Source organism: Massilia sp. DWR3-1-1 (assembly GCF_049898325.1).
Lineage (GTDB): Bacteria > Pseudomonadota > Gammaproteobacteria > Burkholderiales > Burkholderiaceae_D > JAFCUW01.
Genome location: NZ_JAFCXL010000015.1, coordinates 1 through 56876 on the forward strand (window position 1 = coordinate 1; position 56876 = coordinate 56876).

The following is a 56876-nucleotide window of genomic DNA, read 5'->3' on the forward strand; positions in this document are numbered from 1 at the left end:
TGGCGCGATGCGCAGCGGGGACACGCGCTGCGCGCGCGGGCGATCTGGTCGATCAGCGCGGCGATGCGCTCGCCGTTGACGAGCGCCGACATAAAGCAGCAGACGGCCAGCCTCTGGTGCGTATTAAAGGCGCGCAGCCGGGAGAACAGACGGGTGAAATTCGGACGGACCTGCTTGCCTTGTGCCACGCTGCTCTCCCATCACGTTGGTGGAGCAGGTTTGACCTCAGCAATTCAAATCGGTTCGGGGTCGACCCACAGCAAACGGTGAAAGCGCCATAAAAAAGGCGCTTTCACCGTTAGCTGTTGAGTTTCTTTCGAGCTCAACCGCCGAAGTGACCGAGCGCCGCTGCGAGGAAGCGCTCGGCGTTGCCGATGCGGCGCAGGTCGATGGCCCAGCACCAGCCCAGGTAATTGTCCAGAAAGCGCGTGGCCACGCCGTTGAAGTGATGGAGCCACCGTTTAAAGCGGCTGTGATAAGCGTTGACGTTTTGAATGTGAATGGCTTCACGTACACGAACGCCCTGGCGCAGGTTGATGCTTTGATGGTCGATGCCCGCCTCGCGCGCGAATTTTTTATAGGCCGCATTGGCGTCGCTCACGAGCAGCACATCGCGCTGTAACTTCGGTAGCAGGTGGGTGTGCAAGGCGTCGGCCTTGAGGGCGCCGCGCCCGGCAATAAAATCGATGGTGGCGCCGCCCCGGTCGCGCGCCACCACGATGTTGACCAGTTGCCTGGATATGCCCCGTTTCGACGCGACGCCGCCGCGCTTGCGGGGCGCTCTGCCCAACGGTGTATTTTCCTGCTGACTTTCCTGCCCGCTTTCCTGATCCTTTTTCGGCCCCTTGTCCTGATCAGTTTCCTGCTTATTACTCTGCTGCTTGCTCTGCTTCTTACCCTGCCGGTTCCCCTTCTCCGATTCGAGCAAAAACGTCTTGTCGGCCTCGGTGATGCCTTGCAGTGTGGCGGGTCGGTCGAACTTGACCCAGTGCAGGAAGCGGTGGCGCCATCTAAAACTGGTATTGGCGTGCACCTGCACTTTCTCGGCGGCGCTTTTGACGGTGCAGGCCGGGTCGCGCAGGCAATCGCAATACGCGAGCCACTTGCCCTTGAGGCGCAGGCGCGCCAGTGGCGTGCCCGTTAAACCCTTAAAAGTTTTTCCACAGGCGCTGCAGCGATAGCGCTGCAGGCCGTTGGCGAAGCCGTGGCGGCCGAACTGGCGCGATGCGCAGCGGGGACACGCGCTGCGCGCGCGGGCGATCTGGTCGATCAGCGCGGCGATGCGCTCGCCGTTGACGAGCGCCGACATAAAGCAGCAGACGGCCAGCCTCTGGTGCGTATTAAAGGCGCGCAGCCGGGAGAACAGACGGGTGAAATTCGGACGGACCTGCTTGCCTTGTGCCACGCTGCTCTCCCATCACGTTGGTGGAGCAGGTTTGACCTCAGCAATTCAAATCGGTTCGGGGTCGACCCACAGCAAACGGTGAAAGCGCCATAAAAAACGGCACCGGGCTCTCTGCCGGGTGCCGTTGATATCTGCATGACGAGGCAGTCACGCGTCGTCGTCCTGGTGGCTTGCTGCTGTACCGTGGGGGCAAGGGCATCAGCCTCGTAAAAGTCGGCAAGCGATGCCGTCAAGTCGCATTCTGGCCGTAGCGATCAGCGCATGTCCGCGTACCAGAATCGCTTGCTAGCGGATCCGCGACAGCAGCCGCGGATCGACGACGATATTGCGCGCCGGATGCGGGTGGTCTTCCTTGAAGACATTGGCCTGGCACCATTGGCCGACCGATTCGGCGTTCACCTTTAACACCTTGGGGCGCACGCTCCACGATACTTGCAGGGGCGAGCCCTTCTCGTTGTAGGTCGGCCCGGTGGTGGAGCCGGCATAACGGATCGGCGTTCCCGTGTTTTTGGGGATATGCAGCGCCTGCGCGTAGCCGCCCACATCGCCTGTTTTGACGTAGGCCTTGAAGTCGGCCGCCCGGGCATCGTTGACCAGCACGAACACCTGGGCCTCCACGCGCAACTGTGGGTTGCTGTCCGATTCGCTCAGACAGGCGCCCAGGGTGGGGCCGGGCACCACATCTGCCGAACTGTGCACATAGTGCAGTTCGATGGTGTCGCCTGCCTGCAAACCGCCGTGTTCACCCTTGCACACGTCATCGGCGAGCGGCCGGGCCTCGGCCGTGGTGAGCGGCCTGGCGTAACGAAAGCCCGCTTGCGCCTCGTGGCCGTCCGCATCGTGGCCGCCTGCCGCATGGCCGCCTGCCTCGGCGGGCGCAGTGAATTCGCCGCCCTTGTGCTCGGCGTTCTTGTGGAGGTGGATATTACACAGATTCATTTCCTGGTAAGCCGGCGCAAAGGCAAACACCCGCTTGTTCAAGCCGGCCTTCGACGCCAGGTCGCGCGGTGCTTGCGGGCCGAAACCCTTGCCCTCTGTATTCTTGCTCAGTGTGGCGTTCTGGACAGCGAGCGCATGCGCGCCGTTCACGGGCGGGTCGTTCGCCAGCGCATGCCCGCTGACAAGGGCGGTCGCCGCCAGCCATGCCAATTTATGGTTCTTCATCGAGCATCTCTCGCTGTTATGGATGCACCGAGGGTAACTGAATGTTGCCCCGCGCACAGATTCCAAACGAGCTAGTGCGTGACTAGACGGTCAGCCGCTGCGATGGGTGTCTTGGCGGATGTCGCCCGGATTGCTGCGAAAAATCATTGATCGGAGTCGTTCGTGCAATGACGGTGCTGGTGCCACGTGGTCTTTCTGCCTGGGGCGGCGCTATCGACCATCCGGGGGGGAAACGGACGCGGCCGAGCTGCTGCTATGTGCCAGACCTGTTCCCCGGCCTTAGTCGGATTGCATTGGCAAACGAAAATGCCATTACCAACCGGCCGATTCCCATCTTCAGTAGACGAAAAGTTGATAGTTGAATAGTCTTCGAATCGGACAATAAAAAACGGCGCCCTCAGGCGCCGTTTTTGGTGAGTTGACTAAAGGATTACTCCTCGTCACCCTGGTGAATCGCAGCAGCATTGCTGTCTTCCATCGCCTGCAACTCCGAAGCCATATTGGCCTTCTCTTGTTGCAGCAACGCAGCGCGCTCTTCCACTTCCCACGCTTCTTTCTCTTTCTTGGCGCGGTGGAATGCCAGACCGGTACCGCCAGGAATCAGACGACCGACGATGACGTTCTCTTTCAGACCGCGCAGACCATCGCGCTTGCCCATGATCGCAGCTTCGGTCAGGACACGCGTGGTCTCCTGGAACGATGCAGCCGAGATAAACGAGTCGGTCGACAGCGAGGCCTTGGTAATACCCAGCAACACGTTTTCATACGTTGCAGGGATCTTGCCGGCAGCAGTGACGCGGTCGTTTTCGTCCAGCAGTTCCGAACGCTCGACCTGTTCGCCGACGATGTAATTCGCATCGCCCGCTTCCACGATCTGCACGCGGCGCAGCATCTGACGCACGATCACTTCGATGTGCTTGTCGTTGATCTTCACGCCTTGCAGACGGTACACGTCCTGCACTTCGTCGACGATGTAACGGGCCAGCGCTTCGATACCCAGCAAACGCAGGATGTCCTGTGGATCGGCCGGGCCGTCCACGATCATCTCGCCCTTGTTGACCACTTGACCATCGTGGACCAGCACTTGCTTGTCCTTGGTGATCAGGAACTCGTGCTTGTTGCCGTCCATGTCCGTGATTTCCAGACGTTGCTTGCCCTTGGTCTCTTTACCGAAGGCGACGGTACCCGTGACTTCGGCCAGCATGCCGGCGTCTTTCGGCGAACGCGCTTCGAACAGCTCGGCAACCCGTGGCAGACCACCGGTAATGTCGCGCGTTTTTTGCGATTCGGTTGGGATACGTGCCAGCACTTCGCCGACCGATACCGACTGACCATCTTTGACCATGATCAGCGCGCCGACCTGGAAGCCGATCGCCACACTGTGTTCCGTGCCGGCGATCTTGACTTCTTCGTTCTGCTCGTTGAGCAGTTTGACCTGTGGACGCAGGGTCTTGGTCAGGCTACCGCGACGTTTCGCATCGATCGCGACCAGGGTCGACAGACCGGTGACTTCGTCGACCTGGCGAGCAACGGTGACGCCCTCTTCCACGTTCTCGAAGCGCACGGTACCGGCGTACTCGGTAATGATCGGACGGGTCAGCGGATCCCAGGTTGCCAGCGCCGTGCCGGCCTTGATGACCAGGCCATCGCGGACGATCAGGGTGGCGCCGTACGGCACCTTGTGACGCTCACGCTCACGGCCATGGTCGTCCGTGATCAGCACTTCGCCGGAACGGGAAATGACGATCTGCGAACCCTTGCCATTGGTAACGTAACGCATGGTCGCGGTGAAACGGATGGTACCGTTCGACTTCGCTTCCACCGACGATGCCACTGCCGCACGCGATGCCGCACCACCAATGTGGAACGTACGCATGGTCAGCTGGGTACCCGGCTCACCAATCGACTGCGCTGCCACCACACCGACGGCTTCGCCAGTGTTGACCAGCATGCCGCGGCCCAGGTCGCGGCCATAGCACTTGGCGCACAGGCCGAAGCGCGTGTCGCAAGTGAGTGGCGTGCGAACCTTGACTTCGTCGATCGACAGGCGTTCGACTTCTTCGACCATGTCTTCGTCGAGCAGGGTGCCCGCTTCGTACAGCGTTTCCTGGGTTTCAGGATTGACGATGTCATGCACGTTGACACGGCCGAGGATACGGTCGCGCAGCGCTTCGATAACTTCACCACCTTCGACCAGCGCCTTCATGACGGTGCCGTTGCTGGTGCCGCAATCATCTTCGATGACCACGAGATCCTGCGTCACGTCGACCAGACGACGGGTCAGGTAACCCGAGTTAGCCGTCTTCAGCGCGGTATCGGCCAGACCCTTACGGGCGCCGTGCGTCGAGATGAAGTACTGCAACACGTTCAGACCTTCGCGGAAGTTCGCGGTGATCGGCGTTTCGATAATCGAACCGTCAGGCTTGGCCATCAGACCCCGCATACCGGCCAACTGGCGAATCTGGGCGGCAGAACCACGCGCACCCGAGTCGGCCATCATATAAATGGCGTTGAACGATTCCTGGGTCGACTTGGTACCGTCGCGGCGGATCACGTCTTCCACTTTGAGCTGGTCCATCATGGCCTTGCCCACTTCATCGGAGGTCTTGCCCCAGATGTCGACAACCTTGTTGTAACGCTCGCCGGAAGTGACCAGGCCGGACGAATACTGCTGTTCGATCTGTTTGACTTCCTGTTCGGCGGCAGCGATCAAGGTGGCCTTTTGTGGCGGCACCAGCATGTCGTCCACGGCAATCGAGATACCAGCGCGCGTTGCCAGGCGGAAGCCCGACTGCATCAACTTGTCGGCGAACACGACGGTTGCACGCAGACCGCACTTGCGGAAGGACGTGTTGATCAGCTTGGAAATTTCTTTCTTTTTCAGGGCGCGGTTGAGCACGCTGAAAGGCAGACCCTTCGGCAGAATTTCCGACAGGATCGCGCGGCCGACGGTGGTTTCGTAACGCGTGACGGTGCGCACGAATTCTTCGGTCTCGAGATCTTTCGGGTTTTCCACGATCCGCACGGTGATGCGGGTGGTCAGCTCGACTTCCTTGTTGTCGTAGGCGCGGATCACTTCCGACACGTCCGTGAACAACATGCCTTCGTTCTTGGCATTGATTGCTTCGCGGGTGGCGTAGTACAGACCCAGCACGATATCCTGCGACGGCACGATCGACGGCTCGCCGTTCGACGGGAACAGGATGTTGTTCGACGCCAGCATCAGCGTGCGCGCTTCCATCTGTGCTTCGATCGACAGGGGGACGTGGACCGCCATCTGGTCACCGTCGAAGTCGGCATTGAAGGCCGCGCAAACGAGTGGGTGCAGCTGGATGGCCTTGCCTTCAATCAGGACCGGCTCAAACGCCTGAATACCAAGGCGGTGCAGCGTAGGCGCACGGTTGAGCATGATCGGGTGTTCACGGATCACGTCTTCCAGGATGTCCCAGACGACCGGCTCTTGAATCTCGACCAGCTTTTTGGCGGCCTTGATCGTCGTCGCCAGGCCCATCAGTTCGAGCTTGTTGAAGATGAATGGCTTGAACAGTTCCAGCGCCATCAGTTTCGGCAGACCGCACTGGTGCAGTTTGAGCTGAGGACCGACGACGATGACGGAACGACCCGAGTAATCGACGCGCTTACCGAGCAAGTTCTGACGGAAACGGCCGCCTTTACCCTTGATCATTTCAGCGAGCGACTTAAGCGGACGCTTGTTGGCGCCGGTCATCGCTTTACCGCGACGGCCGTTGTCCAGCAGCGAATCGACCGCTTCTTGCAACATCCGCTTTTCGTTACGCGTGATGATTTCCGGAGCGCGCAGCTCCATCAGGCGTTTCAGGCGATTGTTACGGTTGATGACGCGGCGATACAGGTCGTTCAGGTCGGAGGTCGCAAAGCGGCCGCCGTCCAGCGGGACCAGTGGGCGCAGTTCCGGCGGCAAGACCGGCAGCACTTCCATGATCATCCAGTCCGGCTTGATGCCCGAACGCTGGAATGCCTCGAGCACTTTCAGGCGCTTGGCGTATTTCTTGATTTTTGCTTCCGACTTCGACTCTTTGAGCTCCACGCGCAGGGCTTCGGCATCGCGGTGGATGTCGATCGAGCGCAGCAGTTCACGGATGCCTTCGGCGCCCATGAATGCGGTGAAGTCGTCGCCGTACTCTTCGTACTTGGCGGCGTAGTCGTCTTCCGACATGATCTGGCACTTTTTCAGTGGCGTCATGCCAGGATCGGTGACCACGTACGCTTCGAAGTACAGCACGCGTTCGATGTCCCGCAGCGTCATGTCCAGGACCATGCCCAGGCGCGACGGCAGCGACTTCAGAAACCAGATGTGCGCGGTTGGCGACGCCAGTTCGATGTGACCCATGCGCTCACGACGCACCTTGGCCAGCGTGACTTCAACGCCGCACTTTTCGCAGATCACGCCGCGGTGCTTGAGGCGCTTGTATTTGCCGCACAGGCACTCGTAATCCTTGATCGGGCCAAAGATCTTGGCGCAGAACAAGCCGTCGCGCTCAGGTTTGAAGGTGCGGTAATTGATGGTTTCCGGCTTTTTGACTTCGCCGTAGGACCACGAACGGATTTTTTCAGGCGACGCCAGGCCAATCTTGATGGCGTCGAAGGTTTCATTCGTTTGAACTTGCTTGAATAGATCGAGCAGTGCTTTCATGTATCACTCCAGAGGTGATTAAACTTCTAATGCATTTCAACGTCGACAGCAACTTGGGACGGGCACCCTGCGGCGCCCGCCGCGGCCGTCTTAGTTGCGCTCGAGGTCGATGTCGATACCCAGCGAGCGGATTTCTTTCACCAGCACGTTGAACGATTCCGGCATACCGGCTTCGATCACGTGATCGCCCTTGACCAGGTTCTCGTACACCTTGGTGCGGCCGTTCACGTCGTCCGACTTCACAGTCAGCATTTCCTGCAGGACATACGATGCGCCGTATGCCTCGAGTGCCCACACCTCCATCTCACCGAAGCGCTGGCCGCCGAACTGGGCTTTACCGCCCAGTGGCTGCTGCGTCACGAGCGAGTACGGACCGGTGGAACGGGCGTGCATCTTGTCGTCGACCAGGTGATGCAGCTTGAGCATGTGCATGTAGCCAACGGTGACCTTGCGCTCGAATGCTTCGCCGGTGCGGCCGTCATACATCGTCACCTGGTTCTTCGATGGCGTCATGCCCAGCTTGGCGGCGATGGCGTCAGGGTAAGCCAGGTCGAGCATGCGGTGAATCTCGGACTCGTGCGCGCCGTCGAACACAGGCGTTGCAAATGGCACGCCGTTCTTCAGGTTGCCCGCCAGCGACATGATTTCGTCGTCGCTGAAGCTGTCCAGATCTTCCGTCTTGCCCGTCTCGTTGTAGATGGTATTGAGGAACTTGCGCACCTCGATGACCTTCTGCTGCGATTTGAGCATCTCGCCGATGCGCAGGCCCAGGCCCTTGGCAGCCCAGCCCAAGTGGGTTTCCAGGATCTGACCGACGTTCATCCGCGATGGCACGCCCAGCGGGTTGAGCACCACGTCAGCGGGGGTACCGTCGGCCATGAATGGCATGTCTTCAACAGGAACAATGCGTGACACCACACCTTTGTTACCGTGACGACCTGCCATCTTGTCGCCCGACTGCAGGCGGCGCTTGACGGCCAGGTAGACCTTGACCATCTTCTGCACGCCAGGTTGCAGTTCATCGCCTTGCGTCAATTTCTTGCGCTTTTCTTCGAAGGCCAGATCGAACTGGTGACGCTTCTCGGCGATCGATTCCTTGATCGCTTCGAGGGCGGTGGCAGCGTCGTCTTCGCTAGGACGGATGTCGAACCAGTGGTATTTGTCCAGATCGTCGAGGTATTCCTTGTCGATCTTGGCACCCTTGGCCAGCTTTTTCGGGCCGCCATTGACGACTTTACCGATCAGCATTTTTTCCAGACGCTGGAAGGCATCGCCTTCGACGATACGCATCTGGTCGTTCAGGTCCAGGCGGAAGCGCTTGAGCTCATCATCGATGATCTGCTGGGCGCGCTTGTCGCGGACGATGCCTTCGCGGGTGAACACTTGCACATCGATGACGGTGCCGATCATGCCCGATGGCACGCGCAGCGAAGTGTCCTTGACGTCCGATGCCTTCTCGCCAAAGATGGCGCGCAGCAGCTTTTCCTCAGGGGTCAGCTGGGTCTCGCCTTTTGGCGTGACTTTACCGACCAGGGTGTCGCCCGCTTGCACTTCAGCACCGATGTAGACGATGCCCGATTCATCCAGACGCGCCAGCTGATTTTCCGCCAGGTTCGAGATGTCGCGGGTGATTTCTTCCGCGCCCAGCTTGGTGTCACGTGCGACCACCGACAACTCTTCGATGTGAATCGAGGTGTAGCGGTCGTCCTTGACGACGTTTTCCGAGATCAGGATCGAATCTTCGAAGTTCAGACCATTCCATGGCATAAACGCCACGAGCATGTTCTGACCCAGGGCCAGTTCGCCCAGGTCGGTCGAGGCGCCGTCAGCGATGACGTCGCGCTTGGCCACGCGATCGCCCACTTGCACGATCGGACGCTGGTTGATGTTGGTGTTCTGGTTCGAACGGGTGTACTTGATCAGGTTGTAGATATCGACACCGACTTCGCCCGCTTGCGCTTCGTCGTCGTTGACGCGAATGACCACGCGGCCTGCATCGATGTAATCGACGACACCGCCACGCAAGGCTTGCACGGTGGTGCCCGAGTCGACGGCCACGGTGCGTTCGATACCGGTACCGACAAACGCCTTTTCAGGGCGCAGGCAAGGAACGGCCTGGCGCTGCATGTTGGCACCCATCAATGCGCGGTTCGCATCATCGTGTTCGAGGAACGGGATCAGGGAGGCGGCGACCGAGACGATCTGGCCAGGCGCGACGTCCATGTACTGGATGCGCTCTGGCGAGACGAGAATCGTTTCACCGGCTTCACGGGCCGACACCAGTTCATCGGAGAGCGTGCCCTCGGAGGAAATCGTGGCATTGGCCTGGGCGATGATGTAACGGCCCTCTTCGATGGCCGACAGGTAATCGATCTTGTCGGTGACCATGCTGTTCTCGACCTTGCGGTACGGCGTTTCCAGGAAGCCGTATTCGTTCAGACGGGCAAACAGTGCCAGCGAGTTGATCAGACCAATGTTCGGTCCCTCAGGCGTTTCGATCGGGCACACGCGGCCGTAGTGGGTCGGGTGCACGTCGCGCACTTCGAAGCCGGCGCGCTCGCGGGTCAAACCGCCAGGGCCCAGCGCCGAAACACGGCGTTTGTGGGTGATTTCCGACAGCGGATTGGTCTGATCCATAAACTGCGACAGCTGCGAGGAGCCGAAGAATTCGCGGATCGCGGCCGAAATCGGCTTGCTGTTGATCAGGTCGTGCGGCATCAGGTTGTCCGCTTCGGCCTGGCCGAGGCGTTCCTTGACGGCGCGCTCAACGCGCACCAGGCCGGCGCGGAATTGGTTCTCCGCCAGCTCGCCCACGCAACGCACGCGACGGTTACCCAGGTGATCGATATCGTCGACTTCGCCGCGGCCATTGCGCAGTTCCACCAAGATCTTGATCACGGCCAGGACGTCGTCGTTCGACAAGGTCATCGCGCCCGTCAGTTCGTCACGGCCGATACGGCGGTTGAACTTCATGCGGCCCACGGCCGACAGGTCGTAGCGTTCTGGGCTGTAGAACAGGCCGTTGAACAGCGCTTCGACGGAGTCTTCCGTTGGTGGCTCGCCAGGACGCATCATGCGATAGATGGCGACCTTGGCGGCCATCTGGTCGGCGGTGTCGTCGATGCGCAGGGTTTGCGAGATGTAGCCACCCTGGTCGAGATCGTTGGTGTACAGGGTCTGGATGTCGCTGATGTCAGCGTCCCGCAGTTTGCCCAGCACTTCTTCGGTCAGCTCATCGTTGGCGGACGCTACGATCTCGCCGGTCTCCGGATCGACGATGTTTTTCGCCAGCACGCGGCCGAGCAGGTAGTCTTCAGGCACGGAGATGTGCTTGATGCCAGCCGCTTCGATATCGCGCACGTGCTTGCTGTTGATACGCTTGTCCTTCAGGACGAGCGCCTTGCCTTCTTTGTCGACGATGTCGAAACGGGCCACTTCGCCGCGCAGGCGCTCGGCGACGAATTCCATTTCCGCGCCTTCCGAGCGCAGCTTGAAATTGTCGAAGACGAAGAAATTGGCCAGGATCTGCTCGTGCGACATGCCGATTGCTTTGAGCAGGATCGTCACGGGCATTTTGCGGCGGCGGTCGACGCGGAAGAACAGGATGTCTTTCGGGTCAAACTCGAAGTCCAGCCACGAGCCACGGTAAGGGATGATACGCGCCGAGAACAGCAGTTTGCCCGACGAGTGGGTCTTGCCGCGGTCGTGTTCAAAGAACACACCAGGCGAACGGTGCAACTGAGACACGATAACGCGCTCGGTGCCGTTGATGACGAACGAACCGGTGGTCGTCATGAGCGGCAATTCGCCCATGTAAACTTCCTGTTCCTTCATTTCCTTGACGACCGGTTTGGTCGGCGATTCCTTGTCCAGGATCACCAGGCGCACTTTCGCACGCAAGGGCGACGCGAACGTCAGACCACGCTGTTGGCATTCCTTGACGTCAAAGGCAGGATCGCCCAGGACATACGACAGGAACTCGAGACGCGCAAAACCATTGTGCGACACGATCGGGAAAATCGAGGTGAAAGCCGACTGCAGGCCATCATTCTTGCGGGTCGACGGGATGGTGTCGGCTTGCAAGAAGTTCTCGTAGGATTCAAGCTGGGTAGCCAGAAGGAAGGGAACGTTGTGAACGTTGGCGCGCTTCGCGAATGATTTGCGAATGCGTTTCTTCTCAGTAAATGAGTAGTGCATGGACACTCCGTGAGTGACTAAAGGATGAGAATTCAGGATTTTCCAGCGGCGCGGGGCGTTGGAAAGGCCTCAAGTCTCGAACTTTCGTCAGATGAAAAGAAGGTAGATCATTGCTGGCACATGCCGGACTGCCCGCGGGCGGCCCAAAAACGTGCTGTTTACTTATGAAACAGGGACGACAAAAGAGCCAAAGCCCGTTTTCCCCTCTCTCGAGGGGAATCCGCTAGCTTTGACTCCGGCGCTACCAAGCGCCCAGTACGACAGTTTACACCAATTACTTGATTTCGGCTTTGGCGCCTGCATCTTCCAGCTTTTTCTTGCCGGCTTCTGCGTCTGCTTTCGAAATTGCTTCTTTGACCGTCTTCGGTGCGCCGTCGACCAGATCTTTGGCTTCTTTCAAGCCCAGACCGGTGATTTCGCGGACAGCTTTAATGACGCTGACTTTGTTCGCGCCGAAATCCGACAGGATCAGGTTGAATTCGGTCTGCTCTTCGACTGCTGCTGCAGCGGCGCCGCCGGCTGCTGGAGCCGACATTGCTGCGGCGGAGACGCCGAATTTTTCTTCGAAAGCTTTGACCAGTTCGTTCAGGTCCATTACGGACATTTCGCTCACTGCTGCCAGGATGTCGTCTTTGCTGATTGCCATTTGAAACTCCTAATTGTTTTGAATAGATTGATTACTTGAGAAAAAAGACAGCAACTGCTTATGCAGCTGCCGGGGCTTCTTCCACTGCTGCTTCTTCTGCAGGAGCGGCGCCTTCGCCTTTTTTCGCTGCCAGGGCAGCCAGACCACGTGCAAAGCCCGACACCGGAGCCAGCATTACGCCCAACAACTGCGCAATGAGAACTTCACGGCTAGGAATGCTTGCCAGCGCGGTAACAGCGTCTTTATCGAGCGCTTTACCGGCATAGTTACCCGCTTTGATGACCAGCTTGTCATTGCCTTTGGCAAATTCAGCGATCACCTTCGCAGCTGCGACGGCATCTTCCGAGATCGAGTAGATCAACGGACCAACCATTGCATCGGCGAGCGAGGCAAACTGCGTACCCTCAACGGATTTGCGAGCCAGCGTGTTCTTCAGAACACGCAGGTACACACCCTGGGCACGCGCTTTGGCACGAAGTTGCGTCAAGTGACCAACCTGGATGCCACGATATTCGGCCACGACGATCGTTTGCGCAGATGCTACTTTTGCGGAAACTTCAGCGACGACGGCCTTTTTGTCATTCAGATTGAGACCCACGGTCAACCTCCTTAAATGATGCGCGGCAAATGCCTTGCATCGGTTCGAACACGGCGTCCGAAGTTAAGAAGACCAAAGAGTAAATGAATTCACGCAGCGGACTACTAAACTTGCTCGGGTGCACCATCTGCGTTGGGTCAGCTCTTTTAACCTCCACCTGACTGCGGCTTCGGCCCAACGGTCTTTGATTGTCTGGCCGGCAGAGCAGGCTCCACCGACCATCCCAAAGATATGCCCACGGCTTGCGCCACGGGACTTGATTCTTTACAGCGCGGCAATTACGCCGACAGCGAACCCTGGTCGACGCGAACGCCGGCGCCCATCGTCGACGACAGTGCGACCTTGCGCAGGTACACGCCTTTCGAGGTCGCTGGCTTGGCTTTGTTCAGCGCTTCGATCAGGGCAACCAGGTTGCTCTTCAGATCGGCATCGCTGAACGACTTGCGGCCAATGGTGGCGTGGATGATACCGGCTTTGTCGGTACGGTACTGGACCTGACCGGCTTTGGCGTTTTTCACCGCGGTGGCGACGTCAGGGGTGACGGTGCCGACCTTCGGGTTAGGCATCAGGCCGCGTGGGCCCAGGATCTGACCGAGGGTACCGACGATACGCATGGTGTCTGGCGAGGCGATGACGATGTCGAAAGGCATGTTACCAGCCTTGACCATCTCGGCCAGATCTTCCATACCGACGATGTCGGCGCCGGCCGCTTTGGCCTGCTCGGCTTTTTCGCCGGTGGCGAAGACAGCCACGCGCACGGTCTTGCCGGTGCCAGCTGGCAGCACGACGGAACCGCGGACGACCTGGTCCGATTTCTTCGGATCCACACCGAGCTGCACCGAGACGTCGATCGACTCGTTGAACTTGGCGGTGGCGAATTCCTTGATCAGGGAAACGGCATTGTCAAAGGCGTACGACTTGTTACGGTCGACTTTGGCTTTGATTGCTTTAACGCGCTTGGAAATTTTAGCCATGATTAGATGCCCTCTACCGTGATACCCATCGAACGGGCCGAACCGGCGATGATGCGCACTGCGGCATCCATGTCGGCGGCGGTCAGATCGGGCTGTTTCGTTTTTGCGATTTCTTCAGCTTGGGCGCGGGTCAGCGAACCGACTTTGTCGGTATGTGGCTTCGGCGAACCTTTGGTGATGCCGGCGGCTTTCTTGATCAGATAGGTCGCAGGAGGCGTCTTCATGACGAACGTGAACGACTTGTCGGCGAACGCAGTGATCACGACGGGGATTGGCATGCCTGGCTCGACACCCTGGGTCTGGGCGTTGAACGCCTTGCAGAATTCCATGATGTTCAGACCGCGCTGACCCAGTGCTGGGCCAATCGGTGGGGATGGGTTTGCTTTACCAGCTGGCACTTGCAGCTTGATAAAACCAATGATTTTCTTTGCCATGATGGCTCCTATCAGTATGAGTAGTAGCGCCCCGCCGGACAATCATTGGCAGGGCTCCTCTGTACCAGCTTTTGCGGACCTTGCGGTCCGCACCGTGCCGGCTGAAACGGTCGTAATTGGTCGGTCTTAGACCTTCTCGACCTGGCCGAACTCGAGTTCGACCGGGGTGGCACGCCCGAAAATGGTGACCGAGACACGCACCTTGGATTTCTCGTAATTGACTTCTTCGACATTGCCGTTGAAATCGGTGAACGGACCATCCTTGATACGCACTTGCTCGCCCACTTCGTAGAGCACCTTCGGCCGCGGCTTCTCGACACCCTCTTGCATCTGCTGCATGATCTTGTCGATCTCGCGGGCAGGAATCGGGGTCGGCTTGTTCGACTTGCCGCCGATGAAACCGGTGACCTTGCTGGTGTTTTTCACCAGGTGCCAGGTTTCGTCCGTCATTTCCATTTCGACCAGCACGTAGCCGGGGAAGAAGCGACGCTCGCTGACGGATTTGACACCGTTTTTGACTTCGACGACTTCTTCGACCGGCACCAGGATCTGGCCGAACTGGTCTTGCATGCCAGCGCGCTCGACGCGCTCGGTCAGGGCGCGCATGACGCTCTTTTCCATGCCGGAGTACGCGTGGACGACATACCAACGCTTGTTGTTGACTGGAACGCTCAGCGGTGCAGCTGCCTCCTGTGCCGACTCGCCCTCGGGGAGGCCGCTCACATCATCTTGCACATTTTCGCTCATTATTGTTTCCAACCCAGGATCACGTCGTACAACAGAAATTCCAAAATCTTATCCGTGCCCCACAGGAACATCGCCATCACCAGCACAAAGGCAAACACGATGCCGGTGATTTGCATGGCTTCCTTGCGGGTCGGCCACACTACTTTTTTCGTCTCGCGAACGGCTTCCTTGGCAAAATTCAGGAAATCGCGGCCGGTTGTCGAAGCCCACAAAAGCGCTATCGCAACGACCAAACCAGCCACGAGTGCGGCAGCGCACATCAAAGCTGGTTTATTTTGGCCCTTCAGGTAAAAGAACCCGACGACGCCTGCAATCATGGCAACTACTGCCAGCGCTACCTTGAACTTGTCGTTCGACGTGCTGACGGTTTGCACGGATTGATTAGACATTTTTAACTTTCGGTGCCTGGCACCAGATCGGTGGCAGGGACGGAGGGCATCGAACCCCCAACCTTCGGTTTTGGAGACCGACGCTCTGCCAATTGAGCTACGTCCCTACGGTAAAGCTACAGTGGAATCTGCGATTGTACCATCACGCGAACGTGCTGGCAAATCACCGACTTCCCTTTCGACCGGCCAATGCCGACCGAAAAGGTACCGGGCGTGCGCCCGGTACCGATTCTTGCGAATTACTTGCTGGCTTCGCTCAGAATTTTTGCAACGACGCCGGCGCCGACGGTACGACCGCCTTCACGGATAGCGAAGCGCAGGCCTTCTTCCATGGCGATCGGGTTGATCAGCTTGACGGTGATCGACACGTTATCGCCTGGCATGACCATTTCTTTGTCCGCTGGCAACTCGATCGAACCGGTCACGTCCGTGGTACGGAAGTAGAACTGAGGACGATAGTTGTTGAAGAACGGGGTGTGACGGCCGCCTTCGTCTTTCGACAGGACGTAGATCTCACCGGTGAAATGGTTGTGCGGCTTGATCGAGTTTGGCTTGGCCAACACTTGACCGCGCTCGACGTCTTCACGCTTGGTGCCGCGCAGCAGCAGACCGACGTTGTCGCCAGCCATGCCCTGGTCCAGCAGCTTGCGGAACATTTCCACGCCGGTGCAGGTGGTTTTGACGGTATCTTTGATGCCGACGATTTCGATCTCTTCGCCGACCTTGATGATGCCGCGCTCGATACGACCGGTAACAACGGTGCCGCGACCGGAGATCGAGAACACGTCTTCCACAGGCATCAGGAAGGCGCCATCGACTGCGCGCTCTGGCTCAGGGATGTAGGTGTCGAGGGCATCAGCCAATTGCATGATGGCCTGTTCGCCCATCGGGCCGGTGTCGCCTTCGAGGGCCATACGTGCCGAACCCTTGATGATTGGCAGGTCGTCGCCTGGGAATTCATACTTCGACAGCAACTCACGCACTTCCATTTCAACCAGTTCCAGCAGCTCTTCGTCATCGACGAGGTCGCACTTGTTCAGGAACACGATGATGTAAGGAACGCCAACTTGACGGGCCAGCAGGATGTGCTCGCGGGTCTGTGGCATCGGGCCGTCAGCGGCCGAGCATACCAGGATCGCGCCGTCCATCTGGGCAGCACCGGTGATCATGTTTTTGATGTAATCGGCGTGGCCTGGGCAGTCGACGTGCGCATAGTGACGTGCGGCGGTCTCGTACTCGACGTGGGCGGTGTTGATGGTGATGCCGCGCGCTTTTTCTTCTGGTGCTGCATCGATCTGGTCGTATGCTTTTGCTTCGCCGCCGAATTTCTTCGACAGAACGGTAGCGATCGCTGCCGTCAGGGTCGTCTTGCCGTGATCAACGTGACCGATGGTGCCGACGTTGACGTGCGGCTTGGTCCGTTCGAATTTACCTTTTGCCATTTTAGACTCCTAACGATTTTGAGAAATTACCAGGGGCATCATGTGACGCCCGGCCTGACTTGTCGATTGAATGTGCTGCGACTTGCGGGTACTGAATTCTGGTGCCCTTGACGTGGATCGAACACGTGGCCTCTCCCTTACCAAGGGAGTGCTCTACCACTGAGCTACAAGGGCTTTTTGTACTACATGCATTGCGATGAAAGCCTGGAGCGGGTGAAGGGAATCGAACCCTCGTCGTAAGCTTGGAAGGCTTCTGCTCTACCATTGAGCTACACCCGCGAGGTTTTGCATCCGTTTCATTCACTTACCGCTACAACTTCCAAGCAAAATCTTGGTGGAGGGGGCTGGATTCGAACCAGCGTACTCATAGAGAACAGATTTACAGTCTGTCGCCTTTAACCACTCGGCCACCCCTCCGCGAGGAACCGCAGAGTATGAAGCAAGTACTGATCCGTGTCAACAGCATTCGCGGGATGCTTTCCGCTTCTACAACGCGCCGTTGACAACCGTCTCGCTTCGGGGCGTGATTGTAACCGCTGCTTTCCCATTCTTGCAAGGGCATCAGAAACATTGTCGACAAATTTTTTTGCGGGGGGCCCGATCGGCCCGCGCTGAGCCCGCGCTCAGGGCGTTCACGGCGTCAGCGCGTTGAGCACCTGCTGCTTCAAGGCCTTGATCAGCGAGATTTCGTCCGGCGGCACCCCTTCCGGCGCCAGCTCGATGCGGTCGGCGTAAAACAGCCCCAGCTGCACCCGCCCCAGCACCAGCGGCAGCACGATGAAGCTGCGCGCGTCCGGCAGCAGATTGCGATGCCACATGGGCAGCAGATCGCGCAGCTTGGCACCGGTGGCGTCGGCAATCATCAGGTCGGCGTCGTTGTCCATCGACAAATAAAACAGGTCGCGCGGGCCCGTGGCGGGAAACACGAAGCCCGCCTGGCGCGCCTGCTTGTCGTCACCGAAAGCGACGCGGGCGCGGAACTGGCCGCTGCGCGGGTCTTTCAGGCACACGGTGGCAAACCGAAACCCCATGCTGCTGTACAAGGTTTCCAGCACGGCCAGGATCACGTCGTTGAGCTTGGCGTCACCGAGGGCGCGCATCTGCGTCACGTCCTGCACCCCCGCCAGCAGCAATTCGCGGGCGTTGTACGGTTTGCCACTGGGATAAAACATCTCCTCGGCCGCCTCGCCCGCGTCCATCGTCGCCAGCAACAGCACGTTCGGCAAGCCACTCGCATCGACAGGTTCGTCCACCTTGGGGCGCTGCTGCAGGTTCATGCTCTGCAACAGGCTGCCCATCTCGTCCTGGACGACATTGAACATGTCTTCCATGCGCTCGGCGTCGATGTTCAGGGCAACGCCGTAACGGGCCAGCAAGGCGCGCCCGTCGGGAGTGCCGGCGGGATTGGCGCTGCGCCCCAGTAACTGGGCCACTTCGGCACTGAAGGACGCCACCAGCTTCATCCATTCGGCGCGGCTGCCAGGGACTTTCTGTACGCCGGCCGGCACGGGGCCCAGCGAGCGCACGATCTGCTCGGGAATTTTCCATTCGGCCATCACCGCTTCCGACAAGGCGTCGTAGCTGCAGCCGAGAATCATCTGCGACGCTTGCCCCAGGCTGTGCTTGCCGCTGCCGAACAGCACCTGGATCTCGCGATAGCGCGCGTGCTCGTGCGAGGCCACCAGCAAGGGGCCCAGGTTCTTGAACAGGGCCGTGATCGAGGCTTCCTCGGCGCCGCTGTAGGAACTGTGGCGCGCCATTTCACGCCCCACCAGGCTGGCGCACAGGGCGTTTTCCAGCTCCACCCGCACGCTTTGCGCATGGGCATTGTTCGACAGCGCATCGACCAGCAGCAGCCCCAGCGCCGTGCTCTTGACGTTGTCAAAGCCCAGCAGCGAAATGGCGCGCGAGATGGTGGTGACCATGGTGCCGGAGGCGGTGCGGTAGGTGGCGGTGTTGGACAGGCGCAAAATCCGCTGGGTCAGGGCGACGTCCGACAGCACGTAATAGGCCAGGTCGTGCGTTCCCTGGTCCTCCGACGAGGCCATCTGCACCACGCGCGCGATCGAGGTGCCAAGGGCAAACATATCGTCTTCGCCGCACACTTTCTGCAACAGCGAGGCGCGCACACGGCGGGTGTCAGCGGCGTGCTGGGAGGCGGAAGGGGCGACTGGCATGGATCAGGCTTTCGTTCAGGGTGCTGGGGCGGACGGGCGCGGACAAGCTCGCCTACAATCGCTTGTTGCCCACCGATTTGTTGTATTTTTTTAAAATCTGCTGGTGCAAGCCAGCCAGGGTCGGCAATTTCGGATTGACGGGATCGAGCCGCCGCACGCTGCCGATCAGCAGCAGCGCCCGGTGCCCCAGCGTGCTGTCCCAGCCCGTGTGTTCGAGGCATTTGAGCACCGCGACGGCGGCATTGAAGGCCACCTGGGGGTTTTCCGGCATCTTCGTCACGGCCTCTTCCATCAGGTCGACGGCGCCCCGGTAATCGCCATCCTTGGCCTTCTGGGCGCCGGCGGCCACCATGTCGATCACCACCTGGCGGCTGTGCTGGGCCACCGTGGCGGCCAGTTCGGGCCGGCCGGCTTTTTCGAACACCGCCATCGCCTTGGCCATGGCGGTGTTGTTGGTGGCATTGCGCATGACGTCGCCCATCACCTCGGTGGCGCCCGCGTCCATATTATTTTGCAGGCAATTGCGCGCCAGTTCCATCTTGGTCTCGGGGGACAAGGTGGTGGCGTCGCGCGCGGCCGCCACCGCCGCCCCCAGCGACTCGGCCAGGCGCGTTTCGTTGCCCGTGTATTCGTGCACCATGGCCGAGGCGATGGCGCTGCACACGACGGTGTTTTTCTGGCCACCCATCGATTTGTCGAGGTCGCGGATGACGGCAGCGGCCTGCACCGGGTCGCCCTTCGCCACCAGCGTCTGCACCAGCTTCAAATGGTCTTCGGGGTCGCGAAATTCGGAATACTTGGCCTTGCTGACGACCTGTTTCATGACTTTTTCGGCCGCCTCCGTGTCGCCCGTCTCGAGCGCGATTTCGCCCAGTTTGCGCAGGCGCCGCACCGCGTGCGGCGACACCGCCACCCCGGCCGCCAGCACCGCCTGGGCCTTGTCGAGGGCGCCCGCGGCGGCGTGGGTCTTGGCCAGCCAGTCGTAGGCATCGACGAACTTGCTGTTGGACTCGACGAGCGACTGCAGGATGCTCTCGGCCTCGTCGTAGCGTTCGCGCATGAACAGGGTTTTTGCCAGGCCCAGCCGGGCCCAGGCGATGGCTTTCGACTCGAACAGTTGGATGTAGATGGGCTCGGCCTCGGCGGGCTCGCCCAGGAACATGTGCAACTCGGCGCGCAGGCGCAGGAAGTCGATGGTGTACCGGGGATGGGCGCGGATGCCATCGATGCAGGCGACGATCGCCTCGCGCTGGGCGCCCGCTTCCATGAACTGGTAGACCGGCATCAGGGCGACGCGGCGGTCGAGCGCGCGGGCGATGCGCTCGAGCAGGCGGTCGGCCGTGAACGGCTTGAGGATGTAGTCGGTGGGCGCGAGCTCGGCGGCGCTGACGACCTTGCTGTAATTGCCTTCGGCGGTGACCATGAAGAACATGGTCGAGAGGGAAATGAGCTTGTGGTGACGCAAATCTTCCAGCAGCTGCTGGCCGTCCTGGCCCCCTTCGAGGTCGTACTCGCACAGCACCAGGTCGTAGTGTTTCAGGCTTAAATGCTTGACCGCGTTGTTGGCGCTGCCGGCGTGCTCGATGCGGGTGATGCCGCACATGCCCAACATGCTGTGGATGTTGGCGCGCATGCCCGTGTGCGGCTCGATAATCAGCGCGGACAGTCCGTCGAGGTCATTCATGCAATGTTTTTTCCAGTCGTGTCCGGTTCAGGCATCGGCCACCGGCTCTTGTCGTCACGTAAGTATATAACGGCATGCGGAAGAAAATTGATAAACCATGGGGTTGACAGCGATCAGGCCCGTTTCTCGCAATCAATCGGGCAACAGTTGATGTGCGCTGGCGACAAGCGGCTCGTCGAGCCCGCCGCAATCGGGGCCGACCACGTCCAGCAGGGCCGCCACCACCTGGGGATCGAACAGGATGCCGGCCTGCTGGCCGAAGTACGCGAGCGCGGCGTGACAGCTCCAGCGGTGCTGCCAGGCCCGTTCGCTGAGCATGGCGTCGAGCGTGTCGGCGGCGGCGACGATGCGCGCGCACAGGGGAATGGCGCGCCCGCGCAGGCCCTGCGGGTAGCCGCTGCCGTCGTAGCGCTCGTGGTGATGGGCGGCCACGCGGGCGCCGAAGCTCAGGTAGCTGGTGCCGCTCACGGTGGCGGCGGCGCGCTCGAGCATGGCGGCGCCGATGGCGCAATGGCGCTGCATGGCGGCGTGCTGGTCGGCGCTGTAGACGGCCTGGGCCGACCAGCCGTTGCAGGCCTCGACCATGCCAACGTCGTGCAGCATGCTGGCCAGGCCGATCGTGGCGACCAGTTGGGGCGTCAGGTCGGGGTCGTCGACCTGGCGCTCGCGCATGCGTTCGGCAATGCGCACGCTCAGGCTGCGCACCCGCTCGGCGTGCCGCGCCGCGCCCGGGCAGCGGCATTCGGCCGCCTGCGCCAGCAGGGCGACGGTGGCCGCTTCGGTCTTTTGCACCTGGTCGAACAGGTACTGGTTGTCGAAGGCGGCGGCGATGCGCTGGCAGTACAGCTCGAGCAGTTCGCGCTCGATATCGACCACCGTCAGCGGCGGGCAGACGGCAATGCCGACCCGCTGCTGCTGCAGCGTATGGATCGGCATGACCGTGCCCAGAGCGCTGCTGTGGCTGACGTCCTCGGCCAGCGCGCGGGCGAACGCGGCGCGCAGCGGGTGATCGGGCGGCAGCGTGCCGTCGGCGGCCAGGCCGGCCCACGCACCGGTGGCGGCCAGCACCGCCGGCTCCTGACCATGCACGGCCAGCACGCACAGCATGCCGTCGGCGCCGATGCCCAGCACGGCGCTGACCTGGGCCAGCACGCCCGAGGCGAATTCGCGCAGCGAGCCGGCGTGGTAGAGGTTGTTGGCGCCGGCGAGGATGGTGGCCAGCCCGGCGCGGCTGCGCTCGAGCATGGTCAGGCTTTCGTAGGCGCGCAGGGCGGCGATGACGGCGGTGAACAGGCGCTGGGTGGTCAGCTCCGTCTTGGCCTTGTAGTCGTTGATGTCGTAATCGATGATGACGCGCTGTTCCGGCGCCTGGCCCGGCTGGCCCGTGCGCAGCACCACCCGTACCGTGTGGTTGCCCAGCTCTTCGCGGATGCGGCGCACCAGCACCAGGCCGGCGTCTTCCGTTTCCATGACGACGTCGAGCAGCACCAGGGCGATATCGGCGGTCTCGCGCAGCATCTGGTAGCCTTCGGCGCCGCTGTGGGCCGACAACAGTTCCATGTCGCGGCCCTTGAAACTGACATTGCGCAAGGCCAGCCGGGTGACGGCGTGGACGTCGGGGTCGTCGTCGACGATCAGCACGCGCCAAGGGCGTTCGCCGCCGGTGGCGCCGGCCTGCGGGGACAGCGCATCGTCGTCGATCAGCCAGTCGTCGTCATCGTCGTCGTTGTCCATGGCCTTGCTCATCTGAGTCCTCACAGGACGGCGCCGTTGATGGCCGCCGCCGGGAGGGGGCGCAGCTACGCAGTTTGCATTCTCAAATTATCACTAAACAATCAACAGCGTCCAGCGCAATCGCGCTCAGGGCGCCGCCACGGGCGCTTTGGCCCCTTGCGCGCAGGTCCCGCGCACGCCGCCCGGGTCGACATTCTGGTAACGCACTTCGTAGCGCCCGGCCACGAGCTTGTCGATGGTGAGCGCTTCGTGGGCCAATACGTAGGCATGGCGCACGCTGGCGCCCTGCTCGAGGTCGATCAGGCGGACGAACACGGGGGCGTCATTGGCGCCGTTGTCGACTTCGACCCGCATCTGCATGCCCTGGTTGGCCACCGCGTAGCCGTCGATGTAGCCGCTGCTGTCGGGCCACGGCGCGCCGTTGGGCGCCTGCGCGCTGCGCAGTTCGGTGCTGCAGTCGGCGCCCCGGGCCGGCACCAGCAGTTCCGTCACGGCCAGGGTTTGCAGGGTCGGCGCGCGCGCGGCGATGGCGCCGGCGCGGCTGGCGGCGAGCTCGTCGGGCGTGGCCGCCGCCGCCGCGGGCGCGCTGGCCGGCGCGGGCACGGCCGGCAGCAGGGGCGCCGCCGCCATGCGCAATTCGGGCAAGGACGACAACGCCAGCGCGCCGACGGCGCCGCCAATGGCGAAGGTGGCCAGCAGGGCCAGCCACAGGCCCGGATGGCGCCACAGGGCGCGCCGCGGGGCATTGGCCGGCGCGCCGTGCCCCGGCGCGGCGAAGCCGGCCGCGCCGCCCTTGGCGCCGTCGTCGGTGGCGCTTTCGAGCCAGGCGATTTCCCACTCCTCGGCGGCGATCCATTCGTCGTGCTCCCTGCGGCGCTGGGGATCGGCGAGGATGCCGTAGGCGGTGTTGACGATGGCCATGATGCGCGCGGCCTTGTCGTCGCCGGGGTTCTTGTCCGGGTGGTATTTCTGACTGAGCGCCTTGTACGCCCCACGGATGACTTCCGGGGGCGCCATCCGCGCCACTTTCAGGTTGTCGTAGTGGGTGTGGATCTTCGCCATGACCTACAGACGGTGGCTGCGGTCGGCGGCGACGATGGCGGGCGGCAGAGCGACGCCCTTGCCCACCACCAGCACTTTGAACAATTCGCCCATCTCGGCGGGCGAGACCAGCTTTTGCACGGCGCTCGCCTGCGGCAGGTAGCGCGCGGCATCCTGCGGATCGGTGCGCAGGAGCAATTCGCCGATGCCGCCGCCGATCAGGAAGCCCGCCTGCGTCATGAAGGCGAGCACGTCGAGGCCACTGTCCTGCGCCGCCAGCGCCATCGCCGTGAAATCGACGTGGGCGGTGATGTCCTGCAGGCCGGGCAGATAAAACGGGTCGGTGTGGGCATGGTGGCGGTAGTGGCACATCAGGGTGCCGCCGGTGCGATCGTCGACATAATATTCGTGGGCGGGAAAGCCGTAGTCGAACAGCAAGGCCGCGCCGGGGCCGTCGCCCAGCATGCGCGCGAGCGCCTCCATGAAGCCCACCGCCAGCGGGTGCACCTCGGTCAGGTAGCCGATGTCGAGGCTGTCGGCGTCGACCACCTGGCGGGCGATCTGCGCGGCCAGCGCGGCGTCCGGCGCCTGCCGGCCCCAGGCCAGCCGGCCGTCTTCGATGGTGACGGTGACCTGCTGCCAGCCGTCGGCGCTCTTGCTGACCAGTTCGACGGGCATGGCATCGAGCACTTCATTGGCCAGCACCACCCCGCTGAAGCGTTCGGGCAGGGCGTCGAGCCAGCGCACCTGGGGAAAGGCGGCCAGCGCCTGCTGCTGGCGCTGGCGCAATTCGCCCGACAATTCGACGATGAAATAATGCTCGACCTCGATGCCCGCCTCGGCCAGGCTGCGCAGCACGTCGTGCGCCAGTTTGCCCGTGCCGGCGCCGAATTCGAGGATGGCCGGCGCGCTTTGGGCGATAATAGCGGCAGCGACCCGGGCGATGGTGGCGCCGAACAGGGCAGTCAACTCCGGCGCCGTTGTAAAATCGCCCGCCGCGCCCAGCTTGGCCGAGCCGCCGCTGTAGTAGCCGAGGCGGGGCGTGTACAGGGCCAGTTCCATGAAGCGGGCGAACGGCACGGCGCCGCCGGCTCGCGCAATGTCGTCGGCGATCAGCTGCAGCAGGGCGTGGGACGCGGCCAGCGCGTCGGGGGCGGGTTCAGGCAAGGACATCCGGCCATTGTAGCGACAATGGCCGCAAGCAACAATTTATGCAGCATTTTCGCTGCATCGACCTTAATTATTTTATGCACGATTCCGCATAATTGCTCATGAGCGCATCCCCTCCATTACCGCACGTCAAAACCGCCCTCGTCACCGGGGCCGGCCGCCGCATTGGCCGCGCCATCGCGCTGGGCCTGGCGCGGGCCGGCTGGGACATCGCCCTGCACTACCGCAGCTCGGCCACCGAGGCGGCCGAGACGGCGGCGCTGGTGCGCGCGCTGGGCCGCCGGGTGGCGCTGCTCGAGGCCGACCTGGGCGACGAGGCCGCCGTGCGCGCCCTGTTGCCGCGGGCGATCGCCGCGCTGGGCGCCGTCACCTGCGTCGTCAACAACGCCTCCCTGTTCGAGTACGACAACGCGGCCGATTTTTCGCCTGCGCTGCTGGCCACCCACATGCAAGCCAATGTCGCCGCGCCGATCCTGCTGGCGCAGGCGCTGCACGGGGCCACCGCGGCCGATGGCGCGGCGGTGGTGATCAACCTGCTCGACCAAAAACTCAGTAACCTCAATCCCGATTACCTGTCCTACACGCTGTCGAAAGCGGCGTTGCAAACGGCCACCATCATGCTGGCGCAGGCGCTGGCGCCCAGCGTGCGGGTGGTGGGCGTCTCGCCCGGCATCACCATGGTGTCGGGCGAGCAAAGCGCGGCCAGTTTCGCACGCGCCCACCAGGCCACGCCGCTGGGCCGCTCGAGCACCCCCGACGACATCGCCGACGCCGTCTGCTACCTGGCGGGCGCGCGCGCCGTCACCGGCACCACCGTGCTCGTCGATGGCGGCCAGCACCTGGTGCCGCTGACACGCGACGTGATGTTTCTCACCAAATAAAGTATCTGTTCATTAAAGGTTCCCATTGTCCGCCCTCCTCCACCCCAAGCTGGCCGATTGCCGCCGTCTGTTCCTGCGCAATTACGAAATCATGATCAACATCGGCGTGCACGATTTTGAAAAGCACGGCGAGCAGCGCGTGCTGATCAATGTCGACCTGTTCATCCCGCTGGCCCTGTCGACCCCGAACCAGGACCTGCTCGACGAAGTGGTCGACTACGATTTCATGCGCGAGACGGTCACGCAGCGCATGGCGCAGGGCCATGTGCACCTGCAGGAAACCCTGGTCGACGACCTCGCCGACGCCCTGCTGGCCCATCCGCGTGTGCGCGCCGTGTGCATCTCGAGCATGAAGCCCGATGTGTATCCCGACTGCGAAGGCGTGGGCGTGGAAGTTTTCAAGATCAAGGACGCAGCATGAGCGCGGTGATGCCGGACGTGTCGGAAGCCAAGGCGGACAAGATCGCCTACGAGAACAACAAGCTGCACAAGCGACTGTGCCGCCTGGTGGGCCAGGCGATCGGCGACTTCAACATGATCGAAGAGGGCGACAAGGTGATGGTGTGCCTGTCCGGCGGCAAGGACAGCTACGCCCTGCTGGACATCCTGCTGACCCTGCGCGAGCGGGCGCCCATCCATTTTGACCTGATCGCCGTCAACCTCGATCAAAAGCAGCCGAATTTTCCCGCCGATATACTGCCCGCCTACCTGGAAAAGCTGGGGGTGCCGTACCACATCGAAAACCAGGACACCTACAGCATCGTCAAGCGCCTGATCCCGGAAGGCAAGACCACCTGCTCGCTGTGCTCGCGCCTGCGCCGCGGCATCCTGTACCGCGTTGCCGACGAACTCGGCTGCAACAAGATCGCCCTGGGCCACCACCGCGACGACATCCTCGAAACCTTCTTCCTGAATATGTTTTTTGGCGGCAAACTCAAAGGCATGCCGGCCAAGCTCGTCTCCGACGATGGCAAGCACATGGTGATCCGCCCGCTCGCCTACGTGAAAGAAGCGGACTCGACGCGATATGCGGAAGTCAAACAGTTTCCCATCATCCCGTGCGACCTGTGCGGCTCGCAGGAAAACCTGCAGCGAAAACAGATCAAGGGCTTGATGCGCGAGTGGGAACAAAAGTACCCGGGCCGTGTCGAAAGCATTTTTTCGTCGCTGTCGACGGTGGTGCCCTCGCACCTGATGGACAAGAACCTGTTCGGCTTTACCGACCTGAAAACCGACGGCCTCGCCAATCCGCTGGGCGACATCGCCTTCGACGAGGAGCCATGCTCGACGCCGACGGCCCCGTTCAACACCATCACCCTGCGCCCGCTGTAAAAATTCAGCGGGGCGCCAGTGCCAGGCACAGGGGCTCGGCCGGGCGCATGGTGATGTGGAACACGGGCGTGGGCGGCGCCATGCCGTCCGCCAGCGCCAGCGTGAAGCGCTGCAACAACATCGCCGCCACCAGCGTCATCTGCGCCATCGCCAGGTGCTGGCCCAGGCACACGCGGGGACCGCTGCCGAGCGGCATGAAGGCGCCGCGCGGCGGGGCCGCGGCGGTGTCGCCAAAGCGCTCGGGCATAAAGGCGTGCGGCTCGGCAAACCAGCGGGGATCGTGGTGCATCAGCTGCGGCGGGATCATGAACATGGTGCCGGCAGGCAGCTGCCATCCGCCCAGCGTGATGGCGCGGGTCGACCTGCGACTGAGCAGGACCGGCGCGGCCGGGTACAGGCGCATGGTTTCCAGCAAAGATTGATGCAGCAGGCGTAGCCGGGGCACATCCTCCGCGCCCGGCGCTCTGCCTTGCAAGACGCCATCGACCTCCCCTTGCAGCGCCCCTTGCAGGGCCGGATTGGCCGCCATGCACCAGGCCCACCAGGTCAGGGTGGCGGCCCCCGTTTCATGGCCGGCCAGGAAGGTCGTCATGCATTCGTCGTGGACCGCCTTCAAGGGCCAGTGGGCGGGATCGGCATGGTGCAGCGCCAGCAGCCGGCTGAGCATGTCGGCCGGCCAGGCAGCCCGGTCCAGCGCCAGGCGCGCGCCGATGTGGCGCTCGATCAATCCCTTGAGCACGCGCCGCCCCTGGCGCGCGCGGCGTTTCCACGGCATCCAGTCGGGCAGGCTGACGGGCCAGTACATGGCGGCGTTGGCGGCCACCGCCGTGTCGTGCACGGCGCGCCCGGCCAGGGCCGAATCGGCCCCGCTGGCATCCGTAAACAGCATGCGCAAGATCAGCCCCATGCCCAGCGCATTGAAGGCCGGCTCGATGGGAAAGCGGGCCCCGCCCTCGCCCCACAGCGCCATGGCGTCGGCCGCCGCCGCCGTGATCAGCGGGATCAATGGCTGTACGCCCTTGGGCGAAAACAGCGGCTGCAGCGCCTGGCGCTTGATCTTCCAGGCGTCGCCCTCGGCCGTGAGCACGCTGTTGCCGTGCAGCCCACTGAAAATGGCGATGGCGTGCTCCCAGCGGATCAGATCGTCGTGGTGGTCCACCAGCAACTGGCGCACCAGCGCCGGCGCCATCACGACGAGCGTGTGTTCGGGCCAGATCTTCAGGTGGACCAGGTCGCCGTACTGGCGCTGCCATTGCTCGAGCGTGCCCAGCAGATCGCGCGCCATGCGCCGCAGCAGGCCCCAGCCGGTGATGCCGGACGGCGGCCCGGGCGGCCAGGCGCCCGGCGCTTGTACAGGAGGCGTGGGGCGATGGGGACATTCGGCGGGGACAGGTTTCATGCCAGCGATGATGCGCCGCCAGAACGCGTTCGTCTTGAACGCAAACGACATGCCGAACCGCTTGCGCGATTGCTATACTTGTCATCCATGCAAAACGTGCCCGCCGATCCGGATTCATGCTGCCCCCTGCCGCTGGCGCGCGCCCCGCGTGCCAGCGGCAGTGACGCGCCCGCCCACGCCTCGTTGCGCCTGCCGCCGGCGGGCCTGCAGGGCGCGCTGGTGGCCCTGCTCACGCGCGATACGCGCGCGCTCACGCTGACGGCGCCCCAGCGCCTGAGCCATTTCCCCGCCTCGCCGCTGGTGACGATTTCCTGGTTTCACCAGCTCGACAGCGGGCTGGTGGGGCCGGCGCCCGGGCAATGGCAAGCGTTCGGCGCCGCCGTCGTCGTCTCCGGCACCCAGTCGAAGCCCGTCACCACGTGGACGCCGACCAGTGGCAAGGGCACCATGGCCTGCTTCAACGCCGACGCGGCGCAGGCGCTGTTCGGCCTCGACCTGGCCGCCATCCAGGACCGCTTCGTGCCGGCCAGCGAGGCCATCGACGCCAGCTTCGCGCCCCTGTGGGAGGCCCTGCTCGCCTGCGAGGACGACGCCGTTCTGGCGCTGCTGGCGGCGCACCTGGCGCCGCGCTGGAATGCCCTGCAGGGACGGCGCCCGGACCAGCTGTCGCTGCGCCAGCTGGGACGCAACTGGGTCGAACGCCTGGCCTGGCAAGCGCAGGACTGGGGGCGCGTGCACAGCCGCCGCCAGGTCGAGCGGCGCATCAAGACGTTCAGCGGCAGGTCGCTGCGCCACTGGCAGTCGCTGGTGCGCACCGAGGGCCTGTTCTTTGCCGCGCGCGATCGCTTCGAGGCGGGCCAGCCCTTCGACTGGGCCACGCTGGCGCACGAGGAAGGCTTTGCCGACCAGGCCCACATGAGCCGGATGACGCGCCGCATCACCGGCTTCGCGCCGGGCGAGTTCGCCCAGCGCTTCAGCGACGACGAGTCGTTCTGGGTCTATCGCCTGTGGGTGTGAGCGGCGCCGTCGCGGCGCCCAAGCGCCAGGTAAGCGAGCGTCGACAGCGCCACGAAGGCGAGCGTGCTGATCATGTAATTGACACTGGGCGCATACCAGAGCGTCGACACCACCAGGGTGCCCAGCGCGGCAAACCCGTACTGGGTACAGGTCAGCAGGCCCAGCGCATGGGCGCCGTGCTGGGGAAAATGGTTCGTCACGGCCACCTGGGCGGGCGGAATGATCAGCGCCGTGGCCAGCCGCAGCAGGCAGGTGCCGATCACCATCAGCACGGCGACGCTGGCCGCTTGCTTGAACAGCAGCGCGGCCAGCACGCAGGCGGCGCCCGCCACCGACACCCACAAGCCGACGCCGATGATGCGCCGGGGCGGCAGCGCGCGCGCGTTCAGGCGGCTCATCAGGCGATTGCCCGCCAGGTAGGACAGCGCCAGCGCGATGAAGACATAGCCATAGGTGCTGGCCGACAGCGCCAACTGCTGCAGGAACATGAAGCTGGAAATACTGATGAAGGCATAGAAGGCGGCAAACGCGGCGCCGACCAGCAGCGCCATGCCCCGGAAATACGGGTCGCCCAGCACCTGGCCGTAATGGCGCGCGTGCGCCGACCAGCGGAACGCCGCCTTCAAGGCCGGCTGGCGCAGATTGGTTTCGCCGATGCGGGCCCAGGCCCAGGCGAACAAAGGAATATCTAGCAGGCACAGCACCCAGAAACACACGCGCCAGTTCGACCATGCGACGATGGCGCTGCCCAGCACGGGCGCCAGGATGGGCGAGAGCACCAGGCCGATCACCAGCAGGCCGGTGGCGTGGACCTGCGCCTGTTCATCGAGCGTGTCCTTGATGATCATACGCAGCACGATGTAGACGGCGGCGCTGCCCAGCGCCTGCACGGCGCGCAGCACGATCATGGCGCCGATCGAGCTGCACAGGGCGATGCCAACGGTGGCGAGGATGTGCAGGCCGAAGCAGAGCAGGATGGTGGGGCGGCGCCCCCGCACGTCGCTGACCACGCCGATGAACAGCACCGCCACCGCCTGGCAGATGTTGTAGACGGAGATGGTGCGGCTGGCGACCTCGATGCTGCTGTTGAACTCGCTGGCGATCTGCGGCAGGCCGGGCAAAAAAATATCCGTGCAGGCCTGGGTGACGAACAACAACAGCACCATCAGCACCGTGGGGACGGGCCGGGCAGCCGGTGCGGGCAGCGGCGCCATGGACACTTACCGCAAGACGGCGTCGCTGCGCATCACCGGGTACAGATTGAAGCGCTCATCCCACGAGCCATGCCGGCGGGCGAAAAACTCGAGGCGCGCGCGGGCGTTTTTGGCGAACGCGGGATCGCTCTCGAGGCGCTGGCGAAACTGCGCCGCCAGCGCCGGATCGGCCGCCATCTGGGCGCGGGCGACGTCTTCGGCCACGTATTCCTCCATATACTCCTTGCGCTCGAAGGCATTGTTGAAAATGCCCCAGGCCAGCAGCGAATCGGGCGCTTGCGGCTCGAGCATGGCCATCACCAGGCGCGCCTTGGGCTGGCCCACCGGCACGAACAGGGCGCCGGCGGCCAGGTCGCGGGGCTCGGCCTGCCAGGCGCCCGTCACCGTCAGCCGCTGGTGCGATTCGAAGGAGCCGGCGGTGAAGCTGGTCTTGTCGGCGCGGAAGGTTTCCACCTTGGCCGCCGGGTGCGCCGCCGCCAGCACCGTGTAGGTGATGGCGTGCTGGCGCAGCTTGGCCGCGACGATCGCAGCGTAAGCCGCCGGCACCACGTAGCCGGCGCCGGGCGCCGTCACGCTCAAGTCGGGCAACACTTCGTCGCGCAGGGGCACGGTCCAGGTTTGCGGCGTGGTTTCGTCGTAGCGGGTCATCAGGATGCCGGATACATCGGACGGAGTGCGCGTGTAGGCGTAGCCCTTGAAGTCGACCATGCGCGACTTCTCCGTGGTTTTCCAGCTCAGCGGCACGGCGCTGCCGGCAATCCTGACGGCGCGCGCATCGGCCGCGTCCGCCGCTTGCTGCCAGGCGGCGCCGTGCGCCGCCACCTGCTCGAGCACCGACACGATGGCGTTGTGGGTGATCCGCACGCGGGTCGGATAGTCTTTCCAGGAATGCGTTTCGACCAGCATGGCCATGCGGTTACGCAACTGAAAATAGCCGGTGGAAAAGCGCGGGTCGGACACCCCGTCGGCAAAGCCGGAGGCGGGATTGTCGTTTTCAACGAAGGACATGTAGTAGGACTGGGGCTGCGAGCCCAGCCTGGTAATGTCGGCGATCACGCCGCCGCGCAGCGCCAGTCCCGCCTGGCGGAAGGCCACGTCGCCCGAGTACACGGGTTCGACCTGGATGGAGACGTCGTGCTCGAACTTGGCGCCGTCGGTGACGTGCAGGTCGACGTAGACCAGCGGGTCCCAGGCGTTCACCAGCGCCAGCATCGCCTGCATTTCAGGTGCGTCGGCCTTGACGTAGTCGCGGTTCAAATTGAAATTTTGCGCCGTGGTGCGCCAGCCCATGGCCACCGGCCCCCGCTGGTTCGGCCGGTTGTTCGGGGTAAAGCGCTCGTGGCCATCGACGTTGAACACGGGCACGAACAGCAGCACCTGGCGGTCCAGCGCGCCCTTGGCCAGCCGGTTCTCGAGCAGCGCGCGCAGGGCCTGGAAACCGGCGTCCTTGCCATCGATTTCACCGGCGTGGATGCCGCCCTGGATCAGCGTCACCGGCAGCTTGCGCTGGCGCGCCGCGCTGGCCGTGAAGGCGCCCGTGCGGGTGACGATCAGCGCCTTCATGGGCCGCCCTTCCGGGGTGGTGCCAAAGTCGATGCACTTGACCTGCTTCGGGTAGGCGCTTTGAAAGGCGCTACACAGGGCGATCACCTCGTCGTAGCGGCCGGTGCGGAGAAAGCCGGAACGCTCCGACACCGTGGTCAGGTCGGGCGCCGCCTGCGCCAGGGGCATGGCGGCGGACAGGGCGAGCAGTGCGGCGGTACGGATCATCGGCTTTACTCCGGCAAAATTTGATAGATAGAAATTATAGTCGGCGCCATGTCAACCGTGCCGCCGATCACGCCGTCTTTTGTTATTCTGAATAGACAAATTGATACAGGAACCACCATGACAACTGAACTGACCCTGCTGGCCTGGACGCTGGTGCTGGCGCTGGCGCAAATTTTCTTGGCGTCCACCCTGCGCACCAAGGAAACCGGGCTGTCGTACAACGTGAGCGCGCGCGACACCGACGCGCCGCCGCCGGGGCGCCTGACGGCGCGCGCCCAGCGCGCCCAGGCCAACCTGTTCGAGACCCTGCCCCTGTTCGCCGCCGCCGTGCTGATCGCCCACAGCGCCAATGTGCACAGCAGCGTGACCGTGATGGCGTGCTGGCTGTACCTGGGCGCGCGCATTGTCTACCTGCCGCTGTACCTGCTGGGCGTGCCGGTGCTGCGCACGCTGGTGTGGGGCGTGTCGCTGGCCGGCCTGGTGATGCTGCTCAAGGCCTTGCTGATGGGGTGAGCTTGTCGCCGCCATTGCAAAGTGCGCCAGCCGTTCTAGTATGAAGACAGGCAGCGCCCCGGCCGGGGCGCCGCATTTCTCCAGGAGAATGCCATGGACAGCCATCACAACAAGCAACTGGTCATGCAGGCGTACGGGCTCTACAGCCAAGGCGACATCAAGGGCGTGCTCGACCTGTGCACCGACCAGGTCTGCTGGACCAGCGCCGACATCGCGCAGGTGCCGTTTTCCGGCACGTATCACGGCCGCTACGAGGTGGGCGAGTTTTTCGCTAGCCTGGCCGGCAATATGGACACCGTGCACTTCACGCCCCGCGACTTCATTGCCGAGGGCGACAAGGTGGTGGTGACGGGGACGGCCCACTGGCACGTCAAGTCCACCGGCGCCGACTTCGGCAGCGACTGGGTGCACGTATTTACCGTGCGCGACGACAAGATCACCCGCTTCGAGCAGTACACCGACACGGCGGCGGCGCAGGCGGCGTTTCGCGGCGCGCCGGCAGCGCAAGCGGGCGCCCCCGCACTGCACCATTGAGTTCGCAGTCCGTAAACTAAAAAAGGGGACTGGCAGTCCCCCTTTTTTGTTTATGCCGCGTGGCTGGCCGCCGGGGCGAGCCCGAAGCTCTCCAGCAGGGCCGCCTCGCGCGCCTTGGCCGCGCGCAGGTGGCGCTCCTTCACGTGCCCATAGCCGCGGATATCTTCCGGAATACTGGCAATGGCCACCGCCTGCGCCAGGTTGTCGGCGGTCAGCTTCGGCAACAGCGCGCCGATGGTCTGGCGATACTCGCCGATCAGGGCGCGTTCCATGCGGCGCTCGGCCGTGTAGCCGAACACATCCAGGGCGCCGCCCCGCAAGCCCTTCATTTTCGCCATCAGGCCGAAGGCCTTCATCATCCACGGTCCGAACGCCTGCTTGACCAGGTGGCCTTCCTTGTCATGCTTGGCAAACAGGGGCGGCGCCAGGTGAAAGTGCAAGGTGACATCGCCTTCGAACATATTGGCGATTTTTTCCTTGAAGGCGCCATCGGTGTAGAGGCGCGCCACCTCGTACTCGTCCTTGTAGGCCATCAGCTTGTAGAAATACCGGGCCACCGCTTCGCCCAGGCGGGTGCTGCTGCCCAGTTGCGCCTCGGCGGCGCGCACCTGGTCGACGAAGCCCTTGTACTGCTCGGCGTAGTGCACGTCCTGGTAGGCCGTGAGCAATTCGACGCGGCGCTTGACGAGATCGTCGACGCTCTGGGTTTTCTTGAATGCGATCACCTTGGCCGGCGTCGTCATTTTTACCAGCGGCGCCAGGTCGTGGGCGGCGCTGCGGCCCCAGGCGAAGGCAGCCTTGTTGAACGGCACCGACACGCCATTGAGGTCGATGGCGGTCAGGATCGACGCTTCCGTCAAGGGCACGTGGCCCTTTTGCCAGGCAAAGCCCAGCATGAACATATTGGTGGCGATCGAGTCGCCCATCAGGCTCGTGGCGATGCGGCCCGCATCGATGAAGTCGACGTTCGGCGCGCCGCAGGCCTTGACGATTTCACTTTGCGCGCTGGCGCCGGGGAATTGCCAGTCCGGGTTCTTGACGAAGGCCGCCGTCGACGAGCCCGTCGAATTGATGGCGGCAAAGGTGCGCCCTTCTCCCATGCGCGAGAGGGCGTCGCGGCTGGCGGTGACGATCAGGTCGCAACCGATGACCAGGTTGGCGCTGCCCGTGCCGACGCGGGTCGAGTGCAGGTCGGCTTGCTTGTCGGCCAGGCGCACGTGCGACATCACGGGACCGCCCTTCTGGGCCAGCCCGCTCATGTCGAGCACGATGGCGCCCTTGCCTTCGACGTGGGCGGCCATGGCGAGGATTTGCCCCACCGTGACCACGCCGGTGCCGCCGATGCCGGTAATGAGAATGCCGTACGGCTCCGCCGTACTGTGAAGCACGGGCGACGGCAGGCTCGGCGGCGTCGCGTCAAGCGTCGCGGCGGCCGCTTTCTTCGGCTTTTTCAGCGCGCCCCCTTCGACCGTGACGAAGCTGGGGCAGAACCCGCTGACGCAGGAAAAATCCTTGTTGCACGAGGACTGGTTGATCTGGCGCTTGCGCCCCAGTTCCGTTTCCAGTGGCTCCACCGACAGGCAGTTCGACTGCACCGAGCAATCGCCGCAGCCTTCGCAGACGGCCTCGTTGATGACGGCGCGCTTGGCCGGGTCGGGGTATTCGCCTTTTTTCCGGCGGCGCCGTTTTTCCGACGCGCAGGTCTGGTCGTAGATCATGGCCGACACGCCCGGGCAGTCGCGCAGTTCGCGCTGCACGTCCATCAGTTCGCTGCGGTGACGCACGGTGACGCCTTCGGCCCATTTATAGTCGGCGCCGTATTTTTCCGGTTCGTCGGTGACGACGATGATGGGGCCGACGCCTTCGGCGGCGATCTGGCGGCTGATCATGCCGGGGTCGAGCGGGCCGTCGAACTCCTGCCCGCCCGTCATGGCGACGGCGTCGTTGAACAGGATTTTATAGGTGATGTTGACCTTGGCGGAGACGGCCGCGCGGATCGCCAGGATGCCCGAGTGGAAATAGGTGCCGTCGCCCAGGTTGGTAAACACGTGCTTTTCGTTGGTGAACGGCGCCTGCCCCACCCAGGTGACGCCTTCGGCGCCCATGTGGGTAAACGTCGACGTTTCCCGATCCATCCACAGCACCATGTAGTGGCAGCCGATGCCGGCCAGCGCGCGCGAGCCTTCGGGCACCTTGGTCGAGGAATTGTGCGGGCAGCCCGAGCAGAAATACGGGGTACGGTCGGTGTCCGGATTGGGCTTGGCGCTGACGTTCTTGAGCACCAGCTCTTTCGCTTCCAGGAAGGCGATGCGTTCCTGCACGCGCTGCGCGACGGGGTGGCCGGCGCAGTAGTGCGAAATGCGGCTGGCGATGGCGCGCGCGATCAGCGCCGGGTTCAGCTCGTACGTGGCCGGCAGCAGCCAGTCGCCGTGGCCGGCGGCGCCCTTGTTGTGCCATTCGCCCGTGTCGTCGAACTTGCCCACCACGCGGGGGCGCTGGCCGTCGGGCAGGTTGTACAACTCTTCTTTCAGGGCGTACTCGAGGATCTGGCGCTTTTCTTCGACCACCAGGATCTCGTCGAGGCCCTGGGCGAACGCGTGCACGCCGTCCGCTTCCAGCGGCCAGGTCATGCCGATTTTATACAGGCGGATGCCGATGTCGGCGGCGGCCTGCTCGTCGATGCCCAGGTCGGCCAGCGCCTGGCGCGTGTCGAGGTAGCTCTTGCCGGCGGTGATGATGCCGATCTTCGGGGTCGGGCTGTCCCAGATGATCTTGTTGAGTTTGTTGACGCGCGCGTATTCGAGCGCCGCGTACCACTTGTAATTGTTCATCCGGACTTCCTGGTCCAGGATGGCGTCCGGCCAGCGGATGTTCAGGCCGCCTGCCGGCATGTCGAAACTGGTCGGGGTGACGATCTGCACGCGCTCGGGGTCGAAGTCGACCACGGCGCCCGACTCGATGATGTCGGTGACGCACTTCATGGCCACCCACAGGCCCGTGTAGCGGCTCATAGCCCAGGCGTGCAGGCCGTAGTCGATGTATTCCTGCACCGACGACGGGTACAGCACGGGGATGCCGCAGGCGGTGAGGATGTGGTCGGACTGGTGCGCGGTGGAGGACGACTTGGCCGCATGGTCGTCGCCGGCCAGGATGACGACGCCGCCGAACTTGGCGCTGCCCGCATTGTTGCCGTGCTTGAACACGTCGCCGCAGCGGTCGACGCCGGGGCCCTTGCCGTACCACATCGAGAACACGCCGTCGTACTTGGCGTCCTTGAACAGATTGCTCTGCTGGGTGCCCCAGACGGCGGTGGCCGCCAGGTCTTCATTCAGGCCCGGCTGAAAATGGACGTTGTGCGCGTCGAGGTATTTCTTGGCCTTGACGGCCGTCATGTCGACCGAGGTGACGGGCGAACCGCGGTAGCCTGTGATGTAGCCGGCCGTGTTCAGTCCCGCCTGGCGGTCGCGCTCCTGCTGCATCATGGGCAGGCGGATCAGGGCCTGGGTGCCGGTCATGAAGGCGCGGCCGCGCTCGAGCGTCCATTTGTCGTTGAGCGAAATCGCGTGCGGCGGCTGGGGGTCGAGCCGGGCGTGGTCGAGGGGTGCGTTCATGGGGTCTTGTCTCCGTGCTGCTTTTTATTGTGGTCTGCTATTTATGCGGGCGTGCTGTCTTTGAGCACGCCTCGCTTGATCTGGTCGAGTTCGATCGACTCGAACAGGGCGCGGAAATTGCCTTCGCCGAAGCCCTGGTCGCCCTTGCGCTGGATGATCTCGAAGAAGATCGGGCCGATGACGTTCTGGCTGAAAATCTGCAACAGCAATTCGCGCTCGCTGTCGTTGCTGTGGCCGTCGATGAGGATGCGCAGGCGCTTGAGCTCGTCGAGGTTTTCGCCGTGGCTGGGCAGGCGGCGCTCGACCAGCTCGTAGTAGGTCTCGATGGTGTCCTGGAACGCAATGCCGGTATCGCGCATGTGCTGGACCGAGTGGTAGATGTCGTCCGAACCGAGGGCGATGTGCTGGATGCCTTCGCCGTGGTACTGGTCGAGGTATTCGGCGATCTGCGATTTGTCGTCGGACGATTCGTTGATGGGAATGCGGATCTTGCCGCAAGGCGAAGTCATCGCCTTCGATTTCAGGCCCGTGTGCTTGCCGGCGATGTCGAAGTAACGGATTTCGCGGAAGTTGAACAGGCTCTCGTAGAAATCGGCCAGTTCCTTCATGCGGCCCCGGTGCACATTGTTGGTCAGGTGATCGATATAGGTCAGGCCGTTGCCGACCGGATTGGGGTCGGCGCCGGGAATGGCGACGAAATCGACGTCATAAATGCTGATGTCGCCGATCGAGCCGGCCGGCACACCGGCGTTCTTGCCGCGCCAGCGGTCGACGAAGTACAGCAGCGAATCGCCCACGCCCTTGATGGCGGGAATGTTCAATTCCATCGGGCCATTCTTGTTATCAAAACCCCAGGCGCCCAGTTCGAGCGCGCGGCGGTAGGCAAAGGCGGCGTCGTCGACGCGGATGGCGATGGCGCACACGGACGGGCCGTGCTGGCGGGCGAAGCGCTGGGCGAACGAGTCCGGCTCGGCGTTGATGATGAAATTGATCTGGCCCTGGCGGTACAGGGTAACGTCCTTGTGGCGGTGGCGGGCGATGGCACTGAAGCCCATCTGCTCGAAGAGCGCGCCCATGGCTTTCGGATCGGGTGCGGCGTACTCGACGAATTCGAAGCCGTCGGTACCCATCGGGTTGTCCCAGGTGTGGATCTGCATGCGTGTCTCCTGTTTTTGTAGGGCACAGTATAGTCCCGCAGGTCCGGCATTAAATTTCAAACCATGGCCGCCAATGGGTCATCGACGCCATTAAATTGCGTAAAATAGCTAAAAATGGAGGAAATATGCCCAAAATTGAGCTTGATAAAACAGATCGCAAAATCCTCGCCATCTTGCAGGCGGACGGCCGGGCGTCCAATCAGGATGTTGCCGATGCCGTCAGCCTGTCGCCCTCGCCGTGCCTGCGGCGCATCAAGCGGCTCGAGGAAGCGGGCGTGATCCGCCAGTACGTCGCCCTGCTCGAGCCCACCCAGATCGGACTGGGATTGCTGGCCTACGTCAACGTGCGGCTGGAAAAACACAAGGAAGGCGCCAGCGCCAACGCGGCCGGGGCGCGCCGCACCTCCAGTTCGCCCCATGCCGATTTTGCCGATTCCGTCGACGGCTGGCCGGAAGTGGTGGCCTGCTATGCGATGACGGGAGAAATGGATTACCTGTTGCGCGTGCACGTCGAAGACATGGAGCACTTTTCCAGGTTCATGATGAAAACGCTGCTGATCCACCCGTCGGTGGCGGATGTGAAGTCCAGTTTTGCCTTGCAGCGCATCAAGGACACCACCGCCCTGCCACTGTTGTAAGGTGCGCCCTAGCGCTCGAACAGCTTGGCGGCGGCGCGGTTGGTGGCCTTGAGCGTGTAGTCGATGGTGGCGAACTGCTCTTCCAGCGCCTCTTGCATCACCGTGCCCGGGCTGGGCGGCGGCAGGCGCAGGTAGGCGTCCGCTTCGCCGTATTCGCGGTGGATTTCCATCCCCGCCTTTTTGGCGATGTGCATCATCGTCTGGTTCGACGACAGGCACTGCATGTACAGGGTGTCGACGTCGGCATTGCGGCAGTGAATTGCCGCCCGCTGAAACAGCTTCGAGCCGATCCCCTGCCCGCGCGCGATGGCCAGCACCGAGACGCCGAATTCGGCCACCTTTTCCTTCACCGTGACGGGGTCGGCGCTGCCCTGCTGGGGTTTCGGCGCGAACGCCAGGTGGCCCACCGCGACGAGCTTGAAGACCCGGTTGTAGACGCCATAAATGGTGTCGCGCTCAAAATTGATCTTGCCGACGTAGGCAATGACTTGCTCGTCCGGCAGCACGGTACCGAAGCGCAGCAGGCGGTCGTCGTTGTTGAGCGACAAAAAATGCTTTCTCATGCGGAAGCGATCGCGCTCTTCCAGTTGCTTCACGCGCACCGTGGGACGGGCGCGGCCCCACGACAGGCCGGCAAACCAGGCGCCCAGGGGCTTGTCAAAAAATCGCTTGATCATCACGGCCTCCACGGTCATGGTGCACTGCACCAAATTGCTATTGTAGCGCAGCGCGACGCGGTATTGACACTGGCTGACGCTATCTTGCCACGGTTTTGTCGAACTGCATGTCCGGCCACTGGGCGCGTGCGCTGACAGTGTAGCCCGATTTTCCCGCCTGCTTGGCGGCGTACATGGCGGCATCGGCATCGGCCAGCAGGGCCGCCGCACCCCGTGCGGCGCCCGCCTGGCCGTGCGCGCTGCTGATGCCGATGCTGGCCGAGATGGTGATCGGCTTGCCGCCGGCCTCGTCGATGCTGCCGATCGCGTCCAGGGTCAGCTGGGCGATGCGGCGCGCCGCTTCGGGCGCATTGACCTGCTCGAACATGACGACGAATTCATCGCCGCCCAGGCGCGCCAGCACGTCTTCCTTGCGCAGGCGCGCGCGCACCCGGCGCGCCACCTCCTGCAGCACCAGGTCGCCGATGCCGTGGCCGTGGGTGTCGTTGACGGCCTTGAAGCCGTCCAGGTCGAAAAACATCACCACCACGGTGTCGTCGCGGCGGCCGGCACGGATCAGAGCGTGCTCAAGCAGGCGACTTAAGTAGGCGTAATTGACCAGCCCCGTCAAGCCGTCGTGGTGGGCCAGTTGTTCCAGCTTGGCCGACTGCGCTTCGAGTTCGACGGTGCGCTCGCGCACCCGCTGCTCGAGCGTGTCGTTGGCTTTCTGCAGGCGCCGGTTGGCGACGTCGAGCAGGCGAAAGGCGCGCAACAGGCGCGCGGCGCCGGCCACCAGCAATAGCAGCAGCACGCCGGAATAGGCGAACAGCCACAGGCGATAGCGCTGCTTTTGCAGCAGCACTTCATCGAATTCGCGGTTGAACTGGCGGCTCAGGCGGTCCACCGCGTCGGCCGTGGCGGTCCTGGCGATGGCCGCTTCCAGGCTGTTTTCCAGCGGCCGCTGGCGCAGCACCACGCGCGTGTGCAACACCAGCGTGTCGATGCTCTCGCCGATGGCGGGCGAGAAGGCGGCCTTTTGCACCAGCACCGTGCCCAGCGAATTTTCAATGCGCGCGCCCAGCGCCGCGTCGGGTACCAGGTTAAAGCGCAGGATATCGGCCAGCAGGGCGTTGAGGGCGCCGTCCAGCGCCAGCACGGTGCGGCTGGGCGCCAGCGCCCCTTCGATGCCCGTCAGCTCCGTCTTCATTTGCGTGATCAGGGGCGGCAGCACGGCCAGCGACTCGCGCAACAGGGCGTTGCCGCCCTTGAACAGGCCCACCAGGCGCTGCTTTTCCTGCAAGGCCGCCTGCATGCGCACGTAGGCGCGCGCGGTGGCGGCGTCGCGCGTCATCGACAGCGAAACGCCCAGCTTGCGTTCGAGTTCCTGCATGCGCGGCAAGGTGCTGTCGAGCGCGCGCGCGCCCGTGTCGAGCCCGATGCGGGCGCGCCAGATGTTGGCGTTCCACTCGGCGTCGAGCTTTTCCAGCTCGCGCACATCGAGCATGACCTGGTTCTGCGCGCCCAGGTCCACCGCCGTGGTGCGGCTGAACAGGAACACCAGCAACACGGACAGTACCAGCAACAGCAACGCCAGCCCCAAGCGGCGGCGCGCGCTCATGGCGCGCACCTGGAAACGGGTAAATCGACTGGCATCATGCTCGGCTCTCCCTGCTGAGTCGGAAGTTCACCTTAGCAGCCAACGATAATTGCCGCGTGGATACTTACGTCTGCTTACGTCTGCTTACGGTTGGCTTGCCGCTTGATCATCGTTGTGATCAAGAACACCAGCGTCGGCCAGCAGGCCGGGGCGCGCCCGCTTGAGCGCCGCCACGCGCGCCGCGTGGACCGCGTCGCCGATGCGCTGGGGGCGCTCGGCATAGCGGGCGGCGACGGCGCCGGCATCAACGGCGCGCACCACCTCGAGGGCGGCGGCCAGATAGGATGCCTGCGGATAGGGCCGGCTGGCGAAGACGGCCGCCTGCGCGGCGTCGGCGCCGCGGCCGCGGTAGTCGCATTCGGCCGCCCGCAACATCTGCGCAAACCGGGCCGGCTTGCGCAAGCCATCGCAGCGTTCGAACAGGGTCACCAGGGTGTTGGCGCGCAGCAGCAGCGCCTGGCCCAGGTTGCCGTGCTCGCGCGCCGTCATCAGGGCCAGGTCGCGGCACTCGTTGGGCACTTTTAAACGCGCGCACACGGCGGCGATCAGGGGCAGCCCCAGGCCTTCGTGGCCGTGGTGGGCGGGCCAGTCGGCCGCCGGCGTGGCGCCCTTGCCCAGGTCGTGCATGAGGGCGGCGAAACGCACGGGCAGCTCGAGCTGCGCGCTGGCCGCGTAATCGATCACCAGCATCATGTGGGCGCCCGTGTCGACTTCCGGGTGGTGCAGGGGCGGTTGCGGCACGCCCCACAGGGCATCGAGCTCGGGCATGATGCGCGCCAGCGCGCCGCACTCGCGCAACACGGCCAGCATGCGCGACGGCGCCGCTTCCATGAGGCCGCGGGCAATTTCCTGCCACACCCGTTCCGGCACCAGCGCATCGACCTCGCCCGCATCGACCATGCTGCGCATGAGCGCCATGGTGGCCGGCGCCACCGTGAAGTCGGCGAAGCGGGCGGCGAAGCGGGCCAGGCGCAGGATGCGCACGGGGTCTTCCGCGAACGCGGGCGAGACGTGGCGGAAAATCCGCGCCTGCAGGTCGGCCTGGCCGCCGAAGGGGTCGGTCAGGCTGCCGTCTTCGCCACGGGCGATGGCGTTGATGGTCAGGTCGCGCCGCACCAGGTCGTCTTCGAGGGTGACCTCGGGCGAAGTGTGGAATACAAAGCCGTGGTAGCCGGGCGCGGTTTTGCGCTCGGTGCGCGCCAGCGCGTATTCTTCGTGCGTGTCAGGGTGCAGGAACACGGGGAAATCCTTGCCCACCGGCCGGAAGCCCTGCGCCACCATCTGTTCGGGGGTGGCGCCCACCACCACCCAGTCGCGGTCGGCGACGGCGCGCCCCAGCAGCGCGTCGCGCACGGCGCCGCCGACAATATATGTTTTCATCAGGACAGTCCGTGCCGCTCAGTCGGGCAGCGCGGCGTCATGGTCGTCGGCGCGGTCCGTCTCGGCCAGCGCTTCGCGCATCCAGCGCGCCACCGCCGGGTGGTTTTCCACCCGTTCGCAATAGGCCTGCAGGGCCGGCGCCAGCGACACGCCGTAAGTCTTAAAGCGCATCACGACGGGCGCAAAAAAGGCGTCGGCGATGGAGAAGGCGCCGAACAGGAAGTCGTGGTGGCCGAAGCGCGACAGGCACTCTTCCCAGATTTCGCAGATGCGGCCGATATCGCCCTGTGCTTCGGCGGTGCGGCCGCGCCCTGGCAGGCGGGCCTTCAGATTCATCGGCATGGCGCTGCGCAGGCCGGAAAAGCCCGAATGCATCTCGGCGCTGACGGCGCGCGCCATGGCGCGCGTGGCGACGTCGCTGGGCCACAGTTGCAGGTCGGGGAACTGTTCGGCGACGTATTCGCAGATGGCCAGGCTGTCCCAGATGGTGATGTCGCCGGCGATGAGCACGGGCACGCGGCCGGCGCCGGAATAGGCGGCGATGCGGGCGGCCGTGTCGGGCTGGTCGAGCAGTACCGTCACTTCGGTGAACGCAATGCCGAAGGCGGTCAGCGCCACCCAGGGCCGCATCGACCACGACGAATAATTCTTGTTGCCAATGATCAGGGTCAGCCCCGGCTGGCGGGCCCGTTCAAGTGTTTGCGACAGGGACGGATCGAGTTCGGTGGTCTGCATGGTCGGGGGCAATTTCAATGAAATTAAATAAAATAAAACCGGTGCGACAGGCGGGCCGTGTCAGCGGCCGGCGCGGGCGCGGAAATCGTCGAAGCGGTCGTGGGGCGACAAGTAGCCGGGCGCCACCGCTTCCAGCGCCGTCAGCTTGATACCGAGCGTCGTCGCTGTCAATGCCTGGATGGCCGGATCGATAACATTGTCGTTTTGCATGGAGTCGAGATTGTCGCGGCTCATCAGGGGCTCGCCCGGCAGCAGCTCGAACAAGCGCGCCTGCAGGCGCCCCAGCGCGGCGGGCAAGCCGATCACGGGGCGCGGGTGGTGCGAGAAGCGGCCCGCCAGGCGCACCAGCTCGGCCAGCGTGTAGATGGCCGGTCCGCCCAGCGCAAACACCTGCTGGCGGGTTTTCGGATCGTGCAGGGCATTGACGAAGGCGCGCGCGACGTCGCCCACGTAAATGGGCTGAAACTCGGCGTCGGCGCAGGCCAGCGGCACCAGCGGCAGAAATTGTTGCATCTTGGCGAACATATTGAGGAAATTGTCGCCGGGGCCAAACACCACCGAGGGGCGGAAAATCGTCGCCGCCACGGCCGGCTCGGCGCGCGCGGCCACTTCGCCGTCCGCTTTCGAGCGCTGGTACATGGACGGGCCGTCGATATCGGCGCCCAGCGCGCTCATGTGCAGGTAGCGCGGCACGCCGGCGGCGGCGCAGGCGGCGACGATGCGGCGTGGAATGTCGACGTGGGCGTGCTTGAATTCGGGGCCGTACGGCGTGCCGCGGCGCGAGTGCAGCACGCCCACCAGGTTGATGGCGGCGCTGGCGCCCTGCAGCATGGGCACCAGGTCGTCGCGACCGATATGGGCCGCCACCACCTGCACGCCGGGCAGCATGGTGAGGTGGCCGGCGCGCTCGGGCCGGCGGGTGGGCACGATGACGCGCGCGCCTTCGCCGGCCAGCTGGGCGATCAGGTGGCTGCCGATGAAACCGTTACCGCCGAAAACGACTACTTTGAAGTCTCGCATATACACCCTTGTTGGATTGGCCTGGCGCCATGCAAACGTGGAACCACGTGCAGGCGCCGGCTGACTGGATTGTCGGCTACGGCAACTGATTGACCCGCGCGCCGCTCGGCGTCACCACCCCCAGCCGGGCCTTGAGCGACTGCGGCTTGTTCTCGAACAGGGTGGCATAGTTGGTGGCGTTGGCCAGCACGTTCTTGACGTAGGTGCGGGTTTCCAGGTACGGAATCGACTCGGCGAAAATCGCCCCCTCCATCGGCGCGTTGAGGGTGGCGCGCCAGCTGCGGGCGCGTCCCGGACCGGCATTGTAGGCGGCGCTGGCAAGCGCCTGCGAGCCATCGGCGTTGGCCAGCACCATGTTCATGTAATTGGCGCCCAACAGGATATTGGTGCGCAGGTCCGTCAGCATGGTGTGGACGAAGTCGGTCAGGCCGATCTTCTTGGCCACGAAGGCGCCCGTCGACGGCATCACCTGCATCAGGCCGGAGGCGCCCACGCCGGAGCGGGCATCGGTGATGAAGCGCGATTCCTGGCGGATCAGCCCGTACACCCAGGCGCGGTCCAGGCCCAGGCTTTGCGTCGTCGGCTGCAGGATGTCATTGTGCGGCGACGGAAAGCGCTGGGTGTAATCGAACTCGGTGCGGGTGCGCTCGGAGGTGTTGACCATGCGGTCGAGAATGTCGTTCTGGCGGGCGAACTCGGCGGCGGCGATCAGCTCGCGCTCGCCCATCTTGCGCAGTTCCCAGTTCCACTCGCGGGTGCCCTCGAAGCGCAGGCGCAGGCTGAAAAATTTCAGCGCGCGGCGCAAGCCCGGGTTGGCCGCCATCGGGGCGATCTCAAAACTGGCCAGCGGCGCGCCGGCGGCGGGAATCGACAGCGGCAAGCCGAGTTCTTCCATCGCCAGCTGCCCATAAAAATTGTTCAGATCGGCAATGCGGGTGAATAGCGCATGGGCCTGCTCGCGCTGGCCAGGCGCTTGCGCCAGCAGGGCGCGGCCCAGCCAGTAGGTCCAGGCGGGATCGGCGCGCAGCTGGGGCGGCATCGCCTCGATGGTCTCGCGCACCATGGCCCAGTCGAGCTGGCGCAGGGCGATGCGGGTTTTCCATTGCAGCTGGTCGGCCGACAGGGGGGCGCCGGCGCTGCGGCGCCAGTACGCGTAGGCGTCGGGCGACAAGGTCATCGAGGCGGCCAGGGCCACGCTGGCCCAGCCGGTGGCCTGCTCTTGCGGGCTCAGCTTGGGTGCATTTTTTTCCAGCGCCACGGTGGCCAGCTTGAGCGTGGTGCGGGCCATGCGGCCGATGGCGACGAGGTAGATTTCATGGTCGATGCTGCTCGCGCCAAGGCCGCGCGCCAGCGCCAGCGCGGGCAGATCGACCGCCTGCGCCGTCAGATTTTCCGCCCCGCCCAGCAATGCGGCGGTGCGCTTGGCGGGGCCGGTGGCGTGGGTTTCGCCCGCCAGGCGCAGCTGCGCCAGCAAGTCGTCGCGGTCGAACTGGTGCGACTGGGCCAGGGTGGCGATCAGGAGCGCGCAGGCTTCGCCGTAAGCGGGCGGATTGATCAACAGGGCGCGCGCGTCGGCCGTCACCCGTTCGCCTTTCAAGGCCCGCGAGACGAGCGCGTAGCACTTGACCTGGGTGTCGTCGTTGAGCACGAACAGGGGCAACTGCTGGTCGAAATTGGCCCAGTCGCGCTGCTTGCCCAGTTCGAGCAGCCAGTCGTTGCGCAGGCGGTCGGCGATGGCACTGCCCTTCCAGCGCTCGAGAAAGGCGCGCGCCTCGACGGCCGACGCTTCGCGCAGGCGCGGCTTGAGGCGGTAGTAATCGACATACGAGGCAATCTCGTAGGCGGGCAGGCGGGCGGCATAGCTGGCGGCGGCGCTGGCATCGTCCTGGCGCGCCGCTTCGCGCAGCAGCAAAAAATTGTCATCGTCGGCGCGGCTGGCCGCCGCCGCAGGACTGAGGGGAACGGGCGCGCTGGCATACTGGACGCCGCCCGGCTGCGGCGTTTGCGCGCGTGCGTCGATGCCGCCGACCGCGGTCGCGGCCAGTACAATGGTGCTGACTAATTTCGGCAAAAACATCTTTTCCACTCTCTGTAAGCTGCAAATCCTCGCCCATGAATGGCACTCCCAGAATACCACGCGCCCCCACCGAACAACCAGCGCAGGCGCCAAGCGAGACGGGGTCGACCGTCGACAAGGCGACGCTGCGGCGCCAGCTGGCCGCCCGCCGCGCCGCCATCGACGGCGCCGACAAGCTGCGCCGGGACGCGCAGATCGGCGCGCTGCTGCTGGCGTGGTGCGCACAGCATCGCATCGACACGCTGGGCGTGTACTGGCCATTGCAAGGCGAAGTGGACCTGTCGGCCACCTTCGCCACCCTGGCCGACCAGGGTGTGCAACTGGTCTTGCCGGTGGTGCTGGCGCGCCACGCGGCGCTGGGCTTTGCCGCCTGGACGCCGGGCCAGGCCATGCACAAGGATGCGATGGGGGTGGCGGTGCCGGCACAGCCGACCATGGTGGCGCGCCCGCCCGCGCTGCTGGTGCCCTGCCTGGGATTTGATACGCGCGGCTTCCGGCTCGGCTATGGCGGCGGTTACTACGACCGCACGCTGGCGGCGCCGCCGCGGCCGCTGACGGCGGGCATTGCCTACCGTTGCCAGCTGGCGGCGTTCGACACGCAGGCGCACGATGTGGCGCTCGACGTGGTGCTGACCGAGGCGGGCGCCGTGGCCGCCGCCGCGGGGGCGTGAGCGGCGCCGTGACGGGCCCGCAGCAATTTTTCTGCCCGCGCTTTGAACCTTTTGCCGACCAGGCGGTATCTACCGGGACAATCAGAAAGCAGGACCGTGGATAGAACACCCGACGATTTTACGATGCTGGCCCGCACAAGCGCGGGAGAAGCGTGCCTGCTCGGCCACATTGCAGCGGAAAACCGGCGCGCGTTCGAAGCCTTGTATCGGGCGTACTTTCCCCGGCTGACGCGCTTTTTGCACCGCATGACGCGCAACCCCATGCTGATCGAGGAAATCGTCAACGATACCCTGCTGGTGGTGTGGCGCAAGGCCGCCACCTTCGACGGCAGCAGCAAGGTGTCGACCTGGATCTTCGCCATCGCCTACCGGCGCGCCTGCAAGAGCCTGCAGGCGTTCGACGAGCCGGTCGATGCCGGCATCGATGAGCGCGAAGGCGCCGATGCCGACCGGCCCGAGTGGCAGTTCGACCAGTTGCGCATGGCGCAGGCGGTCGATGTCGCCCTGGCCGCCCTGCCACTGGCACAACGCACAGCCTTCCAGCTGACTTTTTATCATGACATGAGCTATACGGAAATCGCGCAAATCATGGACTGTCCCGTCAATACCATCAAGACGCGCCTGTTTCATGCGCGCAAGCGCCTGGCCGTGCTGCTCGACGGCCAGCTCGAGGGCCGGCCATGACGCCCCACGGCGGCGACCCCGCCTTCCTGCAGGCGCACGCCCAGGCGCAGCAGGCGCTGCCCTGGCTGGCCAACGGCAGCCTGGCCGACCCGGAACGCGCGCTGGTGCAGGCCCATCTTGAAATATGCGGGTCCTGCCGCGCCGAACTGGCCCTGCTGCACACGCTGCGCGGCGCCGGCCCCGGCCCGGCGCCCCACTGCGACGTCGAGCGCGCGCTGGCGCGCCTGCTGCCGCAGCTCGACGCGGCCGCCCCACTAGCGCCGCCGCAGGCGGCGACGCTGCGCTGGCGCGAACGGCTGGCCGCCAACGACCGCTACTGGCTGCGCGCCGGCGTGGCCCTGCAAGGCTGCGTGATCGCCGCCCTGGCCATCCTGCTGGCACAGTCGCCGGCCGGCGCGGACCGCCAGGCCGGCGCCTACCGGGCGCTCGCCGCCAGCGCCGCCGTGCGTAGCGCGATGGTGGTGTCCTTCCAGCCCGACACCCCGGAGCGCGAGTTGCGCCGCATCCTGCAGGCGAGTGGCGCGCGGGTGGTGGGCGGGCCGACCGCCACCGGCGCCTGGCTGCTCGAGGCGGACGGTGGGCCGGCAACGCTGGCGCGCCTGCGCGCCGAGCCGGCCGTCGTGCTGGCCGAATCGCTGGGCACGGCGGGCGCACCGTGAGCCGCCTGCGCACCGTGCTGGCGGGCCTGGCATTGACGCTGGGCGCGCTGCTGCACGCGGGGGCGGGCGCGGCGCCGCACGAGCAGGCGCTGGCGGCCGCGCACGCAGTGCCCGCTGAACAGGCCGACCCGACCGACCCGGCCGACCCGGCGGCGCACCAGGTGCTGGTGATGCTGCGCCTGCCGCCCAAACACTACCGCCCCGACGGCGCCTACGGCGGCGGCTACATGAGCGACACCGGCAGCGCTGCGCGCCGCCGCCTTGCCGGCGAACTGGCCGCCGCGCACGGCCTGCGCCTGCGCGATAGCTGGCCCATGCCCGCCATCGGCGTCGACTGTTTCGTCATGGAAGAGCCCAGCGGGGCGCCACTGGGGCGCGTGCTGGCCGCGTTGGCGCGCGACGCGCGGGTGGCGTGGGCCCAGCCGCTGGCCCAGTACCAGGGCATGGCCAGCGCCGACCCGCTGTATCCGATCCAGCCGGCCGCGCTCGACTGGCACCTGGCCGAGCTGCACCGGGTCAGCACGGGCCGCCGCGTGCTCGTCGCCGTCGTCGACAGCGGCGTCGACGCCAACCACCCCGACCTGGCCGGCCAGTTTCAGGTGCGGCGCAACTTCGTCGATGACGGACCCGATGTTGCCGAGGCGCACGGCACCGCCGTCGCCGGCATCATCGGCGCCCGCGCCAACAATGGCGTGGGCATCGCCGGTGTCGCCCCCGGCGCCCGCCTCATGGCCCTGCGCGCCTGCTGGGAGACGGGCGGCCAGGGCGCCCGCTGCAACACCCTGAGCCTGGCCAAGGCGATCAATTTCGCGCTCGAGAACGGTGCGCGCATTATCAACCTGAGCCTGGCCGGACCGCCCGACCGCCTGCTGCAAAGCCTGCTCGATGCGGCGCTGGCGCGCGGCATCGTCGTGATCGGCGCCGCCGATCCGCAACGTGCCGACGGCGGTTTTCCCGCCTCCCACCCGGGCGTCATCGCCGTCGCCCGCACGGGCGAGCGCCATCGGCCGCAAGCGGGCATCGCGTATGCGCCCGGCACCGACATTCCCACCTGTGTGCCGGGCACCGGCTGGGGCATGGTATCGGGCTCGTCCTTCGCCGCCGCCCACGTGGCCGGCCTGGCCGCCCTCATCACCGAGCTGCGTCCGCGCGCCCCCGTGGCGGCGCTGCGGCGCGAACTGGCCAGCGCCAGCGGCACGCCGGGCCAGGCGATCTCAGCGGCAACTGCTAACATAGACGCGTGCGCCACTCTCGCGCGGGTGGCCAATGCCTGCGTTTGCCTATGTTCCCCGACCACCGTCTCAAAAAATTCGCTCTCTCCCTGATCGCGCTGTGCCTTGCCGCCCCGGCCCGCAGCCAGACCAGCGCCGACCTGAGCTTGCTGTCGCAATATGCGGGGCGCGGGGTCGCCTTCGACCCCGACCCGGTGCTGCAACTGCGCGTCGAGCACGATACCGATCAAGGCTGGTATGGCGGGGTGTTCGCCTCGCCGGTGGCCATCGGCGGGCGCCGCCAGGGCCAGCTCACCACCTATGGCGGGCGGGCGCAGCGGCTCAGTTCGACGCTGTCCTGGGACGCCGGCATCAGCCGCAGCGTCTACCTGCGCGATGCCAGCTTGAACTACCACGAGTGGTACGTGGGCCTGGCGCTCGACCGTGCCAGCGCGCGCCTGTTCTATTCGCCCGCCTACTATGGCGATGAGCGCAGCGTCTATCTCGATCTGAACGGCGCGTATCCGCTGGGCGAGCGCTTGAGCCTGGCACTGCACGGCGGCTTGCTCCATCCGCTCGACGAGCCGCGCGGCGCCGCCCGCCTGATCGACCTGCGCCTGGCGCTGGTGGCCGACCTGGGCGATTACAGCCTGCAGGCGGGCTGGCAAGTCAAGGGCCAGGCCTACCTGGCCGGCACCACCCGTGCCCGCGCGCTGACGGCCAGCATCAGCCGGCGCTTCTGAATGGATTTCTCCATTTAAATTTCCACGACATTGAACCTTTTCAGTTCCCCACGGTATTAATAGGGCAGACGTCCCGACTCAGGGGCGTGCACGTGGCGCGATCGCGACCGGATCAATTCGACCCCCGGCGCATTCAATGGAATGAACAAACAATGAAAAAAACGATGGTAGTTTGCTGCATGGGCTTGCTGTTTTCGGCACAGCAGGCGATGGCGGCGAGTTCGGCCGGCTGTGAAGGCGGCGGCTTTACCGTGCTGGGAAAAACCGGCTCGCAGACTGCCACGGTCGCACCGGGCAGCGTCGGCTCGGTGTTTCGCGTGCAGGGCCGTTACGTCCAGTTCGACGTCGATGCCGCCACCTTTGGCGTGCTCAACTATACCTTGACGGGCGCCGCCAACACGCTCGACATCACCGGCGGCAAGTCGACCCCGGTGTTTGAGAGCAAGATGCCGGACCACCGGGGCCTGCTGCTCAACGGCAGCGTCAGCGTCGAACTCAGTAGTTCCGCCGACATCGTCCTCACCCGCAGCGGTGCGGGCCTGACGATGAAAATCCAGGCCAAGGATTGCGCCAATGGCGGCCTGTTCCAGATGGAAGTGGCGCGCGCCGACGACGGCAAAACCGTGTTCACGCACAAGCTGGCGCAAAGTGCGTTTTATTATGACAACCGCAATTTCCGCAACCGCGAAGGCGACACCGTGGTCTACAAGGACACCACGCTGAAAGTGACGCCGCGCATCAATTTCGGCAACGACTATGCGGCAAAATTTGTCGGCCGCGACAGCCCGCAGTTCGCCGACCGCATCGCCGAGCCCCTGTGCGCCAACAACATCGTCACGCGCACGGGCAGCATCGCCAAGGTGCTCCATTGCGGCGGCGTGTCGCAATGGTCGGTCGCCAGCGGCGGCCGCATGGGCCAGGTGATGGGGGAAGACGCGACGGAAGTGGCGCCACCGGCGACTGTGTGCACCCACAAGTGCCAGGCACAAAACCAGACGCGCGGCGCCGCCACGGTGCTCGGCGCGCCGTTTCCGGTGGCCGATGCGGATCGCTTGAAAGGGCGCTTGCCGCAATAAGACCGGCGCGGCCGTGATGTGCTCAGGCGATGCCGCGTGCGGTGTCGCCTTTTTTTATGGGACGGCACGCTTGCGAAAAATACACACGACGATATCGCTCTTGAATAGATTCAGGAATGGCATGGCGCAGCGGATCGCGATGTATTGAACGTAGGCCATGGCGGTGCTGCCCGTGCCAACGCAGCTGATGCGTTCCCACAAGCCATCGGCGCGGACCGACGGCAGCTCGAAGGCATCGATTTCCTCAAAGCCCCTGGCGTGGACCAGCTGTTGCAAATTGGCTGGGCTGAAATAATGCACATGCGGCGACGGCAAGCCTTTTTGCCACATGCGGTTGAATGGGCCTTCGACACCGGCCCGCTTGAACAGCTTGGACAGCCGGTAAAACAGACCGGTGCTGCTTGGCAGGTTCAGCACCAGGATCCCGTCCTGGTGCAGGCGGGCATGAACGTCGTCGAGCGCGGCGCCGATATGTGGAATATGTTCAATGACATCGTTGAACACGATGACGTCGAATTCTTCCTCCGCGCTCAAGATGTCGGGAAAATAGCCGTTGCGAACTGGCAAACCTTTTGCCGCCGTTTTCTTGAACACGTACTCGTCCGGCTCCACCCCCATGACCTCGAAATCGGCGCGCGCCTGCTCGAGGAACCAGCCGTGCGCGCAGCCCACATCGAGCAGGCGCGGCCGCGCCCGTGCAAGCTGCTTCCTGGCCCGCGCGACGATGACCTTGAAACTCGCGTTACGGATACTGCGCAGGGCCGCTTCGCGTTTTTCTTCATCGAGAAAATGGTGTTCGTGCGCTTGATTGATGGCCGGTGCCAGCGCCGCGCTTTCGTAGCCACACGCCGTGCAGACCCTATGCCACACGGCCAGACCAGCGCTTTTTCGCTTGCCGCACACGATACAATCGACTGATTCGAGCATTCAGTAATCCTTGACCGGAAATTTCAAAAGCCGAAGCATGCAAGCTACATGCATGCGCCGCCGAATTGATACAACTGGTCAATTTACCCGAATTTGTCGCCCAAAAACGCTCCAATTGTTTCAAAACTGGAAATATTTTGAGCTTGTCATCAAGCCACTGCTGCCGTCCTGCTCATGGACGCCCGGACAAACGCTGCCACAGGGCAGTGGTGGGCCCGGCCTGGTTCATGCTGTAAAAATGCAGGCCGGGCGCGCCGCCTTTCAACAGCTTTTCGCACAGATCGGTCACCACGTCGAGGCCGAAGGCTTTGATGGAGGCGCTGTCGTCGCCGAAGCTGGCCAGTTTTAAACGCACCCAGCGGGGGATCTCCGCGCCGCACATGTCGGAAAATCGCAACAGCTGTGTGTAGTTGGTGATCGGCATGATGCCGGCCACGATGGGCACATCGACGCCCAGTTTGTTCGCTTCATCGACAAAGCGGAAATAGGCGTCGGGGTTGTAAAAATACTGGGTGATGGCGGCATTGGCGCCGGCGTTGATCTTGGCGGCGAAATGCTTGAGGTCGTCCTGGGGCGAGCGCGCTTGCGGGTGCATCTCCGGGTAGGCCGCCACTTCGATGTGAAACCAGTCGCCCGTCTCGGCGCGGATGAATTCAACGAGCTCGCTGGCGTAGCGCAATTCGCTGCCGCCGCCGTAGCCGCTGGGCAAATCGCCGCGCAGGGCCACCACCCGCTTGATGCCGGCGGCCTGGAACTGGCCCAGCACCTCGCGGATCGAGGCGCGCGAGCCGCCCACGCACGACAGATGGGGCGCGGCGACGTGGCCTTCCTGCAAAATCTCGCGCACGGTGTCGAGCGTGCCCTGCTGGGTGCTGCCGCCGGCGCCAAAGGTGACGGAAAAATATTTCGGCCCCAGCGCGGCCAGCTTGGCGCGCGCGGCGCGCAGCTTGTCGGCCCCTTCCGGCGTTTTGGGCGGATAAAACTCGATACTGAAATTGGTGGTTTCCATCTTGCGTATATTCAATCTTTGCGCAGCAATAGTGTCGATAAGGCCCATGAAATCACGCTGTAGAGGATGGCGGCGAGGAAGGCCGCCCAGAATCCGGTCACATGAAAACCATCGACCAGTTGCGCCACTGCCCAGAACAGGGCGGCGTTGATGACCAGGATAAACAGACCCAGCGACACAACGGTCACGGGCAGGGTGAGGATGACGAGGACGGGGCGAATCAGGGTGTTGACCAGGCCCAGCACGAGGGCGGCGATGAGCGCGGTGCCGACGTTGGTGACAGTCACGGAATGCATGAGGTAAGGCAGGGCCATCAGGGCGACGGCGTTGATAATCCAGGTCAGGATCAGACGCATGGGAGCCTCTATGAGGTGAATGAGGAACGACACCGGGCGCGACGATCGCCGCGCCCGGCTTGGTACAAGCGCTACTGGCTAATTAATAGCGGTAGGTGTCGGGCTTGTACGGACCTTCCTTGCTGACGGTGATGTAAGCGGCTTGCTCATCGGTCAGCGTGGTCAGTTGGGCGTTGAGCTTTTTGAGCTGCAGGCGCGCCACTTTTTCGTCGAGGTGCTTGGGCAGCACGTAGACGCCGACCGGGTACTGGTCGATGTTGGCAAACAGTTCGATCTGGGCGATGGTCTGGTTGGCGAACGACGAGCTCATCACGTACGACGGGTGACCGGTGCCGCAACCGAGATTGACCAGGCGACCTTCGGCCAGCAGGATGATGCGCTTGCCCGACGGGAAGATGATGTGATCGACCTGGGGCTTGATGTTGTCCCACTCGTATTTTTTGAGCGAGGCGACATCGATCTCGTTGTCGAAGTGACCGATGTTGCAGACGATGGCCTGGTCTTTCATGGCCAGCATGTGCTGTTCCGTCAGGATGTGATAGTTGCCCGTGGCGGTGACGAAAATGTCGCCGTGTTCGGCCGCGTAATCCATGGTGACGACGCGGAAACCTTCCATCGCCGCCTGCAGGGCGCAGATAGGATCGATTTCGGTGACCCACACCTGGGCCGACAGGGCGCGCATGGCCTGGGCGGAACCCTTGCCGACGTCGCCGTAACCGGCGATGACGGCGACCTTGCCGGCGATCATGACGTCGGTGGCGCGCTTGATGCCATCGACCAGCGATTCACGGCAACCGTACAGATTGTCGAATTTCGACTTGGTGACGGAATCGTTGACGTTAATGGCCGGAAAGGCCAGCTTGCCCTCCTTGTGCATCTGGATCAGGCGGTGCACGCCGGTGGTGGTTTCCTCGGTCACGCCCATGATGTGCGGCAGGCGTTTCGAATACCACTGGGGATCGCGCGCCAGGTGCTGCTTGATCGAGTTGAACAGGCAGATTTCCTCTTCCGAACCGGGAGTGGCCAGCACGCTGATGTCGGTCTCGGCACGGGTGCCCAGGTGCAACAACAGGGTGGCGTCGCCGCCATCGTCGAGGATCATGTTCGAGTAGACGTTCTGGCCGGGCCACTCGAAAATGCGGTGGCTGTAATCCCAGTATTCGTCCAGCGTTTCGCCCTTGACGGCGAACACGGGAGTGCCGGCGGCGGCAATCGCGGCGGCGGCGTGATCCTGGGTCGAGTAGATGTTGCACGATGCCCAGCGCACTTCGGCGCCCAGCGCTTCGAGCGTCTGGATCAGCACGGCGGTCTGGATCGTCATGTGCAGCGAACCGGTGATGCGCGCGCCCTTCAAAGGCTGGCTGGCGGCGAATTCTTCACGAATTGCCATCAGGCCCGGCATTTCGGTTTCGGCAATCTTGATTTCTTTGTTACCCCATGCGGCCAAGCTGATGTCGGCGATGTGGTAGTCGTTGATGGTTTTGAGTACGGCGTTCATCACGCCCTCCTTTCAGTTGAGAAAAAGGTACGTGAGCGCAGTTGCAAAAATCCGAGCCTGGCGAAAGTGTTGATTCGTCGCAACGCTCCTCGGGTTGAAGAAGTCTATCACAGGATTGCTCAGTTGGCGCGGCACGCCACTACCCCATAATGATGTAGAGGAACAACTTTTGCCCGTTTATACTGCTGCCAATTCTATTTGTGGAGCGTGCATGAAGGATGAACAGGTCAGTATTGCCTGCGATAACACCGTGGTCCAGGCCGATGGCAGCTTGCGCATCGTCGAGTCGATGTTCAGTACCGTGTGCGACCTCGCGCGCGACCATGGCGAAGTGCTCTCGCGCCTGCACCCCGTCAAAAAAGAGCGGTTCGACCAGGTGCTCACGGGCGCCGCCACGGTGGCCAGCCTGCCGGACCGGCGGGTCGATATCGAATTGCACGTCAACAATCTGCGCGGCGGCGTCGAGGTGATCGATTACGCCGACCTGGTGCGCCACCACGCCGCCCCCGTGATCGGTGAAGCCCACGGCCGCGGTTTCGAACCGGGCGCCGAGCCCGTGATCCGCCAGGTGCGCGATAAAAGTTTCAGGCTGCTGTTTCACGCCATGCCGCCGCGCCATCATCGCCTCGGCGCCGCCTTCGACGCCGAGCACTTCTGCGAGCATCTGGTGGCCAGCTGCGCCGCCGACATGCACCGCGATGACCGCGATGTCTTCTATATAGCGCAAACGGCGCAAGCGACCCACATCAAGGAAATCTTCGCGTTCCTGCGCGACTACCAGGGGGTGCTGCCGGTGGCGTGAACGCGACGGGCAGCGTGCCGCCAGCGGGCAAAAAAAAGGCCGCCCTGCAAGCGGCGGCCCATTGACTGCGTGTGACCGGTTTACCGGCGGATCAGGACAGGCCCGCCTCCGCGCGCAGCAGCGCCACTTTGTCGGTGCGTTCCCAGGTGAATTCCGGCTCTTCGCGGCCGAAGTGGCCGTAGGCCGCGCTCTTCTGGTAAATCGGGCGCAGCAGGTCGAGCATCTGCACGATGCCCTTTGGCCGCAAATCAAAGTGCTCCATCACCAACTGGGCGATTTTTTCATCGGAAATCACGCCGGTGCCTTCGGTGTAGACGGTGATGTTGATGGGCTTGGCCACGCCGATGGCGTACGACACCTGCACCTGGCACTGGCGCGCCAGGCCGGCGGCGACGACGTTTTTCGCCACGTAACGGGCGGCGTAAGCGGCCGAGCGGTCCACTTTCGACGGATCCTTGCCGGAAAACGCGCCACCGCCGTGGGGCGCGGCGCCGCCGTAGGTGTCGACGATGATCTTGCGGCCGGTCAGGCCGCAATCGCCCTGCGGGCCGCCGATGACGAAGCGACCGGTCGGGTTGACCAGGTAGCGCGTGTCGGTGAGCCATTCGCGTGGCAGCACCTGCTTGATGATTTCTTCGATGACCGCTTCTTCGATCTGGCTGTGGCTCACGTCCGGGTGATGCTGGGTCGACAACACCACCGTGTGCACGCCGACGGGACGGCCGTCGACGTAGCGCAGGGTCACTTGTGATTTCGCATCCGGGCGCAGCCACGGCAGGCGGCCATCCTTGCGCAGTTGCGACTGGCGTTCGACCAGGCGGTGCGCGTAGTGGATGGCGGCCGGCATCAGCTCAGCCGTTTCATCGCAGGCGTAGCCAAACATCAGGCCCTGGTCGCCAGCGCCCTGGTCGAGATCGAGGCCGGCGCCTTCGTCGACGCCCTGGGCGATGTCGGGCGACTGCTTGTCGTAGCAGACCATCACGGCGCAACCTTTATAGTCGATGCCGTACTCGGTGTTGTCGTAGCCGATGCGCTTGATGGTTTCGCGGGCGACCTGGATGTAGTCGACGTTGGCGTGGGTGGTGATTTCACCGGCGAGCACCACCAGACCCGTGTTGCACAGGGTCTCGGCGGCCACGCGGGCGCTGGGGTCCTGGGTCAGGATGGCGTCGAGG

47 protein-coding genes, 4 tRNA genes and 1 riboswitch (1 of these 52 running past the window's edge) are annotated in these 56876 nt (G+C 64.0%); of the genes, 14 read left to right on the forward strand and 37 right to left on the reverse strand.

What is annotated here, in order from left to right; translation table 11 throughout:
* The 21 genes from ACP7EY_RS16125 to ACP7EY_RS16225 form a co-directional block, all read right to left on the reverse strand.
* A partial coding sequence (locus ACP7EY_RS16125; protein WP_426195343.1) for a hypothetical protein occupies positions 1-188 on the reverse strand: 188 nt, incomplete at its 3' end.
* A gap of 134 nt (positions 189-322) precedes the next feature.
* A complete protein-coding gene (locus ACP7EY_RS16130) occupies positions 323-1309 on the reverse strand; it encodes an IS1595 family transposase (RefSeq protein WP_426195561.1) in 987 nt (328 codons plus the stop codon).
* 381 nt (positions 1310-1690) lie between these two features.
* Positions 1691-2569: a delta-class carbonic anhydrase gene (locus ACP7EY_RS16135; protein ID WP_426195345.1), complete on the reverse strand. Its 879-nt coding sequence runs from the start codon at positions 2567-2569 to the stop codon at positions 1691-1693.
* Between the two features lie 430 nt (positions 2570-2999).
* Positions 3000-7241, reverse strand: coding sequence for a DNA-directed RNA polymerase subunit beta' (rpoC, locus tag ACP7EY_RS16140; RefSeq protein ID WP_426195347.1), 4242 nt, complete (start codon positions 7239-7241; stop codon positions 3000-3002).
* A 90-nt stretch (positions 7242-7331) separates the two neighbouring features.
* On the reverse strand, positions 7332-11438 hold the full coding sequence (rpoB, locus tag ACP7EY_RS16145; protein WP_426195349.1) for a DNA-directed RNA polymerase subunit beta: 4107 nt from the start codon (positions 11436-11438) through the stop codon (positions 7332-7334).
* Between the two features lie 274 nt (positions 11439-11712).
* The gene (gene rplL, locus ACP7EY_RS16150; protein ID WP_426195351.1) at positions 11713-12084 is read right to left on the reverse strand and encodes a 50S ribosomal protein L7/L12; all 372 of its coding nucleotides are present in this window, start codon (positions 12082-12084) and stop codon (positions 11713-11715) included.
* A gap of 58 nt (positions 12085-12142) precedes the next feature.
* Positions 12143-12682, reverse strand: coding sequence for a 50S ribosomal protein L10 (rplJ, locus tag ACP7EY_RS16155; protein WP_426195353.1), 540 nt, complete (start codon positions 12680-12682; stop codon positions 12143-12145).
* A gap of 278 nt (positions 12683-12960) precedes the next feature.
* The gene (gene rplA / locus ACP7EY_RS16160; protein WP_426195354.1) at positions 12961-13656 is read right to left on the reverse strand and encodes a 50S ribosomal protein L1; all 696 of its coding nucleotides are present in this window, start codon (positions 13654-13656) and stop codon (positions 12961-12963) included.
* Positions 13657-13658: 2 nt separating this feature from the next.
* The gene (gene rplK / locus ACP7EY_RS16165; protein ID WP_099793763.1) at positions 13659-14090 is read right to left on the reverse strand and encodes a 50S ribosomal protein L11; all 432 of its coding nucleotides are present in this window, start codon (positions 14088-14090) and stop codon (positions 13659-13661) included.
* A gap of 126 nt (positions 14091-14216) precedes the next feature.
* Positions 14217-14837, reverse strand: a complete 621-nt coding sequence (gene nusG / locus ACP7EY_RS16170) for a transcription termination/antitermination protein NusG (protein ID WP_426195355.1) — start codon at positions 14835-14837, stop codon at positions 14217-14219.
* Positions 14837-15226 (reverse strand): preprotein translocase subunit SecE, encoded by a 390-nt coding sequence (gene secE, locus ACP7EY_RS16175; protein WP_426195356.1) that lies wholly within the window; start codon positions 15224-15226, stop codon positions 14837-14839. Before secE ends, nusG begins: the two co-directional genes overlap by 1 nt.
* A gap of 31 nt (positions 15227-15257) precedes the next feature.
* Positions 15258-15333, reverse strand: a tRNA-Trp gene (locus ACP7EY_RS16180).
* Between the two features lie 132 nt (positions 15334-15465).
* Positions 15466-16668, reverse strand: a complete 1203-nt coding sequence (gene tuf / locus ACP7EY_RS16185; protein WP_426191732.1) for an elongation factor Tu — start codon at positions 16666-16668, stop codon at positions 15466-15468.
* A 99-nt stretch (positions 16669-16767) separates the two neighbouring features.
* Positions 16768-16842 (reverse strand) — tRNA-Thr (locus ACP7EY_RS16190).
* A 31-nt stretch (positions 16843-16873) separates the two neighbouring features.
* Positions 16874-16947: transfer RNA gene (locus ACP7EY_RS16195), tRNA-Gly, on the reverse strand.
* A gap of 53 nt (positions 16948-17000) precedes the next feature.
* A tRNA-Tyr gene (locus tag ACP7EY_RS16200) sits at positions 17001-17085 on the reverse strand.
* A 215-nt stretch (positions 17086-17300) separates the two neighbouring features.
* Entirely contained in the window at positions 17301-18845 is a 1545-nt protein-coding gene (locus ACP7EY_RS16205) for an HDOD domain-containing protein (RefSeq protein WP_426195357.1), read from the reverse strand.
* Between the two features lie 52 nt (positions 18846-18897).
* Complete coding sequence (locus tag ACP7EY_RS16210) at positions 18898-20529, reverse strand: response regulator (protein WP_426195359.1); 1632 nt, start codon at positions 20527-20529, stop codon at positions 18898-18900.
* Between the two features lie 132 nt (positions 20530-20661).
* On the reverse strand, positions 20662-22275 hold the full coding sequence (locus ACP7EY_RS16215) for a DUF3369 domain-containing protein (protein WP_426195361.1): 1614 nt from the start codon (positions 22273-22275) through the stop codon (positions 20662-20664).
* A gap of 114 nt (positions 22276-22389) precedes the next feature.
* Complete coding sequence (locus ACP7EY_RS16220) at positions 22390-23325, reverse strand: J domain-containing protein (protein ID WP_426195363.1); 936 nt, start codon at positions 23323-23325, stop codon at positions 22390-22392.
* A 3-nt stretch (positions 23326-23328) separates the two neighbouring features.
* Positions 23329-24477: a class I SAM-dependent methyltransferase gene (locus ACP7EY_RS16225; RefSeq protein WP_426195364.1), complete on the reverse strand. Its 1149-nt coding sequence runs from the start codon at positions 24475-24477 to the stop codon at positions 23329-23331.
* Between the two features lie 98 nt (positions 24478-24575).
* On the opposite strand from ACP7EY_RS16225, the gene ACP7EY_RS16230 reads away from it, so the two are divergent.
* Genes ACP7EY_RS16230 through ttcA form a run of 3 tightly spaced genes read left to right on the forward strand, consistent with a single transcriptional unit; the run spans position 24576 to position 26687 of the window.
* A complete protein-coding gene (locus ACP7EY_RS16230) occupies positions 24576-25355 on the forward strand; it encodes an SDR family oxidoreductase (protein WP_426195366.1) in 780 nt (259 codons plus the stop codon).
* A gap of 25 nt (positions 25356-25380) precedes the next feature.
* Positions 25381-25776, forward strand: coding sequence for a dihydroneopterin aldolase (locus tag ACP7EY_RS16235; RefSeq protein ID WP_426195368.1), 396 nt, complete (start codon positions 25381-25383; stop codon positions 25774-25776).
* Positions 25773-26687, forward strand: coding sequence for a tRNA 2-thiocytidine(32) synthetase TtcA (gene ttcA / locus ACP7EY_RS16240; protein ID WP_426195370.1), 915 nt, complete (start codon positions 25773-25775; stop codon positions 26685-26687). The genes ACP7EY_RS16235 and ttcA overlap by 4 nt, the downstream gene beginning before the upstream one ends.
* 4 nt (positions 26688-26691) lie before the next feature.
* Here the strand turns inward: ttcA and ACP7EY_RS16245 are convergent, their stop codons facing one another.
* Positions 26692-28086 carry a cytochrome P450 gene (locus tag ACP7EY_RS16245; protein ID WP_426195372.1) on the reverse strand — a complete coding sequence of 465 codons (1395 nt, stop codon included), beginning with the start codon at positions 28084-28086 and terminating at the stop codon, positions 26692-26694.
* Between the two features lie 87 nt (positions 28087-28173).
* Here ACP7EY_RS16245 and ACP7EY_RS16250 point away from each other — a divergent pair, with 87 nt between their 5' ends.
* Positions 28174-29103, forward strand: a complete 930-nt coding sequence (locus ACP7EY_RS16250) for a helix-turn-helix domain-containing protein (protein WP_426195374.1) — start codon at positions 28174-28176, stop codon at positions 29101-29103.
* On the opposite strand, the gene ACP7EY_RS16255 is transcribed toward ACP7EY_RS16250, so the two are convergent.
* Positions 29085-30317 (reverse strand): MFS transporter, encoded by a 1233-nt coding sequence (locus ACP7EY_RS16255; RefSeq protein WP_426195376.1) that lies wholly within the window; start codon positions 30315-30317, stop codon positions 29085-29087. The two genes, ACP7EY_RS16250 and ACP7EY_RS16255, sit on opposite strands and share 19 nt — an antisense overlap.
* 6 nt (positions 30318-30323) lie before the next feature.
* On the reverse strand, positions 30324-32087 hold the full coding sequence (locus tag ACP7EY_RS16260; RefSeq protein WP_426195378.1) for a M14 family zinc carboxypeptidase: 1764 nt from the start codon (positions 32085-32087) through the stop codon (positions 30324-30326).
* A 117-nt stretch (positions 32088-32204) separates the two neighbouring features.
* Here ACP7EY_RS16260 and ACP7EY_RS16265 point away from each other — a divergent pair, with 117 nt between their 5' ends.
* Both ACP7EY_RS16265 and ACP7EY_RS16270 read left to right on the forward strand, forming a co-directional pair.
* Positions 32205-32600: an MAPEG family protein gene (locus ACP7EY_RS16265; protein WP_426195380.1), complete on the forward strand. Its 396-nt coding sequence runs from the start codon at positions 32205-32207 to the stop codon at positions 32598-32600.
* A 93-nt stretch (positions 32601-32693) separates the two neighbouring features.
* The gene (locus tag ACP7EY_RS16270) at positions 32694-33134 is read left to right on the forward strand and encodes a nuclear transport factor 2 family protein (RefSeq protein WP_426195382.1); all 441 of its coding nucleotides are present in this window, start codon (positions 32694-32696) and stop codon (positions 33132-33134) included.
* Between the two features lie 50 nt (positions 33135-33184).
* Here the strand turns inward: ACP7EY_RS16270 and ACP7EY_RS16275 are convergent, their stop codons facing one another.
* The gene (locus ACP7EY_RS16275; protein WP_426195384.1) at positions 33185-36745 is read right to left on the reverse strand and encodes an indolepyruvate ferredoxin oxidoreductase family protein; all 3561 of its coding nucleotides are present in this window, start codon (positions 36743-36745) and stop codon (positions 33185-33187) included.
* 41 nt (positions 36746-36786) lie between these two features.
* The gene (hppD, locus tag ACP7EY_RS16280; RefSeq protein WP_426195386.1) at positions 36787-37902 is read right to left on the reverse strand and encodes a 4-hydroxyphenylpyruvate dioxygenase; all 1116 of its coding nucleotides are present in this window, start codon (positions 37900-37902) and stop codon (positions 36787-36789) included.
* Between the two features lie 125 nt (positions 37903-38027).
* Here hppD and ACP7EY_RS16285 point away from each other — a divergent pair, with 125 nt between their 5' ends.
* Complete coding sequence (locus tag ACP7EY_RS16285) at positions 38028-38540, forward strand: Lrp/AsnC family transcriptional regulator (RefSeq protein WP_426195388.1); 513 nt, start codon at positions 38028-38030, stop codon at positions 38538-38540.
* Positions 38541-38548: 8 nt separating this feature from the next.
* Here the strand turns inward: ACP7EY_RS16285 and ACP7EY_RS16290 are convergent, their stop codons facing one another.
* From ACP7EY_RS16290 to ACP7EY_RS16315, 6 genes are all read right to left on the reverse strand, one after another.
* Positions 38549-39217, reverse strand: coding sequence for a GNAT family N-acetyltransferase (locus tag ACP7EY_RS16290; protein WP_426195390.1), 669 nt, complete (start codon positions 39215-39217; stop codon positions 38549-38551).
* Between the two features lie 79 nt (positions 39218-39296).
* Positions 39297-40814 (reverse strand): DAHL domain-containing protein, encoded by a 1518-nt coding sequence (locus ACP7EY_RS16295; protein ID WP_426195392.1) that lies wholly within the window; start codon positions 40812-40814, stop codon positions 39297-39299.
* Between the two features lie 123 nt (positions 40815-40937).
* Positions 40938-42233 (reverse strand): multifunctional CCA addition/repair protein, encoded by a 1296-nt coding sequence (locus tag ACP7EY_RS16300; RefSeq protein WP_426195394.1) that lies wholly within the window; start codon positions 42231-42233, stop codon positions 40938-40940.
* A gap of 18 nt (positions 42234-42251) precedes the next feature.
* On the reverse strand, positions 42252-42968 hold the full coding sequence (locus ACP7EY_RS16305) for a glutathione S-transferase family protein (protein WP_426195395.1): 717 nt from the start codon (positions 42966-42968) through the stop codon (positions 42252-42254).
* A gap of 60 nt (positions 42969-43028) precedes the next feature.
* Positions 43029-43988 (reverse strand): complex I NDUFA9 subunit family protein, encoded by a 960-nt coding sequence (locus ACP7EY_RS16310; protein WP_426195397.1) that lies wholly within the window; start codon positions 43986-43988, stop codon positions 43029-43031.
* A 76-nt stretch (positions 43989-44064) separates the two neighbouring features.
* Complete coding sequence (locus ACP7EY_RS16315) at positions 44065-46065, reverse strand: transglycosylase SLT domain-containing protein (RefSeq protein WP_426195399.1); 2001 nt, start codon at positions 46063-46065, stop codon at positions 44065-44067.
* Between the two features lie 35 nt (positions 46066-46100).
* Between ACP7EY_RS16315 and ACP7EY_RS16320 the strand changes: the two genes are divergently transcribed.
* From ACP7EY_RS16320 to ACP7EY_RS16345, 6 genes are all read left to right on the forward strand, one after another.
* The gene (locus tag ACP7EY_RS16320) at positions 46101-46736 is read left to right on the forward strand and encodes a 5-formyltetrahydrofolate cyclo-ligase (RefSeq protein WP_426195401.1); all 636 of its coding nucleotides are present in this window, start codon (positions 46101-46103) and stop codon (positions 46734-46736) included.
* A gap of 96 nt (positions 46737-46832) precedes the next feature.
* The gene (locus tag ACP7EY_RS16325) at positions 46833-47420 is read left to right on the forward strand and encodes an RNA polymerase sigma factor (protein WP_426195403.1); all 588 of its coding nucleotides are present in this window, start codon (positions 46833-46835) and stop codon (positions 47418-47420) included.
* Positions 47417-48079, forward strand: coding sequence for a zf-HC2 domain-containing protein (locus ACP7EY_RS16330; protein ID WP_426195405.1), 663 nt, complete (start codon positions 47417-47419; stop codon positions 48077-48079). The genes ACP7EY_RS16325 and ACP7EY_RS16330 overlap by 4 nt, the downstream gene beginning before the upstream one ends.
* Positions 48076-49404 (forward strand): S8 family peptidase, encoded by a 1329-nt coding sequence (locus tag ACP7EY_RS16335; RefSeq protein ID WP_426195407.1) that lies wholly within the window; start codon positions 48076-48078, stop codon positions 49402-49404. Before ACP7EY_RS16330 ends, ACP7EY_RS16335 begins: the two co-directional genes overlap by 4 nt.
* Positions 49362-50033 (forward strand): TorF family putative porin, encoded by a 672-nt coding sequence (locus ACP7EY_RS16340; protein WP_426195410.1) that lies wholly within the window; start codon positions 49362-49364, stop codon positions 50031-50033. Before ACP7EY_RS16335 ends, ACP7EY_RS16340 begins: the two co-directional genes overlap by 43 nt.
* 152 nt (positions 50034-50185) lie before the next feature.
* Positions 50186-51109 (forward strand): hypothetical protein, encoded by a 924-nt coding sequence (locus ACP7EY_RS16345; protein WP_426195412.1) that lies wholly within the window; start codon positions 50186-50188, stop codon positions 51107-51109.
* Between the two features lie 54 nt (positions 51110-51163).
* On the opposite strand, the gene ACP7EY_RS16350 is transcribed toward ACP7EY_RS16345, so the two are convergent.
* From ACP7EY_RS16350 to ahcY, 4 genes are all read right to left on the reverse strand, one after another.
* Positions 51164-52036 (reverse strand): class I SAM-dependent methyltransferase, encoded by an 873-nt coding sequence (locus ACP7EY_RS16350; RefSeq protein ID WP_426195414.1) that lies wholly within the window; start codon positions 52034-52036, stop codon positions 51164-51166.
* A gap of 172 nt (positions 52037-52208) precedes the next feature.
* Positions 52209-53045: a methylenetetrahydrofolate reductase [NAD(P)H] gene (gene metF / locus ACP7EY_RS16355; RefSeq protein ID WP_426195416.1), complete on the reverse strand. Its 837-nt coding sequence runs from the start codon at positions 53043-53045 to the stop codon at positions 52209-52211.
* 11 nt (positions 53046-53056) lie between these two features.
* A complete protein-coding gene (locus tag ACP7EY_RS16360; RefSeq protein WP_426195418.1) occupies positions 53057-53401 on the reverse strand; it encodes a phage holin family protein in 345 nt (114 codons plus the stop codon).
* Positions 53402-53483: 82 nt separating this feature from the next.
* Positions 53484-54899: an adenosylhomocysteinase gene (gene ahcY, locus ACP7EY_RS16365; protein WP_426195420.1), complete on the reverse strand. Its 1416-nt coding sequence runs from the start codon at positions 54897-54899 to the stop codon at positions 53484-53486.
* A gap of 26 nt (positions 54900-54925) precedes the next feature.
* Positions 54926-54996: riboswitch (S-adenosyl-L-homocysteine riboswitch) on the reverse strand.
* 114 nt (positions 54997-55110) lie between these two features.
* On the opposite strand from ahcY, the gene ACP7EY_RS16370 reads away from it, so the two are divergent.
* Positions 55111-55701, forward strand: a complete 591-nt coding sequence (locus ACP7EY_RS16370; RefSeq protein ID WP_426195422.1) for a hypothetical protein — start codon at positions 55111-55113, stop codon at positions 55699-55701.
* A 91-nt stretch (positions 55702-55792) separates the two neighbouring features.
* On the opposite strand, the gene metK is transcribed toward ACP7EY_RS16370, so the two are convergent.
* Positions 55793-56876: the 3' portion of a methionine adenosyltransferase gene (gene metK / locus ACP7EY_RS16375; RefSeq protein WP_426195424.1), read on the reverse strand. It continues 83 nt past the right edge of the window; the window shows 1084 of its 1167 coding nt (coding positions 84-1167); its start codon lies off the right edge, out of view — the gene reads right to left on this strand; it ends in the stop codon at positions 55793-55795.

What these genes read in the sequence shown, in the direction of transcription:
- ACP7EY_RS16130 (WP_426195561.1), bottom strand. Translation starts at nt 1,309, where the DNA reads ATGTCGGCGCTCGTCAACGGCGAGCGCATCGCCGCGCTGATCGACCAG.
- ACP7EY_RS16135 (WP_426195345.1), bottom strand. Translation starts at nt 2,569, where the DNA reads ATGAAGAACCATAAATTGGCATGGCTGGCGGCGACCGCCCTTGTCAGC.
- rpoC (WP_426195347.1), bottom strand. Translation starts at nt 7,241, where the DNA reads ATGAAAGCACTGCTCGATCTATTCAAGCAAGTTCAAACGAATGAAACC.
- rpoB (WP_426195349.1), bottom strand. Translation starts at nt 11,438, where the DNA reads ATGCACTACTCATTTACTGAGAAGAAACGCATTCGCAAATCATTCGCG.
- rplL (WP_426195351.1), bottom strand. Translation starts at nt 12,084, where the DNA reads ATGGCAATCAGCAAAGACGACATCCTGGCAGCAGTGAGCGAAATGTCC.
- rplA (WP_426195354.1), bottom strand. Translation starts at nt 13,656, where the DNA reads ATGGCTAAAATTTCCAAGCGCGTTAAAGCAATCAAAGCCAAAGTCGAC.
- rplK (WP_099793763.1), bottom strand. Translation starts at nt 14,090, where the DNA reads ATGGCAAAGAAAATCATTGGTTTTATCAAGCTGCAAGTGCCAGCTGGT.
- nusG (WP_426195355.1), bottom strand. Translation starts at nt 14,837, where the DNA reads ATGAGCGAAAATGTGCAAGATGATGTGAGCGGCCTCCCCGAGGGCGAG.
- secE (WP_426195356.1), bottom strand. Translation starts at nt 15,226, where the DNA reads ATGTCTAATCAATCCGTGCAAACCGTCAGCACGTCGAACGACAAGTTC.
- tuf (WP_426191732.1), bottom strand. Translation starts at nt 16,668, where the DNA reads ATGGCAAAAGGTAAATTCGAACGGACCAAGCCGCACGTCAACGTCGGC.
- ACP7EY_RS16205 (WP_426195357.1), bottom strand. Translation starts at nt 18,845, where the DNA reads ATGCCAGTCGCCCCTTCCGCCTCCCAGCACGCCGCTGACACCCGCCGT.
- ACP7EY_RS16210 (WP_426195359.1), bottom strand. Translation starts at nt 20,529, where the DNA reads ATGAATGACCTCGACGGACTGTCCGCGCTGATTATCGAGCCGCACACG.
- ACP7EY_RS16215 (WP_426195361.1), bottom strand. Translation starts at nt 22,275, where the DNA reads ATGAGCAAGGCCATGGACAACGACGACGATGACGACGACTGGCTGATC.
- ACP7EY_RS16220 (WP_426195363.1), bottom strand. Translation starts at nt 23,325, where the DNA reads ATGGCGAAGATCCACACCCACTACGACAACCTGAAAGTGGCGCGGATG.
- ACP7EY_RS16225 (WP_426195364.1), bottom strand. Translation starts at nt 24,477, where the DNA reads ATGTCCTTGCCTGAACCCGCCCCCGACGCGCTGGCCGCGTCCCACGCC.
- ACP7EY_RS16230 (WP_426195366.1), top strand. Translation starts at nt 24,576, where the DNA reads ATGAGCGCATCCCCTCCATTACCGCACGTCAAAACCGCCCTCGTCACC.
- ttcA (WP_426195370.1), top strand. Translation starts at nt 25,773, where the DNA reads ATGAGCGCGGTGATGCCGGACGTGTCGGAAGCCAAGGCGGACAAGATC.
- ACP7EY_RS16245 (WP_426195372.1), bottom strand. Translation starts at nt 28,086, where the DNA reads ATGAAACCTGTCCCCGCCGAATGTCCCCATCGCCCCACGCCTCCTGTA.
- ACP7EY_RS16250 (WP_426195374.1), top strand. Translation starts at nt 28,174, where the DNA reads ATGCAAAACGTGCCCGCCGATCCGGATTCATGCTGCCCCCTGCCGCTG.
- ACP7EY_RS16255 (WP_426195376.1), bottom strand. Translation starts at nt 30,317, where the DNA reads ATGGCGCCGCTGCCCGCACCGGCTGCCCGGCCCGTCCCCACGGTGCTG.
- ACP7EY_RS16260 (WP_426195378.1), bottom strand. Translation starts at nt 32,087, where the DNA reads ATGATCCGTACCGCCGCACTGCTCGCCCTGTCCGCCGCCATGCCCCTG.
- ACP7EY_RS16265 (WP_426195380.1), top strand. Translation starts at nt 32,205, where the DNA reads ATGACAACTGAACTGACCCTGCTGGCCTGGACGCTGGTGCTGGCGCTG.
- ACP7EY_RS16270 (WP_426195382.1), top strand. Translation starts at nt 32,694, where the DNA reads ATGGACAGCCATCACAACAAGCAACTGGTCATGCAGGCGTACGGGCTC.
- ACP7EY_RS16275 (WP_426195384.1), bottom strand. Translation starts at nt 36,745, where the DNA reads ATGAACGCACCCCTCGACCACGCCCGGCTCGACCCCCAGCCGCCGCAC.
- hppD (WP_426195386.1), bottom strand. Translation starts at nt 37,902, where the DNA reads ATGCAGATCCACACCTGGGACAACCCGATGGGTACCGACGGCTTCGAA.
- ACP7EY_RS16285 (WP_426195388.1), top strand. Translation starts at nt 38,028, where the DNA reads ATGCCCAAAATTGAGCTTGATAAAACAGATCGCAAAATCCTCGCCATC.
- ACP7EY_RS16290 (WP_426195390.1), bottom strand. Translation starts at nt 39,217, where the DNA reads ATGATCAAGCGATTTTTTGACAAGCCCCTGGGCGCCTGGTTTGCCGGC.
- ACP7EY_RS16295 (WP_426195392.1), bottom strand. Translation starts at nt 40,814, where the DNA reads ATGAGCGCGCGCCGCCGCTTGGGGCTGGCGTTGCTGTTGCTGGTACTG.
- ACP7EY_RS16300 (WP_426195394.1), bottom strand. Translation starts at nt 42,233, where the DNA reads ATGAAAACATATATTGTCGGCGGCGCCGTGCGCGACGCGCTGCTGGGG.
- ACP7EY_RS16305 (WP_426195395.1), bottom strand. Translation starts at nt 42,968, where the DNA reads ATGCAGACCACCGAACTCGATCCGTCCCTGTCGCAAACACTTGAACGG.
- ACP7EY_RS16310 (WP_426195397.1), bottom strand. Translation starts at nt 43,988, where the DNA reads ATGCGAGACTTCAAAGTAGTCGTTTTCGGCGGTAACGGTTTCATCGGC.
- ACP7EY_RS16315 (WP_426195399.1), bottom strand. Translation starts at nt 46,065, where the DNA reads ATGTTTTTGCCGAAATTAGTCAGCACCATTGTACTGGCCGCGACCGCG.
- ACP7EY_RS16320 (WP_426195401.1), top strand. Translation starts at nt 46,101, where the DNA reads ATGAATGGCACTCCCAGAATACCACGCGCCCCCACCGAACAACCAGCG.
- ACP7EY_RS16330 (WP_426195405.1), top strand. Translation starts at nt 47,417, where the DNA reads ATGACGCCCCACGGCGGCGACCCCGCCTTCCTGCAGGCGCACGCCCAG.
- ACP7EY_RS16340 (WP_426195410.1), top strand. Translation starts at nt 49,362, where the DNA reads ATGTTCCCCGACCACCGTCTCAAAAAATTCGCTCTCTCCCTGATCGCG.
- ACP7EY_RS16345 (WP_426195412.1), top strand. Translation starts at nt 50,186, where the DNA reads ATGAAAAAAACGATGGTAGTTTGCTGCATGGGCTTGCTGTTTTCGGCA.
- ACP7EY_RS16350 (WP_426195414.1), bottom strand. Translation starts at nt 52,036, where the DNA reads ATGCTCGAATCAGTCGATTGTATCGTGTGCGGCAAGCGAAAAAGCGCT.
- metF (WP_426195416.1), bottom strand. Translation starts at nt 53,045, where the DNA reads ATGGAAACCACCAATTTCAGTATCGAGTTTTATCCGCCCAAAACGCCG.
- ACP7EY_RS16360 (WP_426195418.1), bottom strand. Translation starts at nt 53,401, where the DNA reads ATGCGTCTGATCCTGACCTGGATTATCAACGCCGTCGCCCTGATGGCC.
- ahcY (WP_426195420.1), bottom strand. Translation starts at nt 54,899, where the DNA reads ATGAACGCCGTACTCAAAACCATCAACGACTACCACATCGCCGACATC.
- ACP7EY_RS16370 (WP_426195422.1), top strand. Translation starts at nt 55,111, where the DNA reads ATGAAGGATGAACAGGTCAGTATTGCCTGCGATAACACCGTGGTCCAG.